The organism is Pseudomonadota bacterium (genome assembly GCA_013285465.1).
Lineage (GTDB): Bacteria > Pseudomonadota > Alphaproteobacteria > Micavibrionales > CSBR16-224 > CSBR16-224.
Map to the genome: position 1 here is coordinate 2,266,394 of CP053449.1, position 57,671 is coordinate 2,324,064.

Below are 57,671 nucleotides of genomic sequence, written 5' to 3' on the forward strand. Positions count from 1 at the left end.
CAGAGAGCCGGATTGATAAGCATCCCAGACCCGTTTTGCCTCATCCGGGCTGATATAGGGGTCAATATGTACATGAATACGCGGGATCGTATGGGTTTCACCGTCTTTGTCAACTTTACCGGAACCTGCCCGCCAAGAATATTTCGCATGTTCAAGACTGTCCGGCAGTTTGTCTTCCAAAAGCAACCCGGCAAAATCATTTTGAAAATCCCCTTCCGGGTCGCGGGCGCGCGCTGCTGCAATCCAGATATCATAATGCAGCGCATCTTTTGGCTGCGGTCCGTCTTCCGCCCCCAGCGCCCAGCGCAGAACACGTGCCTGATGCCCGGGTAAATCCTGCAGCTTTTCCAGTGCCGCAACGCGGCCATCCGGTGCAAGCCGCAATAATGCCTGCATAAAATCCGCCCGTAAAATAATCTGTCCGTTTTTGCGCGCCTCTTCCAGACGCTCCACCATTCTTTCCGGTGCAATCCAGCCGTATTCATGCGTCGGCAGCGACAGCAACGGCGCGGGCTGCTTCTTTTCAACCATTTTGCGGATTTCATGTATGCGGCTGATAAAGAACGTAAAAGGAACGCTTTCCCGGCTTTGGCGCTGTTCATCGCTGTGATGGTGCTTGCCGTCCAGCCATGTCAAAAGCAAATCCGACAATGCCGCCGATAATCCGGCATTTTGCGCCAGCAGGCCTTTACCGTCAGCCTTTGCGGTTTTCTCCTGTGCGATTTTGCGGCGCAAATCACCGGTGCGTCCGGTCAGATTCTTGACATCCGCTGTGCTGCAAAACCGCGCGATACCGTCAAGAAGACGTTCCACATCCAGCGGATTTTCGACATTTTCCAGCGCATCTTCCAGCGCCGCCAGCACATCATCAATATCTTTAAACGGCTCTACGGGGCGGATATCCGACAAAACAGCGACATCCGTCAGCCGGTATTGCAGCGGCAGAATATCGGAAGACTCCTCCGGCGGATTACCGATCAGGCCAAGCCCGATCATTTCACGCACCTGAATTTGCAGCCCCGATAATTCCTTGAAAATTTTTTTCTGAATATCTTCTGTCGCCATTTTCTTCGCTCCCGGCCTTTAAACGATTAAGCGTGTTCGCCATTCTCCGTCGTTTTTCCTCTCCTTCCCCTGTGAAGTTACATAGTAAAGCCGCTTGGTTAACATTCCATTAAAAATTCAGTAAATAACTAATAATAAACATATTTTTAAATTATTTCTCTTTTTGCTCATGGAGAACGTAACCTATTGTTAACCTGTTGTTGCTAAAATAAGGATAGTGTAAACTATCTGCAGAAGTGCATTTACGACAGCACATGTGTTCAGAGTTATTCAAGGAGTGTAATAAGTCGATGATGACAGAAAAGGGGGAGGACTGTAGTCGCAAAGGCTTCACCCGTATAGAAGGCTTCACCCTCATAGAGCTGGCAATCGTTATCGTGATTTCCGGTTTCATTATGGCATCACTCTCGGCGGGCATATCCATGTACCGCAAGCAAGCCGTATTAGATAAAACAGACAATAATATCGACTCGGTTTCCCTGGCCGTCAAACAGATGTTTAATGAAGGTCTGGGCGGCCGTTACCCGCGCCCGGCCGGACGCAATCTTGATCCGACAGACCCTAATTACGGTGTTGAAATCAGCGCAGCGGCTGCTGCGGCGCTTGCCGTCGGTGACTGCACCGCCTCCATGGTTTGCAAAGTGGACGGCGCGCGTGATGCGGATGGGGACGGTAACCCCGACCCCGTTCTGATAGGATCCGTTCCCGTCAGAACGATGCGGGACATGCTGTTAACCTTTATTGGTCAACAATATCAGCTATATGAAGGTGCAGGATTGCTGCACAGTTTTACGGCAGGTATTAAAGTGACGGAAAGTGCCTCCTATGATTTCAATATTGACGGATGGGGACGCATGTTCACCTATGCCGTCACGGAAAATCTGACCGACACAACAACCTATGATGACCTTTACGGCTCGATTGCCGTTGAAACGGAAAACGGCGACAGTCTGCTGGGTGAACCGGGTTCAGCGCATGTGCTTTTCATTTCGCACGGGCCCGACGGCAAAGGTGCCTACACGCCGGATGGTAAGCTTTACAAAGCATGTAACGCAACCGCAGGCAGGGATCAGGAAAATTGCAATGATGATTCAACTTTTATCAACGGTCTGATTTCTCTTGGGCGCAATGCCGACTACTTCGATGATTTTCTACGCTTTTTCACCCGCGGTAGTTCCACAATATGGCGTCCGTCATCAAGCGTTGGTGCCGGTATCTACAATACCAATCCGGGAAGGGTCGGCATCGGTACCGATGCCCCGACGCAGAAGCTGCATGTTATCGGTGATGCGCAAACGGGGAATGCCCATGCCAACTCCTATTGTGACCAGACAGGATCGGACTGCCTGATACCTGCGACCATTGGCGGTGCCGGTATCAACTGCAGCAGCGGAAATACCATGACCGGCATTTCCTATAACAGCGCCGAATGCGCCGCATCTCCAACTGCGCCTGTTGTTCTTTCAACCACCTGCCCCGCAGGGGAGATTCTACAGGGCATCAATGCCGACGGCAGTTTGAACTGCGGAGGATAAGCCATGAAAAATTATAAACAGCGCCTTCATATCAACGATACCTTCCGCAACGGCCGCGCGGGGTTTTCGCTGATTGAACTGGCTGTATTGATGGCGATTGTCGGCGTGATTATGGCCGGTCTGCTGCAGACATACCGCGTCCATGCGCGGGCATCGGAAATTAATAATACCAAAGGCCGTCTGAACGAAATATCTTCGGCCATGCAGATTTATTATTATAAAAACAGAAGACTTCCCTGCCCCGCCTATCGCACAAAAGCGCAAGATGACCCGCTTTACGGCCACAGAGCCTGCCCGGAATTCAGACCGGGTGAAATGGATTTTTGGCCCATTCCTACTTGTGTTGAAGGACTTTGCCGCGTTGCGGGTCAGCGCTCTATCGACCATAACGGCGCGGATAATGCCAGTGGAACGCACCAGAATTTCAGCGCCGTCCTGATCGGCAGTGTCCCGTTCAAAGAGCTGAATACGGTTCTTAACTTGTCACGCCAGAATGTTTTTGACGGCTGGGGGCGGCAATATACTTATGCCGTGACGGAACGCCTGACACGCGAAGAAGGAGATGCTAACGGAGGTTACGGTCTGACTCTTGGAACAGTCGGCTTGAATATCTGGTCTCCGAAAGCAGGTGATGAAGATGACCCGACGCAAGATATTCCCGGCACAGTTCCCAATCCGCCCGGCAGTCATACGGCGCTTGTTATTTCCCATGGTCAGGACGGCATGGGTGCCTATACATCCAATGGCGTATTGGTGAAACCATGTGCATCGGGAGCAGATACAATGCGGGATTCGGAAAATTGTGACGATGACAGCCAGTTCAGTATGGTCACAACCGGCGGGAGATATACTTTGATGTCGCGTCAAGCTGGCCCCTATCACTTTGATGATATTGTACTTTACCAGTTTAGCGCCAACACCTCTTCCTGGCAAACTTCGGATGTTAATCCGGACAATATCCTTACCAATCCGGCCTATAACGCGATCGGTATCGGCGAGGAAAGTCCGCAGGCCAATATTGACGTAGCCGGCAATATTTTACTGGATGATGATGCAGGTACCCAGACAGGGCGTCTGCGCACCGACCAGCTTTGCAACACAACAACCGGTTTCGGCGCCGGAGACTGTTTTGACCCGCATCTGATTGGCGGTACGGGAATGGGCTGCACTCTTCCCGGGCAAGTCATGGTCGGCATCGCCAATGGCGCACCGATTTGTCAATATGCCGCCATGCAGGGCGTCAACCCCGGCACATGTCCGTCAGGGGAATTTATTACAGGTTTCAATGCTTCAGGAGATATCATATGCGCACCACCCGGTTTATAACAAATTGTTCAAATGGGCGGCAAAATCTTAGCTGCGGCATGCGCGCGGGTTACACGCTTGTAGAACTTGCCGTTGTTTTGCTGATTGCGGGTATGTTTGTTGCTTCCGGGCTGCAGGTCCTGAAGCTATATAACAAGCAGAAGGCTTTCAGGACGACGGACACGAATATGTCTGAAACCGTCAACCAGATACACGCCTATCTTGAAGCAAACGGCCACTATCCTTGTCCGGCGCGCCTTGATGCCCCGCGTGACAGTGCGGAATACGGTATGGAAGGCGACTGCGATGACACATCCGTCGCGGTCGGCACCTGCGCAAACGGTATTTGCGTGGAGGAAAGTGTTGACCCTGTCGATATCGCCGGCACCCCGACATACGTACGTGTTCGGCGCGGTGCCGTACCGTTCCGCGTCTTAAGCTTGAAAGGTAACCCCGAAGCGGTCGCCTATGACGGCTTTGGCCGACGTATTGAATATGTTGTTACGGAACGTCTGGCATCACAAACACTCCTTGCAGATTTTGACCCTGCCGATGGCGGTATTAGCGTCGTGGATTCGGAGAACCGTCCGATTATTCCGGAAATGACGCATATGCTGCTACTGAGCCGCGGCGAAAACGGTGTCGCAGCATGGTCACGTGACGGCGTGCAGCTTTCCGCCTGCCCTGCAACAGGTAAAGAAAAGGAGAACTGCAATACGGACAATACGGCACCTGAAAATCAGGCCATCTACATGTCGGATGTCCGGAACCTTTCAGCGGCAGATTTCTTTGATGATGTCGTGTCCTACCGTGCAACGGTTGACCGCCCGCTTTGGAAGGCAACGGATGCCAGTAAAATCGATATTACCGACCTTGTCGTCGCAGGCGGCGGTGTCGGCGCGGGCGGTGACCCTGATCCCTTTGCCGGCGGCGGTATTCCCAAACTGAAAACATCCAATGCCAGTAACGATATCCGCGCACAAGGTGATATGATGATTTCGGAACTGTGCGATGAAAATCAGGATGCTTGTTTCCCGACACGGTTGATCGGCGGCTCCGGCATGCAATGTCCGGCCGGGCAATATATGATCGGTATTCAAAGCGGGCTTCCGCAATGTATCAATATTCCGGCGCCGACCTGCCCCGCAGGGCAGTATATGTCCGGTATTGACAGTAATCTGCGTCCGATTTGCAGTGACCCGCCAAACTCGTGTGATGCGACCAATGTCACATTCTGTAGTGTCACACAGGCATTGCCTTCGGCATTTCAAGGCACACAGATTTACCTTTATGCCGGTGATACGCGCTATCAACGTTACCGTTGCGGCAGTTCCGGCTGGTATCAAAACGGCTCCGGCGGTTCTTGTACCTGTCCTGCCTGTACACCTGACACATGGACAAATATCGCAAATTGTCCATCTTACATGACAGGACAGGATACAACAGATTGGGAGCGGGCTTGTTTCCCGAACCTACCGCCCGCAGCCTCATCCACGGATTGCTCATATACATGGCAGACCGGTGGTACAAACACCTGTGAATGTGATTGTGCGGATGGTGGCATGGACGGCAACGGTTATCTGTGCCGCATTAACGGCACAGGCATGACTAGCAGCACAAAAAATTGCCCGAGCGGTTTTAATATCGGACAGCAAACCCGTCAATGTCCGCGAATCTGTAACAGTTCCGGAAGCGGCACACGCAACCCCGCCTGTTCCTATTGGCAATCCTCTTATGGCGGCTATGGCTGTGAAGCGCTTGGCTGCACACCTTGGGACGACAGTGCCTGCCAATGTGGTACACAAGACGAACAAGTTCAGCAGGACAGTTGCCCCTGGGGTTACGCCGGTACCGGCGAACGCCGTGAGAAATACTGGAACTGCCCCGGCGGACCGTCTGCACCCGGATCATGGGATGCAAGCTGGACAGTCGTGTCCCCCGCCAACTGTACCTGTAATCCGCTGTCGGAAGAACGGGATATCAGTTGCGGTTCCTCCGAGGCAAGCAGTTACGGCTTCGGTTCAGGCTATGGCGGTACCATCCGTCTGCGCCGCGAAACCTCGGCCTGTCCGAATCCGACATGGGATCCGTGGTTCGTGAAAAACCATACCTGTTACACGCTGCAATGTAACCGCCAGCCCGGTGCCAGTGGCTCCGAGCAAGGTACGGACTTCGTCGGTGTTCCCATTAATACACCCTGTACCTGCGGTACCGGTACGTCAGCTTGTTACCGTATTAACGGCCAGAACGACTACACGAACTACTATGCGTGTCCTTGTTCGCCGGTCAACTAAGACGGTAAGTATCACTTAAACAACAACGAAACGCCCCGTTCTTTTACAAGACGGGGCGTTTCTCTTTATTGTTTTAAACTATCCAAAATATGCGAAATGGGTTAGAATGAAATTCCTCGCCTATGGGCGGTAAACCCCTAACGAACCGTTCCTTTTCTATGCCTGAAAATCTGCACCTTTGGAGCATTCTTGAAGACGTCATGCTGATTCTAGCCTTGGCGGGGCTGGTTATTCCCGCCCTGCAGCGTTTCAAAGTCTCTCCGGCGCTCGGCTATCTTGTTTTTGGCCTGATTATCGGCCCGCACGGTCTCGGTCTGATGACCGAACGCTATCCGGCGCTTTCCTCCTTTGTGATCGAAGATAAAGCCCTCATCCATCTTTTGGCCGAACTGGGGGTTGTTTTCCTGTTGTTTATGATCGGGCTGGAGCTGACTTTTGCGAAATTATGGCAGCTAAAACGCTTCGTGCTGGGGCTTGGCGGGCTGCAGATTATTGTCACGGCGGCGGTGATTGTCCTGATTGTGCTGAATCTCGGTTATGCCCTGCCTGTCTCCGTCGTTCTGGGGGCGGCGCTGGCGCTCTCTTCCACCGCCATTGTCATGCAGATTATGATGGAACGGCACATGATTTCGCGCCCGACAGGCCAGATATGTTTCTCCGTACTGCTGATGCAGGATCTGGCCGTTGTTCCCATTCTGGTCATGGTCGGCGTGCTGGCCGGACAAGCCGATGGCGGTGTAGCACTGGTGCTTGTTAAGGCCGTTGCGACCGCAGTTGTCGTGATTGCCGTGATGTTCTTTCTGGGGCGCACGCTGTTACGGCCCGCCTTGCAGCTTCTCAGTTTCGCCAAAAACGCCGAATGGCTGCTGGCGATTACATTATTCTGCGTCATCGGCGCGGCAGGGCTGACGCAAGCCGCCGGATTGTCGGCGGCGCTGGGCGCTTTTCTGGCCGGGCTTCTGATCGGCGAGACGGATTTCCGCTATGAAATCGAGGTTTTGGTGGAACCCGTCAAAGGCTTGCTGATGGGGATTTTCTTCCTCTCCGTCGGTATGTCGATTGATCTTGCCGCTTTCCAGCAATATCCCGTCATGCTGCCTGCTGCCGTTGCCGGTATTTTTCTGGTCAAAGCCGCGATTTTCTTTCCGCTGGCACTATTGTTCAATATCCCGCGCAACCAGGCCATCAAAGCCGCCGTGATGCTGGCGCAATGCGGTGAATTCGCTTTTATCGTTATCGGCCTTGCCGTCACAGGCGGGCTGTTGCCGCAGGAAGATGCGCAGTTTTTCCTGATGCTGGCGGCGATTTCCATGCTGTGCACACCGCTTTTAAGCCGGCTTGGCCCTGTTTTGCAAAATCTTTTGCGTGAAAAATATCAGGAAACCGACCCGCAATACACGGTGCCGACGGAAAATACCGGCCATATTGTCATTGTCGGATTTGGTCATGTCGGACGGTCACTGGCCGATATTCTGGAGCGCCAGACAATTCCCTATATCGGCATTGATATGGACGGGGAAAACGTCAAGGAAATGAAAAAACGCGGTTATCCGGTTATTTACGGCAATGGCCGCCATGTCAAAATGTGGAAGGCGCTGAATGTTGAACATGCCGGAGCGATTGCCGTCACCGTTTCCGCATATGATGACACGAAGGCCATCATCAAAATGCTGCGCAAATACCATCCCTATATCCCGATTCTGGCACGCACGCAGGAAGATAAACAGCCGCGTTTCCAAAGCGGCGACAACACCGTCTTCATTGCCGAACAAAGCGAAGCCACGCGGCAGATTGCCCGTGTGTTGCTGGATTATGTCGGTCTGGAAAAGGATATTATCAATTCCATCATCGCAACCCATCGTGAAGGCGGCGACACCCCCGAAGAGGCTTAAAAACAGCAGATGGATTTTTATAAAAATATCCCTCCCGTTAATGATTTCCGCGCCGTTTTAAATGACAGTCATTATCACAATGTGCCGCAGGACTGGCTGATTGCCGTCGCGGATGTCGAAGGCTCAACCAAGGCGGTTGCCGCCGGGCAGTATAAACAGGTCAATGCGCTCGGCGCAGCGGCGGTCACAGCCGTTTTAAATGCGCTGGGCGATCTGGAAATCCCCTTTGTTTTCGGCGGCGACGGCGCAAGTTTTGTGTTTCCGCCCGCAGCGGCAAATGCCGTCTGTGCCGCTTTATCCGGCGCGCAGGACTTGGCGGCAAGCGTTTTCTCGCTGGAGCTCAGAGCGGGAATTCTCCCTGTGTCCGCCGTCACTGACAGCCGCCACAGCGTTAAAATCTGCAAATTTAAAATCAATGACAGCCTTTATCTGGCGATGTTTGCCGGCGGCGGGCTGGCGCGGGCGGAAGATATGATCAAAGCCGACCCCGCCCATAGCGTCCGCCACTTTGCCGATGCGGATTACTTAAAGAAAAACCCTGCCGATTTTACCGGATTTCAATGCCGCTGGCAGAATGTCAAAAGCGAAAAAGGCGAGAATGTCACATTGATGATCAAAGCGCATCCGGCAAAATCCGCCACCGCCGCGCTGATTTATGATGAAATTCTCTCCGGCATCCGGAAAATTTACGGCATGGATGAGGCGGAAACGCATCCGCTGCCGCTAAAAAACCTGAATCTGACACAGGATAAAAAACTGCTGTTTTCCGATATCGGCATCAATAATTACCGGAAATCAGCCGTAAAGAAAGCACTCTATGCCGCAGGCATCCCGCATGCCATGAAAATCGGGCAATGGCTGATGGATAAAGGCAAAAAAATGGGAGATTTTGACGGCGCCCAGTACCGCGCCGCCGTGCGCCGCCAAAGCGACTGGCGCAAATTCGATGACACATTGCGCATGGTGCTGGACAGCGCACCGGAACAAACCGCCCGGCTGAAAGCCTTTCTGGACGGGCGCAAAAACGAAAACCGCATCTTTTACGGTATTCATACCGCCAAATCCGCGCTGCTGACCTGTATGGTCTTTGACCGTGCCGAACGGCATTTGCATTTTGTCGATGGCGCAGATGGCGGCTATACGCTGGCTGCCGCACAAATGAAAGAACAAATGGCGCAGAATATGCGCGATAGCGGTTGAATCGGCACAGAATTTTCAATATAGTGCTGCATTGCAACAGAACAAACACCGGCATGTTATGACCGCAAGACAATCAGACCTAAAGCAGGCATTGAAAACCCGTATCCTTGTCCTTGACGGCGGCATGGGAACGATGATTCAGGACTATAAGCTGACGGAAGAAGACTACCGCGGCACCCGTTTTGCCGATTGGAAAAGCGATCTAAAAGGCAATAATGACCTGCTGTCGCTGACACAAGGCGAGATTATCGGCAAAATCCACGAAGCCTATCTGGAGGCCGGTGCCGATATCATCGAAACCAATACTTTCAACGCCAATCATATTTCCCTTGCCGATTACGGCATGGAGGATCTGGCCCGCGAAATCAATTATGAATCCGCCCGCATCGCACGCGCTGCCGCTGACAAGCTGTCCACAGCCGAAAAACCGCGCTATGTCGCCGGTGCATTGGGACCGACCAACCGCACGGCGTCGATTTCTCCCGATGTGAATGACCCCGGCGGCCGTAATATCACATTCGACGCGCTGACCCGCGCCTATACGGAAGCGATTGACGGGCTGGTCGATGGCGGCGCGGATATGATCCTGATCGAAACGATTTTCGATACGCTGAATGCCAAAGCCGCCATTTTCGCTTTCAAGCAATATTGCGAAGACAAAAAAATTGATCTGCCGCTGATGATTTCCGGCACGATTACCGATGCTTCGGGACGGACGCTTTCCGGCCAGACCACCGAGGCCTTCTGGAATTCCGTTCGCCACGGCAATCCGCTGAGTGTCGGTTTAAACTGCGCATTGGGTCCGAAGGAACTGCGCCCCTATATCAGCGAAATGTCGCGCATTGCCGATTGCTATGTCGCCGCCTATCCGAATGCCGGATTACCGAACGCCTTTGGCGGTTATGACGAAACGCCCGAGGAAATGGCGGAGGAAATGCGCGAATGGGCGAAAAAAGGATTTCTGAATATTATCGGCGGCTGTTGCGGTACAACACCCGACCATATCCGCGCCTTTGCCGCGGCTGTTGACGGCCTGCCTCCGCGCGATATTCCCGAAATCCCGCCCGCATGCCGGTTGTCGGGTATGGAACCTTTCAATATTGTCGACGGATCGCTGTTTGTGAATGTCGGTGAACGCACCAATGTCACAGGATCGGCACGGTTCAAAAAACTGATCAAATCCGGTGATTTTGAAACCGCGCTTTCCGTTGCCCGCGAACAGGTGGAAAACGGCGCGCAGGTGATTGATGTCAATATGGATGAAGGGCTGATCGACTCCAAACAGGCGATGATCACCTTTCTGAATTTGATTTCGGGCGAACCGGATATTGCCCGCGTGTCGATTATGATTGATTCCTCGAAATGGGATGTCATCGAAGCCGGATTGAAATGCGCACAAGGTAAATGCGTTATCAATTCCATTTCTATGAAGGAAGGCACGGAAGAATTCATCCGCCATGCCGAGCTGGCGAAAAAATACGGTGCCGCCGTTGTCGTGATGGCTTTCGACGAAGACGGTCAGGCCGATACGCTGGCACGCCGCAAAGAGATCTGCAAACGCGCCTATAAAATTCTGACGGAAAAAGTCGGTCTGCCCGCCGAAGATATTATTTTTGACCCCAATATTTTCGCCATTGCGACAGGGATTGAAGAACATAACAGCTATGGCGTTGATTTTATCGAAGCCGTGCGCTTTATCAAAAAGGAGCTGCCGCATACGCTGGTTTCAGGCGGCGTTTCCAATGTGTCTTTTTCTTTCCGCGGCAATAATAAGGTGCGGGAGGCCATTCATGCCGTCTTTCTTTATCACGCCATCAAGGCGGGGATGGATATGGGGATCGTCAATGCCGGACAATTGGAAGTTTATGACGATATTCCGGCGGAGCTAAAAACCCGCGTTGAAGATGTCGTGCTGAACCGCCGTCCCGATGCCACAGACCGGCTTTTGGAAATTGCGGAGAAATACCGCGGCGACGGCAAGGGTATGGAGAAAAAAGAAGACACGTTATGGCGCGGATTATCGGTGGAAAAACGTCTGGAATATGCGCTGGTGAAAGGCATCACCGATTATATTGATGACGACACGGCGGAAGCTTATAAAAACGCCGACCGCGCTCTGGATGTGATTGAAGGCCCGTTGATGGACGGTATGAATGTTGTCGGCGACCTGTTCGGGTCGGGAAAAATGTTCCTGCCGCAGGTTGTGAAATCCGCACGGGTGATGAAAAAATCCGTTGCCTGGCTGCTGCCGCATATGGAACGCGAAAAAGCGGAAAACAAAGCCGCAGGCATCAAAACAAAAAGCGCCGGCAAAGTGCTGATGGCCACCGTCAAAGGCGATGTCCATGATATCGGCAAAAACATTGTCGGCATTGTTCTGCAATGTAACGGCTTTGACGTTGTTGATCTGGGCGTGATGGTGCCGTGCGAAAAAATCCTGAAAACGGCGAAAGAAGAAAAGGCCGATATCATCGGCTTGTCCGGTCTGATTACGCCCTCGCTTGATGAAATGGCGCATGTCGCAAGCGAGATGCAACGGCTGGAAATGGATCTGCCGCTGCTAATCGGCGGTGCAACCACATCGGAAATGCATACGGCGGTCAAAATCGCGCCGCATTTCAGCTCTCCCGTTGTGTATGTGCCCGATGCCTCCCGCGCTGTCGGCGTTGTCAGCAATCTGCTGAGTGATGATCTGCGTCCGGCTTTTCTGGCAGGGGTGGAGGAAAAATACGCCGCCGCCCGCGCCCGTTTTGCAAAAAAAGCGCAAACCAAAACACTGATTCCGCTTGAAGAGGCGCGCGCCAACCGCATGGTGACCGATCCCGCGGATTACACCCCCGCCTTACCGCTGAAACCGGGCGTGCATGAATTCAAGGATTTCTCCTTTGAAACCCTGCGCGATTATATCGACTGGACGCCGTTTTTCTATACATGGGGTCTGCGTATGCATTATCCGAAAATTCTGGATGATGACAAACAGGGAGGCGAGGCACGTACCCTGCTGGCTGATGCCAATGAGATGATCGAACAATTTATTCGCGATGAACGCATCAGCGCAAACGGCATTGTCGGCTTGTTCCCGGCAAACAGTCTTGATGACGACATCATCATCTATACGGATGAGACGCGCAAGGAAGAGCGCGCACGGCTCTATGGTCTGCGCCAGCAATCACCGAAACTGGGCGGTAAAAAGAATATGTGCCTGTCCGATTATATCGCCCCCGCCGATAGCGGGCTTCCCGATTATATCGGTGCCTTCGCCGTCACCGCAGGAATGGGGCTGGAGGAACTGGTCGCGGAATTCGAAGCCGAACATGATGATTACCGCGTGATGATGGCCAAGGCGCTGGCCGACCGTTTTGCCGAAGCCTTCGCCGAATGCATGCATGCGATGACACGACGCGAGTTATGGGGCTATGCGGCAGCGGAAAAACTGGATAACACCGCACTGATCCGCGAGGAATATCAGGGCATCCGCCCCGCCCCCGGCTATCCCGCCAATCCCGACCACACGCAGAAAATTACGCTGTGGGAACTGCTGGATGTCGAAAACAAAACAGGCATGAAACTGACTGAAAGCCTTGCGATGTGGCCGGCCTCTTCGGTCAGCGGTTTTTACTTCTCGCATCCGCAATCGCGCTATTTCGGCGTCGGCAAAATCGACCGCGATCAGGTCGAAGACTACGCCAAAAGACGCGGCATCCCCCTAGAGGAAGCCGAGAAATGGCTCGGCCCTGTTCTGGATTATAAATAAAATCCGTTATAGAGCATTATTTTATAACGAATGCATTCGCATTTGGCTCAGATTGGAAGCTGGTAATCTTTTTCCCGGTTACGCCGTGAATGATGTACTCCATCCTATCATAGCCATATCCGCATTTAACAGTATTGGTGAAATTCGGTCTCTGCCAGGATTTATCATCGCGCCTATAGTTACGAAGCAGGCCGTAATTATACACTTTCACCCCTCGCGCTAAGCCTTCTACATCCTGATTATCCGCCCCGCTAATAATCACTGCGGCAATTTTCGTTTCATGCTCATTTTTAATACGCCAGATTGTTGGTTCATTGGTCGAAACCACCAATATGATAGGCACACCCGTTTTCTCAATAATGACCTCAACGATTGCTTGTTTGGGCACTCTATTATCTGCCCGCTGTTTATTCGTATAGCTACGATCTGTCGCAACCCCGTAGATCTCAGCACTGAAAGGAAGGCCATGAATTTTGTTGAGGAATAGAACTTCCGGGTCAATGTGCTCAGTATACTTTCTTCTGCTATAAGGGTTTACTTTCAGCATACCATGCTCATCAGGGTCAAATCCCTCTGGAAACAAGGTGCTTTCATCATAAATCGCTTTATCAAGATTCGCGTTATCAAACCGCGTTTCTAATAATCTGGCAGAACGAAAATCCGCGCTTGTAAGGTCTGCATTGGTGAAATCTGCCCTATCCATCACGGAATTCCACAAAACAGCATTGTTTAATTTCGCATCTTTAAAGTTAGCTCCCACAAGATATGATGCACCTATAGCCGTAGAGACTAGATTAGCGCCGGAAAAATCCGCCGCCGGAAGCCATGCACCGAAAAATATATGTTCCGATAAATCTAAATCACGGGCTATCAGTTTATAAATGTCATTGCCATCAGCTAATAATTCCGCCGAAGCGGGCCCCTTACGGTTTAACCATGTACAATTACCTATTTCATCCGCAGAGAAACCTCCTCCAAATGGAATAAATTTGTGGTCATTATATTTAAAATCGGCAGGGAATTTTACATTTTGTCCCAGTAACGCCCAACCAAAATTGGCATCCTCCAGCTTGGCTTCTGTGAAGTCCGTCTTATCCAGAACTGCACCAGAAAAATTAGCGTCGGTCAGATCGGTTTGTTTAAATTTGACGCCTGATAGCTTACAAAAAGAAAAATCCTTCTGAGGAGGCGCATTTACATCGGGTGCGTTTTTACCTATTGCCCAGATTGCCTTTTGATCCAACTTACATTTCGAAAAGTTGCGCAACCGATATATATTCGCGGATTTGACTGACGCATATTTCTCTTGCTGTTTTTGATACTCTCTAAACTTATTGTGTGAAGAGCATTCTTCAGTACGCCAGTTCTCTCCCGCAACCAAACCCTCCCCTTCATAACCATTGGGGAGTGATAAATTTGCGAGAGAGAAATCCGTATTCACAAAAAATGAGTTTTGAACCCTATCCAGCTGCGTATGCGAACATTTAAATGAGGCCGCAGAGAAGTCACTCTCATAAAATTCTGCTGTCAGCTTCGCATCACGGAAATTCGTATTATCCAACTCTGAATTTTTAATAGAGGCGTGACCAATTTGTGCGCCTCTAAAAATACCTCCTGTCAAATCGGCCTTCTCTATAACCAAGTGATCGATAACAGCATTCGAAAAATTCGCGTTTCGTAATTTCACATCTTTTAAATTCAGTTCTTTGATTTTGTAGCCAATAAAACGATAGGGGATATCCGGCATTTCTTTATACCCCAATTGAAGAAGCGCCAATATCCGCCACGGCACTCCACTTTCCTCTGTCGCAATCTTTAAGACTTCCTGATAGTCCCCAAGATTATACAATACGGCAGACAGCATATTACGGATTTCGTCATAGTTTTGGCCGCTCTTAAACAAAGCGTCATAAACCTCTCTGGCTTCCTGAAGTTTGTTTTCTTCTTCAAACAGTTTTGCCTTTTCAAGCATAAATGCCGTATATTCCCGCGTTCCGGCTTTCAGTTCCTGCATATAATATTCGTACCCTTGCAGAGTATGCTCCAACCGTTTATCTTCATCCGGAATCAGCTTTGCAGATAAATATTTTTCTAATTCAAGAATATCGGTTTGCCCTTTATTCTGCACCACATAGCCCGCCCATTTCGATGAAAAAGGTATAACCCGCGAACATGCTCCGCTGTTCTTATCCTTCCCAACAAAGACGATATATTCTTGGCCGGCCTTAAATCTTTTTCTTGAAGAAGATACGGTAAAATATTCTCCGATATCTCCCTTATAAACTTTAGACACACGGAATGTTACCTTTGCGGAGGCATGACCATCCCCCAGCCATGAATCCCATAAAGCCGCGATTGAGAACATACTCCAGACAGCCTCACCTCTGAAAATATATGATGAATCTGAATTTAAATACCTTTCGACCGGAACAATCATGCAAGAATTAGCATATGCCGTTGCCGGGTACATGCTGAAAACATGAAAAGTAATAATAAAAACAATGATAGCTTTTAGCTTACAAACATCCTGAATATTATTCATTGAGCGAGTATCCTTTGCATCACCTTTTCAGAGGTTCAGTTTCAGAATTATAATGTACCGCTTATAAAGTACTTAAGGAAGACGGGAAGGAAGTTGGGAAGCCCAACTGGAATAATCCAGACAAAAAAATGACAGCAGCACTTAAAGTCCGTGTTTCTTGCCTTTCGGACGTACAGGCACGCGTACGGGCGGGGAATTCTGCGCTGCAAAACGCGCGTTTTCATCCAGCTCCGTTTTCATTTTTTTCAGCATTTCATAGCTCGGTGTCCAGGGCAGTTCGCCGACCATCTCCTCCACTGCCGCTTTGGCTTTGGCGTGGTCTTCCGCGCTGGCGTTTTCAAGACATTCACCGCCATAGCGGCGGGCGATTTCATCTGCGGCATGGCTTTCCGTCACCGCCAGCAGCACGCTTTTGATTTTTTTGACATCGGAATCGTCAATCCGCACCGCTTCCAGCTGCGGGTTTTTCTCGCGGTAAGCATCCCACAGCTCATAAAAACTCAACAGGTGGAAAGTATCGAATTTGCGTTCATCCAGCGCGCTCGCCGTCTGGAAAATCGCGGTCAGTTTCTGTGCCTGCTGCGATTCTTCGGGAAAGACGTCATGCACAGGAGATTCAGGATTACCAAAGACCGACAACGCATGTACGCCACGGACAAAATTAGAAATTTCAACCGCCGTCAAACCGTCAGGCTGCTTGTAGCTGTCATAAGCGCAATCAAGAAAATTTTTCACGGCAAATTTCCGCATGGACTCATCCACCGGTTCAAAGAAGTCCGCGCCGCCGCCGCGTTCAACGGTTTTCAGAAAGTTTTTTACCCGCGTTGCCAGATCATCCATGATTTTATCCGTTTCGCCTTATTTTTTCGTTCCTCCTTTATATCATGTTATTTGTCATTATGTCAAATATTATGACGCCTTGCACCTGACTCTGGAAAAATGATAGCATGGAAAGGCACAAGTTGCTTTTCACGGTTAAAAAGGCTATTCTCCAGCCGTTTCCAAGAAAAACATAAAATAAAAACAGAAATAAGAGAGATTGAGCAGCATATGACGCGTCAGTATTTTGGAACCGACGGCATCCGCGGCACCGCGAATGTCGAACCGATGACCCCCGAAACCGCCATGCGCGCGGCAATGGCCACCGCACATATGCTGCGCGGGGGCGACCACCGCCATAAAGTCGTCATCGGCAAGGATACGCGTCTGTCCGGTTACCTTATCGAACCGGCAATGATGGCGGGCTTTATCTCTATGGGGATGGATGTGGTTCTGCTGGGCCCCGTGCCGACACCCGCTGTTGCTATGTTGACACGCTCCCTGCGTGCCGATCTTGGCGTGATGATTTCCGCCTCGCATAACCCGTTTGAAGATAACGGTATCAAGCTTTTCGGCGCGGACGGTTATAAACTCTCCGATGATATCGAACTGCAAATCGAACAGCTGATGGATGACCCGCTGCTGACATCTTTCCGCGCCGCGCCGGAAAATCTGGGGCGCGCCGCACGTCTGGAAGATGAAAGCGGCCGTTATATCGAACATGCCAAAGCCACCTTCCCGAAAGATCTGCGTCTGGACGGGCTGCGCATCGTTGTCGATTGCGCCAATGGTGCCGCCTATAAAACCGCCCCGAAAGTGCTGTGGGAACTGGGCGCGGATGTGATCGCGCTATCAACCTCCCCAAACGGTTTCAATATCAATAAAAACTGCGGTGCGACCGACCCTGCCGCCCTGTGCAAAGCCGTTGTCCAGAACCGCGCCGATATCGGTATCGCGCTGGACGGTGATGCCGACCGCGTTATCATGTGTGACGAAAAAGGCGAGGTTATCGACGGTGATCAGCTGATGGCGCTGATTGCCGCAGACTGGCACGAAACAGGCGTTTTAAAAGGCGGCGCCGTTGTCGCCACCGTCATGTCCAATCTGGGGCTGGAACGCTATCTGAACGATCTGGGCATTGCCTTGAAACGTATGCCGGTCGGTGACCGCTATGTTGTCGATCATATGCGCGGCAACGGCTATAATCTGGGCGGCGAGCAATCCGGCCATATCATTCTGGGCGATTACGGCACAACAGGTGACGGTACGCTGGCGGCTTTGCAGGTTCTCAGCATTATGCGCCGCAAAAAACTGCCTGCCAGCAAAATCGGCGGTGTCTTTACCCCCGTTCCGCAAATTCTGAAGAATATCCGCTTTCAACACAGTATTGATCTGGATACGCCGGAGGTTGCCGGATATCTTGCCCATCAGGAATCACTGCTGAAAGGCGCAGGCCGCATTCTGGTGCGCAAATCAGGGACGGAAGCTTTGATCCGCGTCATGGCCGAAGGTGATGACAATGCGCTTGTCACCCGTATGACGGAAGAAATCGCCGCATGGCTGCTGGAACGCGATATGCCGAAAAGCAGCGAAAAAAAAGGTGAAAGCGCCAAAAGCACAGGCGCAAACAGCTGATAAAAACCTAAAATCGCCGGAATAGCGAAAAAAGCGGCAAAAAGCCGCTTTTTTTAATGATTTGACGCATTTTTTTCTGGATTCTGTGCCGTGATTATGTTAACTTATATTTAACAATAAAAAGAAAAGAAACAAGACCTTAAAAAAAACGCTATCAGGGGAGGAAAGACCATGGCATCCAAGCTTTTGGAAAAATTCAACGCGCGTGTCGAAAAGGCAACAACCGCTGTTACCGGCATAAAACGCCAATATGAACAAAATCATCCGATGAAAAAACGTATGAGCTATCGCGACAATCTGCGCCTTGCAAATGCCGCGCAGGATGCCGTACAGGAAAACCGCGTCAAAAACACATTGCCGGTTTTCTATGATCTGGCAGATGAGCTGGCAACAGCGAAAGGCTGGGCCTTTAAAACCGAACATATCCGTGACGGTGCCGAAATTTCCAGCACAACATTGACCATGCGTTCCGCACGTTTTGACTTGCCGCAAGATCATTACGGCGAGGACAATATTTTCGCCCTGCAAATCAATCTGGCCTTTGACGCAAACGGTAAGCCGGATGTCACGGCAATGATGACCGTGCAAAAAGGTATGGATCCGGTCTTTGATGATTTCAATGCCAGACCGCGTATCAAATGGCAGGACCGCGTCACCTATGGCGTGACGCTGAAATGTGAAGAGGATGCCGTTGCCCTGCTGGAAAAATGGACGGCATTGCAATCCACTCCTGATTACGCGGAAGAGAAATCCCGCCTGAAAAAACTGCAGACCGGAACACCGAAACACGCCTTTCAGGACAAGCCGCAAAATATGCGTTTCGGCAACTGGGCCTAAGCCTCTTTAGGAAATCTTAAAACAACCGTCCTATTCTGAAAGCGGGGATACGCTTATCAGACAGGACGGGATGTTTTTTATGGGATTTTTATCAGCACTTGCCGGTTTTTTCGATACATCCACTGCCGCAACCGGCCTTGTTGCCGCCGGATTAACGGTCTGCCCCGTCCACCCGATCCCGCAGGTAGAAGTGCATTTTGCCGCGCAGCAGCCTTTTTACAGCGAGGATATCTCCGCCCGCCGTTTAACGGAAAATGCCCTGCAAGACCCCGATTCCACCATGACCCGCCATCAGGGCTGGACAGTACACGGTACAACCGCCCGTCAGATCAGTCACAAATTTTTTCTCAATTTCACGACCAGAAGCGACAAAGCGGGGAATATGTGTCTCTATTTCTCCCATGCCACATTTGCCATCACTTATTATCCCGCCGTCTTTATCGCGAGAGAGGCTTTGGACAAAAAATGCTATGCCGATGTCGTCCGCGCGCATGAAATGCAGCATGTCGCCATTGATATAGCGGGTATTCAGGAATATCTGCCCCATATCAAATCGGATATGCTGCTTTATCTGCGCTCCCTCGGTTATCAGGGTTTCGGGCCGATGAAACTGCAAGCCGCACAAGCCAAACAGAAGGAACTGCAAAAACAGGTGATGCAGGCGACAATTCCGATGATCGAAAAACTGCGTGTCGCCGTCAGGGAACGGCAAAGCGCCATTGACACACCGGAGAACTATCTCCGTGAACAGGCAAAATGCCCGGGAGACTTTCCCGAGATCGATTTTGAGCTGCTCAAAAAACAGCTCGGGCTCTCAACCTCTCCGCAGGCGCAGTAAATGGGGGTTCTTTCCGCAACCGCCATCCTTCTGAAACAACATGCCGCCAGCGGTCTGGTTGCCGCCGGACTGGTTGTCTGCCCCGTCAAACCGCCGCCGCAGGTTTATGTGCATTTTGCCGCTGAAAAGACCCTTTATAATACCGATTTCTCCGGTGCGCAGCTGGCACAGGGGCTGACAACACCCTCCGGCTCCTCCTTTGCCAGCCATAAAGGAACTTCCCCGGGCACGGACACGCTGCATGGTGTAACGATGCGCCAGCTGGGGCATCACCTGCGCATGGGGTTTAACACATGGACGGATCAGGACGGCAAAGCCTGTCTGTATTTCGAACATGCGACTTTTACCATCACCTATCAGGCCACTGTTTTTATCGCCAAGGAAATTCTGGATGATAAATGCTACGCCGATGTCGTCCGCGCCCATGAAAACCATCACATTATCATCGATCTTGATACCATCCACGAACATATCCCCGCCATCAAGACCCAGCTTTTACAGCATATCCGCAATATCGGCTATCAGGGGGTCGGGCCGGTGACGGCTGAACAAAAAGCCGCCAAGCGCAAAGAGATGAAAAAACAGCTCGCCGCTGCGGCAAGGCCGCTTGTCCGTCAATTGCGCCTGCAGGTAGCGCAGCGGCAGAATAAAATCGATACGCCGGAAAATCTGGCGCAGGAAGAAGCACATTGCGGCGCGAAAACCGATACGCCCGAAAACACCCCGCCTAAATAAGCGGATCCGCCCGTTCCGCCGAGGAATTGTTACAGCGGAACCAGCCCGCGATACTGCGGCGCACACGGTTTGCGGGTGTCACCTCATGCGGAATATCCTCGCTGAGGAAAACGGCGATGCTTCCCTCCTCCGGCAGCACAACATTCACAACACGGTTGTGATCATCACGGTCGAACAAGGTCAGCATCCCGCCGTCTTTTTCCCGCCATTCTTCATTCAGATAGCAGACCGTCGAGACAATGCGGTTTTTGCCGCCCTTCAGCGCATCAATATGTTTCTTGTAAAAACCGCCTGCGGGGTACATTGCGTAATGCGCTTCATATTCAAACAGGCCCAGAAACAGATCACGGTTCAAACACAGGCGCAGATTTTCCATCAAACCCGTATATTCCCGATCCGTGCTATGTGCGGGGTCCAGCCAGAATGTGCGGTCCCGGCGGATATCTTCCGCAATGCGGTTTTGATCCTCCCGCCCGATTCCGGCCGGGGTGAGTGCTTCCGCCTCTTCCAGCTCCGCCATCCGTGTCTTCAAAGCCGCCGCGAGGCCGATACCAAGATAATCGGGCTGTACGGACCAGCCTTTTTCAAATAGATCCTCCGCAATCCGCGCATGGAATATGGCGGCGGCATTATGCAGAAGCGGAGGTATCGTTACATTATGTGTCATGGATGCCAGTATTGCGCCCGAATATTAAAAAGCACAAGCAGGAAAATACACAAGCCGCAACAACGCTTCTTTAATAAGATTATTATATAATATTTCCATGGGAAAAAATGTCTTAAAAACACTGAAAGAGACGTTTCGCAAACTGTCGATCTCGCCGCTACAGCGGCGGATTGAACAGGCCATGCAGAACATGCATCCCGAGGCAGGGGCGCTGATGGAAAAGCTCGACCATCCGCGCCTGCACAGCCGGATCAAACGCAACGGTCAACAATGTTATCCCGAAGAGGATCGCATCCGTCTGGTGACCAATGAAAAAGCCGCCATCGAAACGGAGGCGGATATGGTCTATGCCGCCATGGTTGATATGGCAGAGAAAAAAGGGCTGGGCAACGCGGTTCTCGCAGCTGAGCGGCGCGAGATCAACAGCCGGATTTATACCGATTGGCAGGGGGACTGTACGCGTTTTAAATGCAGCGATCTTAACCATGGCGCGACGGGACGGAATGCCGCGCTGCTGCGTGCCTGTATAAGATTTCTGGAAGAGTCGGAGCTGCCGCAATGCGGCATGGTTGCAAAACTTCTGAAAGAACATGACATGACCGTCAATCTGCGCCCCGCGCAAAACAGCGCCCTTAGCGGCAGTTTTTCGCCCGACAGCAAGGAACTGACCCTGTTCTATGACCCCGAAATGGATGATCTGGATATTACCGGCAAACTGTGCCTGAACATTGTCCATGAAACCTGCCATTTCTATCAGGATCAAAAAGGTATCATGGCTGACAGTATGAAAGATGTGAACGCGTACAGGGAGATTTTTCATTTAAACGAATTGCAGGCACATACGGCGCAGTACAAAACCGCCCTCCAACTCTTGACCCAAAGCAGCCATTATCAGGATTTTGCCGCCCGCCAAACCGATATTGACGCCTTGTCGGAAAAACTGGGAACATCGCCGCAATTGCAGGATCGCATCTGTTTCCAGCATCTGTGTCAAAGCCGGGCCGGCACAACCATTCTGCTCAACCTGCAGCAACACAGCCTTGCGGAAGTCATACCGCCCGATCCGGTTTTTTCCGAAGCGCTGGTCAAGGAGGCACTCTGTTTCGGAGAAATTACCGCCATCACCGAAAACGGCATCCAATATGAGACGGATCAGCTGTCCCGCATGCAGCGCTATGCCCATTCCCACATTGCGGTTTTGAATTACACGGAGGCGCGCGGTGACGGCATGGATTTTGAAACAGCCGTGCAGCAGCATTTTCAAACATCTTTAGGGTTGGAAACAACCGGAAACACCGTCCCCTTTGCAGATAAGGACCTGTCTTTCGTCAGTCCGGTCACACAGCGCGAGATCAGTGTCGGCGCGATTGAAATGCTGTGGGAAAAGACCGGATTTGAACAAACGGGTTTCGGTAATCTGGGGCAGGCCAGCGAGGATGTCCTTGCCAAATCAACACCCGAAAAACCGCAAAAAACACCAAAAAACAGTCACCGTTTCAGCGCCGGTGCCTGATAAAATTTCTCAGCGATGTCTGGCGTACGCGTACTGCCGTATTTTGTTCGGCGCGTAATTCCTCCCGCGTTTTCGGTACCAAATGGCGGTATTTTTCCTGCTGGTCTTCCGGCAGGGCTGCAAAATTTGCGCCGTGCAAAATCAAGACGCCCACTGTTTCTTCATGGTCATTCTTTGCCGCGCATTTCAATGCTTCGTCTTCCTGCGCATGAATATCCAGCCCCATCTCAAGCAGCAGTAAAACCGTGGAGGTATAGCCTTTTCCCGCCGCCGCCTGCAAAGCCACATCTTTATAGGCGCGCGGATTCGCGCCCATGCGCACCTGTTCCCGCAAGTCATCATCCTTGCCTTGAACCGCAGCCATAATCATATGGTTATCCAGCTTTGTCTGTGAGGGCAATGCCGTGTCTCCGCCTGTGTTAGAAAATTGGTTTTCCGTTATTTTTCGATGCGTTACCCTAACAATTATTTTCCGTAATGTCAAGGTTTTCCTGCTACGGAAAACAACCCGAATTGCCGCTCCAGATTCAGGATGCTTTGCGCGATGATATGCGCGTTGCTTTTCTGATAGCCGCCGCCCAGCAACATCACGACAGGCACGTCATGGTCAAAGGCCTGCCGGAACACCATTTCATCGCGTTTTATAATTCCCTCCGCAGATATAGCCAGCGCCCCCAGCGGATCACCTTCCAGAATATCGGTACCGGCAATATAAATAACGATATCGGGATGAAATTCCGCGAAGGCCTGCGGCAATGCCTTATCCAGCAGTCCGAAATACAGTTTATCACCGGAAAAGGCGCGCAATTCGACCGCCTGATCAATTCCCTGTTTGGCTTTTACATCATGCGGATAGATTTCGGTATTATAGGCATCCAGAATATAAACATCCTCATCCTCTATAAAATCCGTTCCATGACCGTTGCCCTGATGTGCATCCAGATCAATAATCATCGCCTTTTTTATTTTTCCCTCGCGGCGCAGATATTTGATCACCATGCCGATATCCGCCAATGCGCAAAAACCTTCCCCCCTGCCGGCGGAGGCATGATGAAAGCCGCCGCCCAGATTAACAGCCCAGCCATGTTCCAATGCCGCCAGCGCCGCCAGCAAGCTGCCGCCGGTCTGGTATTTCATCGGCTCCAACACCAGATTATTTACCAGCTTATCCGGCAGGATGCGCAGGAAACCCAGCTCGGTAATCCGTGCAATGGTTCGTGCATATTGTAATGAGTCCAGATAATCAGCTGTATGCGCCAAATTCAGCAATGCCGTATCAGGCTTGGCTGCTGTGATGAAATACTGCACGACATCAGGCTTTTTCTGCTTCAGCTCTGCGTAAATCCGCCCGTATTTTTTGCTGTCAAACGGATGCAGATTTTCCAAACCGCGAAAGGAGATATTATAGTGCGGGCTGTAAACAACCGGGATATTATCCTTAAAAGACTGCGCAGGGTTCAGGAAGTTGTCCTCCGGTGTCACGAACATCCCCACCGCCACATTGATTAGCAAAGCCAGCAGAACGGGCAGGTAAATATACAGCGCCCTTTTACGGGTGTTTTGATTATACAGCCTGTCCTTCCAGAATTTCTTACCCATGTGATCTTCCTGTTCTTTTACACCGCCTTTATCGTGAAAGATAATCACCTTGCCGTAAACACTCTTTTTACCTTTTTCATATAATATGTATTAAACCACGAAAAATAAGATATAACGGGACGAAGGACGGTATCATGGCAGGCACGGCACCAAAACACAGGCGGGGATATTTGATCGCAACATTCGCAGCCGTTCTGCTGGCAGGCGGTTACGGATTAACGCATAAAAGCGATAACGCCGCCCCTTCCGCAGAGCGCGATGAAAGAACCGTCCTTGATATGCAGGAACAAGTGCGCAGCTGGAGCGAAGGTTTTGCCCTGCAAAAACAAGTTGAAACCGCGCTGCAAAACCGTGACCCCGATCAGGCCGCCGCGTTACTGGCTGATGCCCCTTCTTTTGCCGAGGATGCCGACGCTTTTGCCTTTAATATCCTGAATACAGCTGCCGAAGACGGGCTCAGCGATATCGCCCTACTGACCATGGAAAAACTGCCTTATAATGCCGAAGCGGTGCAAAACGCCGTTGAAACCGCGCTGCAAAACGGGCATCCGGATTTTGCCGAAAATGTTCTGGCCGCCTCCAAAGCTTTTCCCGATGACGAATATGCTTTCGCCTTCAATATTCTCAGCACCGCCGCCGAAAACGGGCTGGAGCGCATTGCCGTTCTAACGACGGAAAAACTGCCCTATGATGCGGATTCCGTACAGAATGCCGTTGAGGTCGCCCTGCAAAATGAACAGCCGGATTTTGCCGAAGCTTTGCTGGCCGCCTCCAGATCCTTTGCGGATGATGACGGCGCTTTTGCCTTTAACATTCTGGCCATGGCGGGGGTGAACGGGCTGAACCGTGTCGCCGTTCTGACCACCGAAAAACTGCCCTATGACGGTGATGCCGTACAATATGCCGTTGAAGCCGGTTTGCAGAATGACCATCCCGATTTCGCCGCCGCATTACTGACGGCCTCCCGCTCTTTCGCAGATGATAAACGTGCTTTCGCTTTTAATATTCTGGTCACAGCGGGGGAAAACGGGCTGAATGATATCGCCCTGCTGACCATGCAGAAACTGCCCTATGACGCCGATACGGTCGAAGCCGCAACCAAAGCCGCCAAAGAAAACGGCCATCCCGACACGGCGGATACCATCAATCAGGCGGCAAAAGCTACCGCGGGCGCAGAGCAGAAAATCGTGCAAAATGCCGCTCCCGGCAAGCCGCAGAACCTGCGCGGATAACCTTGCCTATTCCGCAGGCCGGAACGCCGCAAAGGCCCGCACCATATCACGGTTACAGTCAATCCGCGCCCGTGCCGGTTTCAGGCAGGGCGTTTCCGTTGTCACAACGCGCGGAATACCCTTGCGGGTTAACAGCCCCTCGAAGGTCGCATCAAAATCATTATGCCAGATGCCGTTTTTCAGCTTGGGATCAATCAGCGTATCGGCACCGCCGTCTTTGATAATGCCGACATGCTCTCTTAAACAGGTCAGGAAAATCTCGGCAAAGGGGCTGGGTTGTTCCGCATCTTCACTAAGAAAAATAAAGCCTTCATTCAAACCGTCATCTTCATGCTGGGTGACGAAACCGTCCCGCGCCAATGCCGTAAGGCGGTCGATATGTGCCACCAATATCTTTCCCTCGACGGACGGTTCCGTCCTGTTTTTATAAATGTCCTCGCTGTTATCACTTATCAATTCGGGCACAAAACTGCGGTTCGGATTCTCGCCATACAGATTCAGCCGCGTCCCTGCGGCAAATCCCGTCGGATTGACCAGCGGCAAAAAGGAATGATTCACCGCAGTCAGCTCCGCCGCTGTTGCCGTTTCAAGATATTCAAGAATGCCCCACACGCCGGCAGGTTCTTCGCCGTGAAAACCGCCCGCCGATAACAGCGATAATTTTTCCGGATCCGGTGTTTCAGGAAACAGCAGGAAAATATCATAACCCTCAACCTGCCCCAGCGCTTCCAGCACATAAGGGCGGATCGCATTCATACGGGCCGCCGCCGCATGCAGTCTTTCATAAAACAATCCGATATCATGCAGATGCGGGAAATCCGGCGGTGATTTTTTATCAATCTCTGTCATATGCCCTCCCTTGTCAAAACCAACAGATAAATGATGGCGTAAAACAGCCTGCCGGACAATGGTGATGTGCCGGTATTGTCATCAAAGTTCGAATGTCACTGTTTTACCGCAGCAAATCCCGTCGATATCTTCTGGCGTCCGGCGGGAAAGCCGTGTAACTTTTACACATGATGAATGATCGTTACAGCCGTCAAACAGTCTTGCCGGAGATTACGCCGGAAGGGCAGAACAAGCTGTCGCACGCAGATGTGTTATGCATCGGTGCCGGCGGGCTGGGCTGTCCTGCCTTGCTGTATCTGGCCGCGGCAGGGATCGGGCATCTGGGGATTGTGGATTTTGATATTGTAGAGGAAAGCAATCTGCAACGGCAAATCCTGTTCAGTACCGATCAAACCGGACAAAATAAGGCCACCGCAGCACGCGATAAACTGCGCGCGTTGAATCCCGCCATTCACATCACCGCCCATGCGGAAGAACTGAATGAAGCCAATGCGGAAGATATTTTTTCCGGCTATGATATCATTATTGACGGTACGGATAATTTCGCCGCCAAATTCCTGATTAATGACACCGCCGTCAAATGCGGAAAACCTCTTATTTACGGCTCCGTTTCCGGATTTGAAGGACAGGTCTCCGTCTTCAACCTGCAGGACGGGCCCTGCTATCGCTGTCTTTACCCTGCGCCGCCGCAATCCTATATTCCCAACTGTGCCGAGGCCGGTGTGATCGGCGCGGTTGCCGGACTGGTCGGCACGCAACAAGCCCTGCAGGCCATTCAGATCATTGTTGCCGATGAAAGCTTTGCGCCGCTGACGGGGAAATTATGGATGATTGACGCGCATGACATGCAAACGCAGTGCCTGACGCTACCGAAAAATCCCTCCTGCCCCGTCTGCGGCCTGAAAAAAGAGCAGATTGTGCTGGAATACAGCTCCCCTGTCTGCGGCTTCATTTCGGAGGTTACACCGGAGCAGGCTCAGGAAAACAAAGAGGCTGTTTTCATTGATGTGCGCGAAGCGCATGAATGGCAGGCAGGACATATTGCGGCGGCACAACATATCCCGCTTTCCGCACTGTCGCAAAATAACATTCCCGATTTGCCGCGCGATTGTGACCTTATTCTCTATTGCCGCAGCGGAAAGCGCAGCATAACAGCGGCGAGAATTCTTCTGGCGGAAGGCTATCTGAATGTTTACAGCATGTCGGGCGGCTATGTGGAATGGTCACGCCTAGAAAACCATAGCTGACCAACGCCACAGCAAACGCAAAGCAACATATAAAATCAATATGGCTGTCAGCAAAGCAACCAGCCGCTTTTCCATTTTTACCGCGCCCAGCCATGAGCCGATCTGTCCGCCGGCCAGTACGGCCAGTCCCAGCGGCCAGTAACCGGCAAGCTGTGATATAAGCGCCGTACCGTAAAGCTTCACGGCATGCCCGCCCAGACCTGCAAGCGAGTTACACAAAATAAATACGGCGCAAGTACCGGCAATGGCTTTGGCGTGATCCCAGCGCAGAATATAAAGAAGCGGCGCAAGAAAAATACCGCCGCCAATCCCGACAATTCCCGCCAACAGCCCCAGACATAAACCGGCAAAACAGGGCAGCAATACGGGAAAGCGCTGTAATATGTTTTGCATGTGCTGCGCCGGAATATCCTTCTTCCGGACTTCAAAATGCATCATATGACCGCCCGCAACCAGCAGTGACATGCCGAGAAGGCCGGTAAAGAAACTCTCGGAAACCTCCCACACACCTCCCAGAAAAGCTGCCGGAACGGATGTCACAATCCACGGCAGCACGCGCCGCAGACGGATATGTCCGGCTTTTGAAAACCGCCACACACCGCCGGAGACGACGATCAGGTTGCACAGCAGCGCAATAGAGGGAAAAATGCGGTAATCCGTTTCGGCCAGCGACAAAAGAGCATTATAAGTCGAGCCGCCGCCGAACCCTGCCGCCGCATAAAATAATGCGACAATAAAAAAACACAGCGTCAGGAAAAACACCTTTACGACCCCGTATGTGTTTTACGTGCATCCACAAGCAGCCGTACGGTCGTGCCGCCATCGGTGACGGCAATACCGTCACGGCTTTTTCCCATCGCCTTCAACTGTGCCAGCTTTTCAGCGCCGACCGTCAACCGCAGCGTTGCGGAGTCTTTGTCCATCTGATATTGCGCAGACATCTCCTCAGAAAAATCCGGTTTAAGATCAATCATCACTGTCATAGAGGCAGCACCGATTGCCAGTTGATTAACCACCGGATTTCCTGCCAAAAGCTCTTCCAGCTCGCGATCCGTAATCTTAAAGCGCAAAGATGCCCCATCCATTCTTACATTCATTTTCCGACAACCTCTTTCCATTCCTCCGGTGTATTGGCATTCAGCATGTCATGCGCATATTTCGCCGGAAGTTCCTGTGCGGCGATTTTTTCTGCGTCTAATAATCCGCGCATTGATACGGCACCGGCATCCCCGCATAAAGGAAGCGGCACATAAAGCGGGAAAGGATGACCGGAAAAATACGCCCCCTTCTCTATACCGCATAAATACCGCAAGGCTTCGGCAGAGAGCAGCGGCATATCCACCGGTACGCAAAGCACACCCTGATAGACCTCTCTCTCTGCCAATGTCTGCAGCACATGGCGTAAAGCCACCGCCGGACCCGCATATTCTTCCTGATCGGGAATACAGTCATAGCCCGCGTAACGGCCGCTGACAAAGATATCCGCCGCGCCCGCCTCCTGCAACAGAGCCGTCATATGATCCAGCAGGCTGCGGCCTTCATATTGCAGCAGCGCCTTATTCTGCCCCATGCGGGAGGATTGCCCGCCGGCCAGAACCACACCGGCAATTTTCCGTTCCGTATCCGTCATGCCCGCCTCTCGATTATGAGCATTTTCCGCAACAGATGCTATCTGCGGCCGCGTCTTCTTTCAGAGAATGGCCGGGAAGCCAGTCGCTTTTACCATCCGTATAATGTTCCTGTTTCCAGACCGGCGCCCGCAGCTTCAATTCTTCAATCACATAACGGCAGGCTTCGAATGTTTCCGCACGGTGCGGTGCGCTGACAGCGATAATAACGCTGATACCGCCGACAGGCAGCTCGCCTTTATAATGAGCAACATAATAGCGCGTTTCAGGCCACAAACCCTCGGCCTCCGTACAAATATCGCTCAAAGCCTTTTTGGCCAGATTATCGTGAATATCATAGGTTATGCCCGTGACATCATTGCCTTCGTGGTTATTGCGGACACGTCCGACAAACAGGTTCGTTGCACCGGCCCCCCCATTATCGACAAAATCACAGGCGGTTTCGATATTCAGGGGTTTATCCGTTATCTGAACGCAAATATTTTCCATCATCAACCTCCGCAAACAGGCGGCAAAATAGACAGTTTCATACTGTTTTCCAGCACGTAACCGTCCGGCAATATTGCCTCATCATCCGCAAGAACGGACTCAAAAACCAATGCCGCATCCGTATCTTTCAATTGCAGACTGATCTGCTGTTTTACAGTCCCGATGGTACTGCCGGCCGGAAGGCGCAGCTGCATGTTTTGGCCGTTTTTACGGAACATACCGAAAAGCTTGATCTGAATATCGATATCCGTCATTGTTTTCTCCTTTTTAAAATCCCTGTTTCGCGATTTTATCCAGCGCATTTCCCAAAAACGGAATAAGAATGTCCCAGCATTCTTTTACAGCCTTCGGACTGCCGGGAAAGGCAATCACCAGCGTTGGCCCGATCATTCCCGCCGTCATCCGCGACAGCCAGGCCGTATCGGTATAATGAAGACTTTCAGAGCGCAGCAAATCACCCAGCCCGTCCATCATACGGTCGCTGATCTCCGACAAGACATCAGGGGTAACATCCCGCGGACCCGGCCCTGTCCCGCCGGAGGCAATCAGCAGAGCGGGTTTTTTATCCGCACATATCCGCAGCAATGCCGCAGAGATTGCTTCTTTCTCATCCGGAATAACCTCATAAGCGGACAGCACCGCCCCCTGATCTTCCAATAAGCTGTTTATGACGGCGCCGGATTCATCGCTGTATTCCCCTTTGGCCGCGCGGTCACTCATCACCAGAACACCCGCCTTTTTTCCTTCGAGACTGCGCGTGGAAGGGAGTTGCGATTCAAGCCATTCCGGTATCCCGTCCGGATGCGTCCAGATACCGCTTTTTCCACCTGTTTTCGCAAGCAGGGTGATCTCCCCCATTTTAAGTGCGGGGTCAACGCCTTTGGTCAGATCCCATATCGTCAGCAGCGCCGCATTCACCCCCGCCAGCGCTTCCATTTCAACACCTGTTTTGGCAAAAGCCGCCGCCTGACAATAGACCGTCACGCAATGCAAATCATCATCCAAAACACAATGGATCGTCACCTGATCCAAAGGCAGCGGGTGGCACATCACCAATAGATCCGGCGTTTTTTTCGCACCGGCAATACCCGCCGCTTCCGCCAGCGCAAGCACATTCCCCTTCGGTAATGTGCCTGTTTTTATTTTTTCGAACGCCTCCGCGCTCATATAGATGCTGCCCGCCGCAACGGCGCGGCGGCGTGTCGGACGTTTGCGCCCCACATCAATCATCTTGAATTGCGTTTCCGTTGCCGGAAATGAAATCACCTGTTCTGTTTTTGCCATGATCGTCAGCCTCCTATTGATGCCAGATGCGGCGTTGCACCGCTATCATTCTGCTGCAGGAAATGTGAACTGCGCTTAAACCGCATCAGCTCCATCATTTTATCCTGCAGCGCTTCCATTTGGTCGTCACTTTGCAAAAGCTCACGGAGCGAATACCCTCCCGTGCCGAATAAACAAAGATGCAGCGCCCCCTTTGCCGAGACACGCAACCGGTTACATGTCTTGCAGAAATCTTTTGAATAAGGAGCAATAATACCGATTTTACCGCGGCTGCCGGAATGCGTAAATTCAACAGCCGGTCCCGCGCCCTCCGCCCGTTCTATTTCCTGCCAGCCGCGCGCCGACAGCCTGTCCCTGACCGTCTGTCCCGATAAATGATGCGTACCGTAATATTCCTGATTATCCAATGTCCGCATCAATTCGATAAAGCGCAGCGAAAGCGGCTTATCATGCACAAAATCCAGAAAATCATCCAGTTCATCGTCATTCAGACCTTTCAGCAAAACCGTATTGATTTTCACCGCCTCGAATCCCGCATCAAAGGCCGCGTCGATCCCTTCGAGTATCTCCTCCAGACGGTCATGGCCTGTGATTTTGTGAAATTTATCCGCTTTTAAAGAATCTATGCTGATATTGATCGCCCTGAGACCGGCATTATAAAATTCCTCCGCCCGCTCCGGCAGGCGGTAGCCGTTTGTTGTAAAGGCCAGTCTTTCGATCCCCGGCGTTGCGGCAACGGTTTCGACGATTTCGGTAAAGTCACTGCGTACCGTCGGCTCCCCCCCTGTCAGGCGGATTTTCCATGTCCCCATTCCGGCAAAGGCGCGTGCAATCCGTCCGATTTCTTCGACGGATAAAAACGGCTCACAACCGCTTTTCTTATATCCGTCGGGCAGGCAATAGGAACAGCGGAAATTACACACATCCGTCACGGACAGGCGCAGATAGGGAAAGCGCCTGCCGAAACCATCCGTCAGTACTGTTTGGTCGTCCTTCATCTTTACTCCTTTCCAAACACGGGAGGCCGCAGCGTTTCCACATACGACCCCGGCCAGACAACCATATTTTCCGGTATTGAAAAACTTAGGCGGCAAGGCTCGGAGTTGCCAGATTTCCTATTTGGTGGAAACATGGCAATATCGTTATGATTCGACTATGGAGGAAATATCACCTTTGTCAATTGATCCAAATCAACCCGCAGGGGAAATTATTCCAATTGTTGTGACTTTATAAATAAAAAGACCACAGCAACAAAGCCGTTACAATGCTTTTTTATAGCATTTACAGCTGTTTTCTTGATATAACTCCCTTATAGTTTTCAAAGGAAGAAATATGCAGAATATTGTCTCCACACTGCAAAAAAACCCGCTTTTCGGCGGTATGCCGTCTCCGGTTCTGGAGGGGCTTGCCCGTCATTGCCGCATACGGGAATTCGAAAGATTACAGGATATTTTTGCCATGGGGGATCCCGCGGATTCCTTCTTTATTATCGCCGATGGCTGGGTCAAACTTTACCGCACATCACGGGAGGGCGAGGAAACAATCATTCACGTCTTCGGCCCCGGAGAATCTTTTGCCGAAGCCGCCGTTTTCAGTGAGCGCAATATGTATCCCGTCAATGCGCAGGCGATTGAACATGCCCTTCTTGTTGCCGTGCCGCGCGCAGCCATTCTGCACAATATTGAAGAAGACAGTCACTTTGCCTTGAATATGCTGGGCACTATTTCCGCACGGCAACGCTATCTTGTCCAGCAGCTGGAACAGGTAACAACGCGCAGTGCGCCCCAGCGTATCGGTGCTTTTTTATTGCGCTTCTGCCGCATGCATCCGGAAGGCGAGAACGGCGCCATGGTCGCCAGTCTTCCCTATAATAAATCCATCATCGCGGCCAGATTGAATATTCAACCGGAAACTTTTTCACGCGCCCTGTCAAAGCTTGCCCAGCACGGCGTCAAAACCGAGCGGCAGCATATTGTGATTGAAGATGCGGAAGCTTTGGAGGAGTTCTGCGACTTCTCCTATGATGATATTCCCTGCCGCTAACCGTAACGTCAGGCCGGCGCACCGTCCGGACGCGCTTTCCAGAGCATCGGCGCATAGACCGGCAGATAACATGCGAAACAAACCGCCCATAAACAGGCGGTTGCCGCAATCCACAACACCGCCTGTTCCGGCATAATAATCACACCGCCAACGCGGATAATTGCCGCCAACTGCATCAACACAAAAGACAGCGTTGTCAGTTTTGATGCCGTCAAATCCCGCCCCGTATGCCCCAATGTGACACGGCACATCATCCCCAGCGTCATGGATCCGATTGATCCGACTGTGACCGTATGCAGTGCCACGGAAAACGGGATGAAATCCAGACCCGCGGCCGCGGCACAAAACAAACCGAAAACAAGCCATGCATAACCCAGATGCAAAATCCAGAGCATCGGATCATGCCAGACACGGTTCGTTAAATAATAACGCATACGCCATGCATGGATCATTGCCGCAACAAAAGCTGCCCCCGCAAAAACAACATGTGTTGTACCGAAAACCATCAAACATCCTGCCGTCGCCAGCAGAGAGAACAAAGCGGCAATATCCGTCTTCGGCTGCGGTGTCGGATAAGCAGTTTCACCTTTGCGCCGCAATGCCGCCACGGTAAAGGCCGGTATGATCCGTCCGCCGATCAGCGAAATCATCACCACGATCATCAGCACCGCCAGATAAAGCGGCATAATTTTTCCGGTAAGGAAAAAAGCCCCTTCACAGGCAAACAACACAGAGAGCAGGCCAAGAAAAATAAAATTCCGGATATTCCGGCTTTTTAAAAGCGGCAGCGCCAGACTGACCGCCAAAGCAGGAATAAAGGCGGCTGCAATTCCGTAGACCAGCCAGCCGGGCAACCCCGTATTCAGATTTAAGACAATCCGCCCCGCAACCCATAAACAGACCAGCCCGGCCAGATGCATTTGTCTTGCAGGCGCGCCGCCTGTCCAGTTAGCCACAGCCGTCAGCAGAAAACCGGCCACAATTGCCATTGTATAGCCATAGATCATTTCATGCGCATGCCATCCGACAGGGTCTTGCAGCACAGCAGGGATTTCCGCATAGCCACCATAAAATCCGCCCCAAAGCAGGACGGAAAAAATCGTATAAACAGCACCGCATAAAAAGAAAGGACGGAATCCCCGCCCCAGAAACGGATGCTCAAACAGTTTTTGCATGGCACACCCCGCTTGGAAATTTACTGCACAAGCGGCGTATCCGCCGCTTTCAAACGGAAACCGCTTATTTTTGCGTCTCCCGCCAAAATTTGAATATATTGTGATACGGCACGCTGCCAGCTTTGATTTTTTAGATAATCGGCAATCCAGTCTTGCACGGCTTCATAGGGCAGCTGCCGCCCCTCAGCATATTCATGCACCTGAATAATGTGGTATCCCACTTCCGTCGCCACAGGTTCGTCAGACATATCGCCGGCACGCATTTTCAGAAGCACGGCTTCAAATGCCGGAAGCGTCTGTCCTTTACTAATCTGCCCAAGCCTGCCGCCCTCACCGGATGAAGAACAGCCGGAGTCCTCTTTGGCAATCTGCGTAAAAAGAGACGGATCTTTTTTAATCCGCGTCAGCGCGTCCTGAGCCTTACGGCGTGCCTTTTCCCGCTCTTTTTCATTATCCGGCGGCGCAAGATATAAAATATGCGACACTTGAAACAAGGGAGAGGTATAAAACCGTTTTTTATTTGCCGCGTAATAACGCCGGCATGTTTCATCATCCGGTTCAGGCACAACGACTTCCTGCTTTAATAACCGCGTAATTACATCATCAGCATCTTTAACAGCATGCCCTTTTGAAGAAATACCCAGTGATACCGCCTTTTGCAGTAAAAGCTCGCGCACGACAAGTGCCCGCATCGCCTGATATTTCGCTTCCGGCAATGTTTCCGCGGGGTGATATTGCACTTCATTATTGATTTCTTCGGCACTGATATGAACATCATTCACCTGAATGCCCGGCGTAATGGTTTTTGCGGCCATCATCAGCTTTCCCTCCGGCGTACGATTTGATAGGGACGGAAAAGAAATCCTACCGGGGCGCTTAAGGCGTGCACCAGTCGCGTAAAGGGGAAGATAAGAAGAATAAACATCCCCAGCGTCAGGTGGCATTTAAAGACCAATGCAACATCGCTGACGAATTCATGTGCACCGCTGCGGAATGTCACGATATGCTGCGCCCATTCCATGAATTTCACCATTTCATGCCCGTCCAGATGCTTCATGGAGACCGGAATCGTCAGCATACCAAGACATAGCTGCGCCAATAACAGAAACAGAATGGCAATATCCGCAAAGGAGCTATTCGCACGAATGCGCGGATCCGTCAAACGGCGGTGCAGCAGCAAGACCAGACCGATAAAGCAGAAAAAACCTGCCGTACCGCCGGCAACGATTGCCAAAATCTGTTTTGCGCCATGCGATATGCCGATCGCGTCAAAGACGGCAATCGGGGTCAACAGACCGACCGCATGTCCCAGCAAAATTACAATAATGCCCAAATGGAACAGGACACTTCCCCAGATCAGCTGTTTACGCCTTAAAAGCTGGCTGGATTTGCTGCGCCATGTATAAGGATCACGATCAAAGCGTAAAACACAGCCAAGGATAAAAAACGCAATGGCGATATAAGGAAAAATCTGAAACAAAAAATAATCCATATTCTTGCATACCTCCTATGACGACCGTGTTCCGGCCTGATTGACCGACTCTTTCATGCGTTCCACCAGATCTTCTGCGGCAGGGCAGCCGCCTTCGGGATTGGTTTGCGCAGAATTCTCAAACGCAAACTGCTCGGTCCATTCCCGGTCAAGCTGCTGGTTATCAAGGGGTGCCCCCGCATCTTCAGCAAGTGCCGCGGCGATCGCCTTATCATCAGGCTTGCGCTCTGCCGCTTCTTCCAAAGCGCCAAATATCGCGGCATAAGGCGTTTTTCTGTTTTTCAGTCTTGCACCGATGGCGGCAATCACATCAATTGCACCGCTTAGATCATGCGCCGCCTGTTCGGGCGGAAGGACTGACAGATATTCCAGAAACAGCGGCAGATAATCCGGCATTTCATGAACGGCAATCATCAGCCCCGCTTCCTGATATAAATTATGCAGATCAACAAGTGCCGGACCGCGGTCGCGTGAATCGCCATGCACATGTTCAAATAAGTGCAATGACAGGGAGGGCGTGCGGTCAAACAGATCGACATATTCTTCCTGCAGATCCATAAGATCCTGCCCCTGCATCCAGTCGGCAAGCGCCTCAATTTCCGTTAAAGAGGCTTCCGGCAGCCATGTCTCTTTTCGCAACAGCGCCAGACATTCAGGCAATGCCTTGATCTGTTCACCGGACGGGTACCCCAGCAGCATACCAAGAATTTTCAATGTTCTCATAATTTCATCCTTTCCGCCTTAACTGCAGCTGCCGCAGCCGCCGCTGCCGCAACCGCCGCTTTTGGCAGGAGGTTTTTCATCCTCATTGCGCGTAAATAACGTATTGACGCGATTATCCTTACCCGATGCGCTTCTGCCGCGCCATTTTTTCGGGCTTTCAAAAAGATCGGTTTCGCTGTTGCTATGCGTTGAACAGCCGTTCCCGAAACTAAAGCCGCAACCGCCGCTTTCGCCGTAAGCGTCCAGCGTCTCCTCACGATGTCCGGTCGGAATAACGTAACGGTCCTCATAATTGGCGATGGCCATGATCTGATACATATCCTGCACCATTTCCGGCGACAGCCCGACATCCTTTAGAACGGCACTGTTATCCGTATTTTCGAACATCTTTCCGCGCATGTAATGACGCATCGCCATCATCCGGCGCAAAGCTTTTTTCACCGGTTCTTCCTTTCCGGCGGTCAAAAGATTAGCCAGATATTTTACCGGAATACGCATTTCATCCAGATCCGGCATAATACCGGTTTGATCGGTCGGAATTCTGCCGTCTTCCGCCGCGGCCTGCAAAGGTGACAGCGGCGGAATATACCAGACCATCGGCAATGTTCTGTATTCCGGATGCAGCGGGAATGCGACTTTCCAGTCCATCGCCATTTTATAGACAGGCGATTTTTGCGCGCCTTCTATCCAGTTCTCCGGAATACCGTCTTTTCTGGCCTGCGCAATCACTTCGGGATCATGGGGGTCAAGGAAGATATTCAGCTGCGCTTCGTACAAATCCTCTTCATTCTCAACGCTTGCCGCCTCTTCAATCCGGTCGGCATCATACAGAATAACACCCAGATAGCGGATACGCCCGACACAGGTTTCCGAGCAAACCGTCGGCTCACCGTTTTCGATCCGCGGATAGCAGAACGTACATTTTTCGGCCTTGCCGGATTTCCAGTTATAATAAATTTTCTTATAAGGACAGCCGGACACACACATACGCCAGCCGCGGCATTTATCCTGATCGATCAGAACAATCCCGTCTTCTTCACGCTTATAGATGGAGCCGGACGGGCAGGATGCCACGCAGGTCGGATTCAGACAATGTTCGCACAGGCGCGGCAAATACATCATGAAGGTGTTTTCAAACTGGCCGTAAATTTCTTCTTCGATATCTTTGAAATTATAATCCTTACGGCGGTGTTCAAATTCCGTTCCGAGAATTTCCTCCCAGTTCGGCCCCCATTTGATTTTCTCCATCCGCTCGCCGGATACAAGAGAACGCGGACGCGCCGTCGGCGGTGTTTTGGACTCCGGCGCTTTCTGCAAATGATCGTAATCAAAAGTGAAGGGTTCGTAATAATCATCAATTTCCGGCATATTCGGGTTTCCGAATATTTTCGCCAGCATACGCCAGCGGCCGCCTTGGACAGGCTCAATCTTGCCGTTGCTTTTTCTTTTCCAGCCGCCCTGCCATTTTTTCTGGTTCTCCCAGTCTTTGGGATAGCCGACCCCCGGCTTGGTTTCGACATTATTGAACCACGCATATTCAACCCCTTCACGCGAGGTCCAGACATTCTTGCATGTCACGGAACAAGTGTGACAGCCGATGCATTTATCAAGATTAAGAACCTTGCCGATCTGTGCCCTTACCTTCATTGCGCCGCCTCCATCGCCGTTTCTGCTTTTTCTTCCAGCCAGTCAATATCCTCATCCGCGACCCTGCGGACGATGACAAATTCATCACGGTTGGAACCGACTGTTCCATAGTAATTGAAACCGTAAGACTGCTGCGCATAGCCGCCGATCATATGTGTCGGCTTGACCGTTGCCCGCGTGACGGAGTTGTGAATACCGCCGCGCGCACCGGTAATTTTACTGCCCGGCATATTGACGATTTTTTCCTGCGCGTGATACATCAGCATCATGCCTTCATTGACACGCTGCGACACAACGGCACGCGCCATAATCGCCCCATTGGCATTAAAGACTTCCAGCCAGTCATTATCCTTGACGCCGATTTTTCCGGCATCCGTTTCACTGACCCAGACAATCGGCCCGCCGCGCGACAATGTCAGCATGTGCAGATTATCCGAATAGGTCGAGTGAATACCCCATTTCTGGTGCGGCGTGATGAAATTCAGCAATATCGTCGGCGATTCCTTGCCGTGCTTTTTCATCATTTTTTCCACCGTCTGGGTATTGATCGGCGGACGGTAGGAGACAAGCCCTTCACCGAAATCAATCATCCACGGATGATCCTGATAAAGCTGCTGCCGCCCCGTTAATGTCCGCCAGGGAATAAATTCATGCACATTGGTGTAACCGGCATTATAGCAGACATGTTCCGATTCCAGCCCGCTCCATGTCGGTGAAGAGATAATCTTGCGCGGCTGTGCCTGAATATCGCGGAAGCGGATTTTCTCCTCTTCTTTCGGCAGTGCCAGATGCGTATGATCCCGTCCCGTCATTTTACTGAGCGCCGCCCAGCTTTTGACAGCGACTTCGCCATTGGTTTCCGGCGCAAGTGTCAGCACGACTTCACAGGCATCAATATCGCTTTCGATCTTGGCGCGCCCGTTCTTTTCACCATTCAGTTTTTTCAGGAAATCAACTTCGTGATCGGTGTTCCAGCCGATACCTTTACCGCCGTTACCGAGTTTTTCCATCAAAGGACCAAGCGATGTAAAGCGCTCATATGTCGCCGGATAGTCGCGTTCCACGACTTTCATCGCCGGCATCGTCATTCCCGGAACGGCATCACATTCTTTCTTGCGCCATTCTTTCACGTCATTCTGCGCCAATTCACCCGGCGTATCATGCTGGATCGGTGTCAGCACAATTTCTTTCTCGACACCAAGATGACCCGGAACGATTTCCGAAAATTTCTTCGCAATACCTTTATAAATTTCCCAATCCGAACGGCTTTGCCAGACCGGATCAATGGCTTTTGATAAAGGATGGATAAACGGATGCATATCTGATGTGTTCAGATCATTTTTCTCGTACCAGCTTGCCGTCGGCAGCACGATATCGGAATAGACACAGGTCGTCGACATCCGGAAATCAAGGGTGACGAGCAAATCGAGTTTACCCTCCGGCGCTTTATCATGCCAGACGACTTCCGCAGATGCCCCCGGCCCCTGCTTGCCCAAATCCTTACCCTGCACACCATGCTGCGTTCCCAGCAGGTGCTTCAGGAAATATTCATGCCCTTTCCCTGATGAGCCCAGCAAATTGGAGCGCCAGACAAACATGTTACGCGGCCAGTTTTCCGGTTTGTCCGGGTCTTCACAGGACATACGCAAATCGCCCTTTTTCAGACGGCTGACAACATAATCGACCGGATCCTTGCCTTTCTTTTCCGCTTCGCGCACAAGCGAAAGCGGGTTTTCTTCAAGCTGCGGCGCCGAGGGCAACCACCCCATACGTTCCGCACGGATATTGCAATCAATCAGCGAACCTTTCCATTTTTTCTTATCTGCCAGCGGCGATAAAATATCATGCACGCCCAGCGTTTCATAACGCCATTGATCGGTATGGGCGTAGAAAAACGAGGTCGAATTCTGCTGGCGCGGCGGACGCGCCCAGTCCAGACCAAAGGCCAGCGGCAGCCACCCCGTTTGCGGGCGGAGTTTTTCCTGACCGACATAATGCGCCCAGCCGCCGCCCGACTGGCCGACACAGCCGCAGAAAGTCAGCATATTAATCGCCGCGCGGTAATTCATATCCATGTGATACCAGTGGTTCATTGCCGCGCCGATGATAATCATCGATTTGCCTTTTGTTTTATCGGCATTATCGGCAAAAGCGCGCGCAACACGAATGACATTCTCTGCGGGAACACCCGTAATGCTCTCCTGCCATTTCGGCGTATAGGGAATATTCTCGTCATAATTTTCCGCAACATGATCACCGCCCAACCCCGCACGGGCAATGCCGTAATTGGCGCAGAGCAGATCAAAAACCGTCACCACAGGTGTTTTTTTACCGTTCAGCGTCAGATATTTTACCGGTAATTTGCGATCCAGAATTTCTTCCTGCGCATTCGGTTCGAAATAACCGTGTTCATGATCCAGCCCGCCGAAATAGGGGAAGCCGACCTCCAGAACATCATCATGTGTGCCCAACAGCGTTTTGACGGGGCGGATTTCCTTACCCGTTGCCGCATCCTGAGGAACGATATTCCATTTTCCCTCTTCACCCCAGCGGAAACCGATAGAGCCGGTCGGCACAACGGGATTGCCGCTGTTTTCATCAATACAAATCGTTTTCCATGCGGGATTGTTTTTCTGCCCCAAAGATTTCGCAAAATCGGCGGCACGTATGAAGCGCCCCGGAACGTATTTTTTCCCGCGTTTTTCCAGTCTGACCAGATGCGGCATATCCGTATAGGAGCGGCAGTAATCATCAAAATATTCCGATGTCTTGTCGATATGAAATTCTTTTAAGATGACATGCCCCATCGCCATACCCAGCGCCGCATCCGTTCCCTGACGCGGGTTCAGCCAGATATCGCCGAATTTCGACGCTTCGGAATAATCGGGCGTGACGGTCACGACCTGCGTTCCTTTATACCGTGCCTCGGTCATAAAATGCGCATCAGGCGTCCGCGTCTGCGGGACATTCGACCCCCACATAATAATAAAGCCGGCATTATACCAATCCGCACTTTCCGGCACATCCGTTTGCTCCCCCCATGTTTGCGGGGAGGCCGGCGGCAAATCGCAATACCAGTCATAAAAACTCATGCAGACGCCGCCGATCAGGGACAGGTAACGCGACCCCGCCGCATATGAAATCATCGACATTGCCGGAATAGGCGAAAAGCCGATCACACGGTCAGGCCCGTGTTCTTTAATCGTATAAATATTGGCGGCGGCGGAAATTTCATTCACTTCATCCCATTCCGCACGGACAAAACCGCCCATCCCGCGAAGCTTTTGATAGCTGCTGCGTTTTTTCGGGTCTTCCTGTATCGCCTGCCATGCCTTGACGGGATCATCACCGTTATTGGCTTTTTCCTCACGCCAAAGCTGTAAAAGTTTTTTGCGGATCAACGGGTATTTCAAACGGTTGGCGGAATAAATATACCAGCTGTAACTGGCGCCGCGCGAACAGCCGCGCGGCTCATGATTGGGAAGATCAGGACGCGTCCGCGGGTAATCGGTCTGCTGTGTTTCCCATGTGATCAAACCGTTTTTGACGTAAATTTTCCATGAGCAGGAGCCCGTGCAATTCACACCATGTGTCGAGCGGACAATTTTATCATGCGCCCAGCGACCGCGATAAGCTTCTTCCCATGCACGGTTTTCACCGGTCGTTATGCCGTGACCGCCGGAAAACTCTTCTTTCCGACTGGCAAAATAAGTCATGCGATCGATAAAATAGCTCATGAGATTCCACTCCTTAAGAATTACCGTTTGGGCATCCTGTCATTTTTCTTCATTGTTCAAATTGATCTCGGTCAACTGCCGTCATTTTTTACGGGTTTTTATATGTTGCCCCGGGGCGCAAATAAACCCACCAGTTCAGCACGACACAAACCAGATAAAAACCGGCAAAACCGTATAAAGCGATCTCCGGCGTTGCCGCTTTGATCTGTTCTCCCAAAATTTGGGGAACAATGAATGCACCATAGGCGGCGACGGCAGATGTCCAGCCCAATACCGGCCCGGCCTGTTCCTTATCAAACACTTTTGCGATTGTGCGGAAGGTTGATCCGTTCCCGATACCGCTGGCAAAGAATAAGGCCAAAAACATCAGGAAAAACGGCACGAAATAGTCTTCCGGCGATGCGGATGCATAAGCCGCCTTCATATAATATCCGGCACCGATTGCTGCTGCGACCATCACAATAGAGGTAATTTGCGTCACAAGCGCGCCGCCCATCTTATCCGCAATCCATCCGCCGATCGGACGGATCAATGCGCCGATAAACGGTCCGATCCAGGCAAACATCAAGGCACTCGGCGCCGCCGGATTGATTGTCGTATGTGTCATCGCCCCGTCGACAAGAATATGCTGGTAACCGAAAATGACTTTAATGGATAAAGCGAAAGCCGCCGAATAACCGATAAAGGATCCGAAAGTCATTGTATAGATAACCGTCATAATCCATGTATGGGAATGTTTAAAAATACGGTACTGCCTTTTAAGGCTTTGGCCGATTGTTCCCGGCAGCATTCTTAAGACCGCAACCGTGGTCGCAATAACCGCAGGCAGAATAATCCACTTGCTGATTTCCGTTCCGGCACCGTTTGCCGCAGCCGGCAGCATCAGCCACAATCCGGCTCCCGCCACAACCAGACCGATCAGCAGCATAACAGCCAGTTTCATCATTGACCCCAGCGGCCCGCTGATATCCGGCGACACATGCTCGGCGCGAATATTATTCATGCCAAACCATGCCGCGATCACAAGCGGCACCAAAATGGCCACCCAGATAAATCCCGCATTCTGAATCCATGTATCCGTTCCCGCCGGGATTTTGCCGATCAGCGTTCCGCTTGTATTTTGCAGCGTCATCGCATCGCCCCCGAATAAGGCAAAGGTCATAACAAGCGGCACAAGAATTTGCATTGTCGTCACGCCGAAATTACCCAATCCGGCATTCAGCCCCAGAGACAATCCCTGTACTTTTTTCGGGAAGAAAAAGCTGATATTGGACATAGAGGACGCGAAATTACCGCCGCCAAAGCCCGACAGCAATGCCAGCGCCTGAAACACCCATAACGGCGTATCCATAGACTGCAACGCCACGCCCGTTCCGAAAGCCGGCAAAATCAGCAGCGCCGTTGTAAAGAACAACGTGTTTCTGCCCCCCGCCAGCCTGATGAAGAAGGAGCTGGGAATACGCAATGTTGCACCGGATAACCCGCCGATGGCAGAGAGGGTAAAGAGCTCCGACTGCGCAAAGGGAAAACCGAGATTCAGCATCTGCACCGTCACAATGCTCCAGTAAAGCCAGACGGCAAAGCCGCATAACAGACAGGGAATGGAAATCCACAAATTCCGCCATGCTATTTTTTTGCCATGTGCGGCCCATTGTTTTTCATTTTCAGGATCCCATTCCTGAATATCCGCACCGCCCCAACCGGAGGCCTTCGGCTTGCTCACATCATTTGCAACGTCTGTTTCCGTTTTCATAGCGAAACCTTTCCTTTGATACTATTTCCCCTTTCCCGACAATTCGGGAAGATAAGCCGGTTTTTTCAATTCCGGATGTGCTTTACGTTCCATGATACGGATGGCGAAATGCATCCAGGTCAGGGCAATGGCCACAAGCGCAAACAGCAGCATGAAGCAGCTCGTCCAGACATGCGTCAGATCATTCATTATTCCGAACAGAATCGGCAGAACAAAGCCGCCCAAACCGCCGATCATACCGACAAGACCGCCGACAGAGCCGACATGGCCGGGATAGTAAACCGGAATATGCTTATATACGGCCGCTTTTCCGAGTGACATGAAGAAACCCAGAATAAAAATCAGCGCGACAAAGACGGGCAGTGCCATCGAAATGGTAAAAGAAATATCGCGGTCAATTCCTTCGACAACATAATGCGTTGTCGGATATGACAGAAAGAAGGTGCAGACGACAGACATAATAAATGTCCAATACATCACGGTACGTGCGCCGTATTTATCGGACAGCCATCCCCCCAATATACGGAACAGACTGGCCGGAATGGAGTAAAATGCCGCAAGCATACCCGCGGTTTTGATATCCAGCCCATAGGCACCGGTCAGATAGCGCGGCAGCCACAGCGCCAGCGCGACAAAAGCCCCGAAGACAAAGAAGTAATAGAGAGAAAAGCGCCAAACCTGCAATTTTTGCAGCGGCTTCATTTGCATCCACATCGCTGCCGGTTTTTCGCCTTTTTTACGCCTTTCCACCAAATCAGGGTCATCTTCCGTTGTCAGCCAGAATAAAATCGCCGTCACAAACATCACCCCGGCCCAGATATGTGCCACGGCAATCCAGCCCATCGCCACCATCACGAATGGCGCACAGAATTTCGTGACAGCCGCACCGACATTACCGGCACCGAAAATGCCCAATGCCGTTCCCTGTTTTTCTTTCGGATACCATTTTGAAACATAGGCGATACCTGCCGCAAACGAGCCACCGGAAATACCGACGCCCAAGGCGGCGATCAAAAACTCGATATAGCTATCGGCAAAACTCAAAAACCATGTTGCCACCGCTGCAAGCAGCATGATGCCCGTATAAACAAGGCGTCCGCCATATTGATCCGTCCAGATACCGATAAATATGCGGCTAAGGGAACCTGTCAGAATAGGCGTTCCGATCAAAAGACCGAATTCCGTATCATTCAGTCCCAGATCCGCCTTGATCTGGACACCGATAATCGAAAAAATCGTCCAAACGGCAAAACAAACGGTAAAGGCAAATGTGCTGATCCAAAGCGCACGGGTTTGCCCTTTTTGCTGAACTTCCGACATGATTTTTAACCTCCCTCTGGTCTTTTCTGTCCTTTTTACAGCATTCCCCGCTTTGCAACTTGATCCAGATCAACTCATCTCTATAATGTTTCCTATTAAATAAAATAATAATGCTATTTATTAACAAATTAATTGTGGAAGCTTCGACAGATGCCGCTAACCAAAAGTGATATATGGCCCACCGGCCTCGCGCGGAATAACGGCGTCCCGAAAATTTTTTATAATCTTAGTGAAGAGACGTTTCAAAAGCTGCTCAACCACTCCATTTTGCAAAACTACCCGCAAGGCCGGCTGCTGGTGCAGCAGGGTGACCGCCCGCAATATCTTTATTTTATTGCTGACGGAACCGTCAAAACGCTCCGCCAGGACGAGAACGGACGCGAGGTGACTTTGCGCCTGCTGCGCCCCGGTGAAACCTGTATGGAAGCCGTCATTTTTATGGATGGGGACTCACCGATCGCGGTGCAGGTCGCCAGCGATGCAAAACTCCTGTTAATACCGGTTGAAATTATCCGCAAAACCGTTCTGAGTGATGCGCAATTTGCGAATAATCTTCTGAGTATCGTGTCCTATCACTATAAGAACGCCATGCACCAGATTGATGCCATGCATATCAAAAACCCTGCGCAAAGACTGGGTTATTATTTTCTACTGAAACATCTGGAAAACGGACATGACAATCTGGAATTCACATTGCCGTTTCAAAAATCTGCGATTGCCAATTATCTGGGCATGACCCCCGAGACTTTTTCACGCACATTGAAAAAGCTGAAACAGCAAGGTATCAGCTTTGAAGACAACACCATCAAAATGCGCGATGCCTATGTCTTGTGCAATTATTGTGACAGCGATGCGGAAAGTCTTTGCCACAACAGCGAGAAAGATGATTGTTTTTCCTGTCCGATCGGGAAAAATCAGGGAAATAAAGGATAAATTTCGACAGGGTCTCCCGTTTTAATCTCCGCTGTCTCTTCCGGCACAACCGCCCAGCAATCCGCCGTCAGAAACGGGTGAACCATAAAAGATTGCTGCCCATCGGCAAAAGAGACCCGCAAACGGCTTCCGTCATCAATATGTTGCACCGCTTTCAAAAACATGGATAAGCCGGTTTTTTTCTGAAAACCGGTTGCGGCAATCGCCGTGACCGGTTCTTCAGCCTGCTGACCGCGCATCGCCCGCAATGCGGCGGCAACAAAGAAACGCAACCCCACAGCCGTCGCGGCCGGATTGCCGGGCAGACCGAAATACAGACAGCCGTTTGGCAGGCGGGCAAACAGATTGGGCTTACCGGGTTTCATCTTCACTTTATGAAATAGAATCTCCGCACCGGCTTTTTCCAGACCTGCCCGCACAAAATCAAATTCTCCGGCAGACACCGCACCGCTGGAAACGATCATATCCAAATCCTGCGCCATCAGCTCTTCAAGAGCTTCAACAAACGCCGCTTCTTCATCGGGAATGGTTCTGCAAAGAACACATTCAGCGCCAAGCCTTTCCAAAACCGCCGCACCGTAAGGACCGTTTGTATTGTAAATCTGTCCTGCCGCCAGCGGTTGTGAGAGATCATCAATCAATTCTTTTCCCGTTGCCAGAAAGGCGGCGCGCGGTTTGCGAAAAACGCTGACCTGCCCGATCCCCAGACTGGCCAAAGGCAGAATATGCGCGACAGAAAGAGACTGCCCTTTTGTCAGCACGTTATCTCCGACCTGAAAATCTTCACCCGCCATACGTATATGCGCATGCTGCTGCGGACAGGATTTAAAAACGGCAGCACCGTCCCGCATCTCCGTCAGCTCCACAGGGACGACCGCATCCGCACCGTGCGGAACAGGCGCCCCCGTCATAATACGCACACATGTGCCCCGTTCAACCTGCGATACCGCAACAGAATCGCCAGCGGCAATCATTGCCGCGACCGGCAGCACAGCCATATTGTTTTCATTTGCTTCCGCAAGATCGGCGCGAATAACGGCAAAACCGTCCATCGCCGCATTATCAAAAGGCTGGATCGCAAGAGGTGCCTGCACATTTTCCGCAGCGACATATCCCGCCATAGCGGAAAGCGCCACTGTCTTTTGCGTCATAACATGTGCCTGTGCCGCTTCCGCGACGATCTTCTTTGCCTCGTGATACGAAATCATTTATGTGATCCTTTCCTCTCCATCTGACGCTGAAAATATTGCACGGAAATTGACTTAAATCAAATCTCTTACAGCTGCGGCGGATTTATACTGCGCTGGCAAGATACAGCTAAGAAATGGCCGGTTTAAAAATGATGCAGAGCATAATGCTGAAAAATTTGCCCCGTTTATTGCTGCGCCCCGCACCGGCGCTGCTTTACCGTCCCGTTTTAAACCGGATTGTGAAAAGAATTATCCGTCTTCACCCCGGTATTTTTGAACGTCTGGGCGATAACTGCCGCAAGACGATCCTGATTAACCCGACCAATCTGCCCGTCGTCTTCCTTATAAAGCCCGATCCTGAAAGACCTCTGGTGCGGGCATATAAAAATACCAATCATCTGCATTTCGATGCCTCCATCACCGGCAGCCTTTTAACGCTGCTGCGTATGGTTGACGGACGGCTTGACGGCGATGCCGTGTTTTTTACCCGTGATCTGATGATAGACGGCGATACGGAAGCCGTTGTTTCGCTGCGCAACGCACTTGATGATGTCGATGGCAGTATTGCCGATGATATTGCGGCAAGTTTCGGCTTTGCCGGTCAGGCCGCTTTGAACCTGATGCGCCGCATTGATCTTAAACAAAGGGAACGCACCGCAGGATGATGAACCATAGCAGCATTCCCGAACTTATCTGTCCGGCAGGAACGCCTGCCGCCTTAAGAACGGCGGTAGACGCGGGAGCCGATGCGGTCTATTGCGGTTTCCGCAATGCCACCAATGCCCGGAACTTTCCCGGGCTAAACTTCACTGCCGAAGAGATGGCCGAAGGCGCCCTCTATGCCCACACCCATGACGCCAAAATCCTGTTGGCCATCAACACTTTCCCCCCTGCCGGACAGACCGATTTATGGAAGCAGGCGGTTAAGGACGGCGTAAATGCCGGTGTGGATGCCTTTATCGTTGCAGATATCGGTGTCGCCGCCCATATCGCACAGCATTATCCTGACAAAAGATTACATCTATCCGTTCAGGCCGGCGCATCCTCCCCCGAAGCGATTTCTTATTACTGCCGCGAATTCAACGTCAAACGCGTTGTATTGCCGCGTATTTTGACGGTGCAGGAGATCAAAGACATACATGAACAAATTCCCTGCGAAATCGAGGCCTTTGTTTTCGGAAATATCGGCATGATGGCCGAGGGGCGCTGCAGTCTGACAAATTATGCGACCGGCGTTTCCACCAATATGGACGGCGTCTGTTCCCCCGCCTCCGAAGTGCGGTATGAACATGATAAAGACCGCAATCTGTCATCAAAGCTTGGCGAATTTACTATCGACTGCTTTTCTTGCAATGAAAATGCCGGATATCCGACAATCTGCAAAGGGCGCTACACAAGCGATCTGCGCGAAGAGGGGTATTATGCGTTTGAAGAACCCGTCAGTCTGAACCTCTCCGGTCTACTGCCCGATCTTATTGCCGCCGGTGTGACTGCCTTGAAAATCGAAGGGCGGCAACGCAGCCGCGCCTATGTCCGTGAAGTCGTTTCCGCCTATCGCCGCGCCGTCGATGCGATTGCGCAGGGGCAGCCTCCGGAACTGGATACGCTGCTGGCATTAACGGAGGGACATAAAGAAACGCAAGGTGCCTTTAAAACCAAGGCATGGAGATAGTCATGGCCGCACAGACCCCGCCAAAACTAACAATAGGCCCCATCCTGTTCCACTGGCCTGCGGAAAAAAAGCGCGCATTTTACAGCCGCATTGCCGCAGAAAAATCCGTTGATACCGTCTATATCGGCGAAACAATTTGCGGTAAACGCACGCCGTTTTTTGAAAAACATTATGAAGACGTCACGACAGAGCTGCAAAAAGCCGGAAAAATCGTTGTTTTTTCAACCCTGTCAGAGGTTATGATTCCGCGCGACCGTGCCCTGGTCAAACGCGCCTGCAAAACAAAACATATCGAGGTCGAGGCAAATGACGCATCGGCATTGCTGCCGCTTTCGGGGCAGCCGCACCGTATCGGTTCACTGATGAATGTCTATAGTGAAGATACGATGCGCTTCCTCGCGGAGAAAGGCGCGCATCATTTCTGTCTGGCACCGGAAATTCCGGCAGCAGCGGTTGAAACACTGGCCAAGACGGGACAATCATTAAAAGCCGGTGTGGAAGTGCAGGTTTTCGGCCGCATGTCGCTTGCACTATCCGCACGCTGTTACCATGCGCGGGCGCATGGCTGTGTCAAAGCCAATTGCCAATTTATCTGCGAAAAAGACGCAGACGGTATGGATATCCGTACCTTAACCGGACGGCCTTTTCTATCCATCAACGGTATCCAGACGCTGTCTTTCAGCTACCTGAATTTGATAAATGAACTGGATATGCTTGCGGAAATGGGCATCACACATCTCCGTATCTCGCCGCATACATGCGACATGTCAAAAACAATTCGCGCCTTTGCCGATGTTCTGGACAAGCGCATCACCGCCCGTGAAGGACAATCACGTCTGGAACAGTTGCAGATTCAGGCTCCTTTCAGTAACGGTTTTTTCTACAAAAAACCGGGCCATCAATGGAGGGAAGATGAGAAAATCTCTGCCACCGCCGGATAAAAAACGTCTGGACGCATTACTGAAGCGTACAAAAGATGAAGCCACGCATATGCTAGGCTACCCATCAACGCACCTACTTGATTTTTCACCGCTGCTACCCTTTATGGATACTTCGTTCAACAATATCGGCGACCCTTTCGCGCCGAGTTCCTACAGGATTAACACGCATGATCTTGAACGCGAAGTCATCGCATGGTTCAAAACCATCCTGCATGCACCGGAGGATGGCGTCTGGGGTTATGTCACAAGCGGCGGCACCGAAGGCAATATGTACGGCATGTATCTGGCGCGTGAATTCCTGCCCGGCGGTATTGTCTATTATTCGGAAGATACCCATTACAGCATCGCAAAAATTTTACGTCTGGTCGGCGCGCGCAGCATCATGATCAAAAGCCAACCCAACGGTGAAATGGATTATGATGATCTGGCCGCAACACTGTCAATTCACCGCGACTCTCCCCCGATCATCTTTGCTAATATCGGCACGACCATGCGCGGCGCGATTGATAATCTTGAGAGCATCAAAACCATTCTGAAAGAACGGGCCATACACCGTTATTATATTCATGCCGATGCCGCATTATCAGGTATGATACTTCCATTTACGGACAACCCGCAGCCTTTCGATTTCGATGCCGGCATAGATTCCATCGCCATCAGCGGCCACAAAATGCCGGGATCCCCCATGCCTTGCGGTGTGGTTCTGGCGCGCCGCAGCCATACCGAACGCATCGCCCGCGCCATTGAATATATCGGTACAAATGATATGACGATTGCCGGATCGCGTAGCGGCATCGCACCGCTTTATTTATGGTATGTGATCCAAACGCTCGGTATTGAGGGTTTCCACGACATTATTGCGCAATGTCAGGAAATAGCCGCTTACACAATTACGGCTTTCGCCCGTTACGGCATTAAAGCATGGCGTCACGATAATTCCCTGACCATTGTTTTCCCGCGCCGGAATGAGGATGTTTTAAAAAAATGGCAAATCGCAACACAGGGAAAAGATGCACATCTGATCTGCATGCCCCATGTTACAAAACTGCATATCGACAACTTCCTGCAGGAATGGACAGCCGCATTCCGCAATGCCGAACAAAGAACTGTAAAACAGGCTCATTCCGAATAAGCATTCGCAGCAGCATATCTTTCATGCAAATTTGCAAAGAGAACCTGCATTATTGCCTATACCTTTATGGATAGAACAGTGATATTATGTAATATATAACATCACAATATAAGGAGAAAAGAAAATGAGTACAAAAACAGGCAGCAAATTTGCAAAAAAACTTCTGACAGCATTTCCCGCCGATATTGAAAACAGTAAAACAGTCAAAAATATGGTAAAAACACTTTCTGCAGTTTTCCTTGCCGCCACCGTAGGAGCTTACACAGCTTTGGATACATCTGTGGAGCAGCAGGTTGAACCGCAACAAACAACCCATTCAATCAACCATAAGACACTTACCGCCAGCTTGGGGATTGCAGGTATGTCAACCGTTGCGCTGGAACTGCTGTTACTCAATTTTGTCAGCCCGAACAGCACAACACGCCGGATGGTTCAAAAACAGGTGACGCCGCACATCAAGCACTGACAAAATACGCGACTTTATTTGATCTGGGTCAAGATCAATCCATATGAAGCTGTGATATAATTTGATTATAGAGTGGTTTCTTGAAAAACAGGCTCTAAATATCGTGTATAACCTACGTCTCCTTTAATGACGACATAGTTTTCAGCCCCCGTATCTGTGCTTCGGGGGCTGAAGCTTGTTTTACGGGTAAAAACATCTTTTAAAATTTTGTCCCGATTGTCAGCCAGATTTTTTGCGTATCCGCAAATAATCCTTTGGCATGATAGTCCGAAAATTTAAGGCCGAGTGAATATTTCTTCAGACCCATGCCTTCAGGAAGGTCGAAATCACGGGTGATTTGCGCATCCCATTCGCTGCCGTAAAAACCGCTGCCGCTTTCCGGACCGAAGCGGTGGAGATGGAAATCAATTTTCGTTCCCGCAAAAGCTTTGCCTTTTTCCCCGATTTTATAAGAGATTTTTCCGTAAAAATCCTCCAGCCCCATAACCGGCGTTGCCAGAAACTTATCGGCCCAACCGTTATGGGCATGCAGCGTCGCCAAAGGCGTTTGCAATGCGTTCACACCGTTTCCGCCAAGCGACTCGAAACCGGCCTTCACCGAAAGCCCGCCCTGTTTTACACCCAGCGCGGCATGGTAATAATCCTCGCGGTAATTTGCCGGATTGCGACCGTAATCACTCTGTGTTGCCGCCTCCGCCTCGTAAAATAATGTGAAATCGTGCTTTTGTAACGGAATATCCCCCGTCAACCTCAACCCGTATGTCTTTGATGCCAGACCCGGCAGCCTGTCCATATCAATCAGATAGCCGTAAGCCGTCGCTTTCAGCCATGCGGCATGGTTATAGGAGATTTGTCCCAGATGCGTTTTGCTTCCGCTCTCCCCCAAAGGATTATGACGGCTGAAAATACGGTGAACGCGGTCAATATAGCTGTAAAAAACAGTCGTTTTCGGCAAAGCACTGTTTTGCAGGACAACGGAATCGAAAACCTGATCATTCTGACGCCAGCCGACCGCCCCGACAAAGCGCTGGTTATCAAGATTAATGCGTTGACGCCCGATCTTCGCGGAACTGTCCGGCACGCCTTTATAAGACAGCCACAGCTCATTTAAGTTAAAAATCGTCGGATCGGCGATAACCGGATAGCTGCCTTTTCCGTTCACCATGTCGTTATGACGGCGCGTGCCGATATTCTCGACCCATTCAAGCTCCGCACTGCCTTGAAAATTCTGATATTCCGCCGTCGTATAACCCAGTTTTGTGCGTATTGTCGACGCACCGGAATCTTTGACAAAGGCATCATCATCCACATGTTCGTAACGGTAGCGGATATCCCCGTATAATTTTCCGTCTTTCAGAATCTCTGCGGGAGATGCCTGAGCTGATAACGGGAAAGTCAAACCGGCCAGTACCATTGCAATGGTTGTTATATTTTTTTTCACAGTGCAGTCCCTCCATGTTTTCTGCGTCATAACAGAAGTTTCAGCACATCCTGCCCTTTCAGACGATTCTGTCCTTGACCTTGATCAAGCCCGCAACACGCTATCTTGTATAGGCTGGATGCAGAAGACACCATATCTGGTAGATCATTCATAACACTCATAAAAACAACACAAAGATTCGACGTATAGGAGAAACAGCCATGACAAAAAACACGTCCCGCAAAACGGACCACATCAATCTCCCCCTCTCTGAAAAACACCCCGCCCATCCGGAGACGGATCATATCGTCAAACTGACCGGCGGCGCGGAAATAGACTGTTCCGAAGCGGTGAGCGAATATATCTCCGGCAGTGACTGGCGTATCAAAGCCAATGCCAATACCGGATATTCCAATGCCGGTATGATTAATAACGTGGCGGGAAAAGTGATTGCCAATTTCTGGCTGGATGAAATTTACGCCCCCGAAGAGGGGGAAGCTCACAGAAGCGGCGCCCTGCATATCCATGATCTTGACTGTCTGACGGGTTACTGCGCGGGCTGGAGCCTCCGCGCCTTGCTGAATGAAGGCTTTAACGGCGTACAGGGTCGTGTCTCTTCCCGCCCGCCGCGCCATTTCCGTGAAGCATTGGGACAAATGAGCAATTTCCTCGGTATTTTGCAATCCGAATGGGCCGGTGCGCAGGCTTTCAGTTCATTCGATACCTATCTTGCCCCTTATGTTTTTTATGATTCACTCGACTTTAAAGACGTCAAAAAAGCAATCCGGCAATTTGTTTACAATCTGAATGTTCCGGCACGCTGGGGGCAATCTCCCTTCACCAATATTACGCTTGATATTACCGTTCCCGAAGATTTGCAGGATCAATATCCGACTTATTGTGACGAGCATTTGTTCAAAGACATCGAAAATGAGGAATTACTGGATCGTTTGCGCAAAAGAGATATGGGCATACGCGATCTGGAAGATGCGCGCTTTTCCCATTTCAAGCCGGAAATGGACATGATTAATATCGCCTATTATGAAGTGATGACGGAAGGCGATGCGGGCGGACAGCCTTTTACCTTCCCGATCCCGACCGTGAATATCACCGAGGATTTTGACTGGGATAGTAAAGTCGCGCAGGCTATTTTTGAAAATACCGCAAAAGTCGGCTCTTCCTATTTTCAAAACTTTGTCGGCAGTCAATGGATGACAAATGAAAAAGGAGAGCGTGTCCGCAATCCCGAAGCCTATTCCCCCGGTGCCGTGCGCTCCATGTGCTGCCGCCTGCAGCTTGATCTGCGCGAATTGTTAAAACGCGGCAACGGCTTGTTCGGCTCGGCGGAAATGACGGGGTCTTTAGGTGTTGTTACCTTAAATATGGCACGGCTCGGCTATATTTATAAAGGCGACAAAGCCGCCCTTTATCGGGAAATTGACCGGCTGATGGATATCGCCAAATCAACGCTGGAGAAAAAACGCATCTTTGTCCATAAAATGTATAATCGCGGTTTTTACCCCTATACCGCACGCTATCTGCCGTTTCTGCGTAATCATTTCAGCACGATCGGTGTCAACGGCATGAATGAAATGCTGCGTAATTTCACAAATGACAGTGTTGATTTAACCGATGAAGAGGGCATCACATTCGCGCTGGAAATACTGGACCATATGCGCAAAAAGATTATCACCTATCAGGAGGATACCGGCAATCTGTATAATCTGGAGGCCACGCCTGCCGAAGGCACCACATACCGCTTTGCCAAAGAAGATAAAAAACGCTTTCCCGATATTTTACAGGCCGGATTTGATGACAATATTTATTACACCAATTCATCACAAATTCCGGTCGGCCATACCGATGATCCTTTCGAAGCGCTGGAACTGCAAAACAAACTTCAATGTAAATATACCGGCGGAACCGTGCTGCATCTTTATATGGGGGAAAAACTTTCCTCCGGAGAAGCATGCCGCCGCTTCGTGAAAAAGGTTATCGAGAATTATCAACTGCCTTACATTACGATTACACCGGTCTTTTCGACCTGTGAAACCCACGGCTATTTAAATGGCGAGCAACCGGAATGCCCGCATTGCGGGACGGAAACCAGCGTCTGGACACGTGTGATGGGTTATTTCCGCCCTGTTGAAAGTTTCAATACGGGTAAAAAAGGCGAACACCGTGAACGACTCCATTTCGAAGAAAACCGGATTGAATCAAAAAATCTGCTTTAAAAAAACCGCCATAAGGGAAAAACACATGTCCGGCAAAGTGACGGCCAAAGAAGACATACTGCCGATTTACGGCACCACGCCTTTCACTTTGCTGGACTTTCCCGACCGTACAGCCTGTATCATCTGGTTTTCAGGCTGCAATATGCGTTGCGGCTACTGCCATAACCCGGAGATTGTCAAAGGCAGAGGCCAATATGATATCGGTAAAGTCCTGTCTTTTCTTGAACGGCGCAAATATGTGCTGGACGGTGTTGTGCTGTCAGGCGGCGAAGCATCTTCTTATCCGGGGCTTCCGGCATTTATCAGAAAAATAAAATCCATGGGCTATGCCGTCAAGTTGGATACGAACGGCATACGCCCCGATCTTTTAGAGGTTTTTCTGAAAGACGGTTTACTGGACTATGTCGCACTGGATTACAAAGCCCCGGTCGACAAATTCAAAGCGGTGACGGGCGTAAAGAAATTCGGTTTCTTTTCGGACACGCTGGATATGCTCTGCCGGCAGAAAAATATTCCGTTTGAAGTCCGCACAACGGTTCACACATCGCTGCTGGACGAGGAGGATATTATAACCATCATGCGGGATTTGGAATTGCGCGGATATAAAGGCGACTACTATGTTCAGAATTTCTGCGCCGATAATAACCGCCCGACTTTAGGGAATATTCCGCCGCAAAAACGCCTGCTGAATATCAACGCCCTGCCCCGTCCCGCAGATTACCGGCTTCATTTCCGCAACTTCGCAGCCGTTTCCGCGGCTTGATTTAAGTCAAAGCTTTACCGCAGCAAACATATCAGGATGAAAACAACAATTCTTGATAACAGCGGGATACAGCACCATGTATGAAACAGTTTTGCGGTTTGCAGACCAGCTTTCCGCCCTAACGATTACCATTATTATTTTTGTGATTGCAGCGCTGCTGTTTGAAAAATTACGGCCTGCCGATAAAAACATACCGTTTTTTCACCGCGAGACAAAATTTGAAATTATGACAGCCTATATGATGGTCATGATTTTCTGGCCGCTGGGAAAATTTGCCTTTGATTTTCTGTTGCTTGAAACTCTCACGCATAACTTCATCCATGATACAGGGCTTGCTGTTATCGGCACATGGCCGGCATGGCTGCGTTTTGTCACCTGTCTTGTCGCGCTTGATTTGCTGATCTATGCCCATCACCGTTTTGCCCATGTGTTTTTATGGCCGTTTCATGCCGTACATCACGATGCAAAAAAAGTGAACTGGTCAACCTCATGGCGTTTTCATCCTGCCGAAATCCTGCTGATGATTTTTGATATGGCTATTCTGCTCTGGATCGGCTTTCCGGCAGACAGCATTCTATATGCCGCCTTCGTCGTTAATATTGCGTCGAATTTCAACCATTTCAACACAGATCTAAAATGGAAAGGCGTGATGAAATATATTCTCGTCAGCCCGCATTTCCATCGCTGGCATCATGCATTGGATCAAAAAGCCACTGACAGCAATATGTGCTTTGTTTTCCCTTTTATTGATCTGATTTTCGGCACCTATTACTGCCCCGATGAAAAACCGGAAGAATTCGGCATTTTCCACAAAGAGATGCCCGATTTCTTTTTTTCAAAATGGCTGTATGCGTTCAAATGGGAAGGGGAGCAAATCCGGCAGCTGTTTTCCCGTCATAAAAAATAGCATCACCGTTTTTGACCTGGGTCAATCCCCTGCCCCGCCGCATATGCTCTGATGGCTTTTATATTTTTTAAAAGTCATTTCATATCGGGGGATAAGGCCATGAATACGCCGCAAGGAACCGCTGTAAAAACATATATCGTACAACAAAAACCGCGCCGCCCAAAAACGCCCCTCATACCGTTTCGGCGAAAATTGTGCCTGAACTACGGACACAAAATACGTAACGAAATACCGGAGCTTTCGGAAAAAGAGCTTTACTGCTGTCAGGTCGCGACAGACTGAGCCTGTCCGGCCATCAAGACTGCACGCAGGGTAAGGCAGGAATAAGGAGCCATAACATGACGGATTCCGGCCATAAAGAACCCGGACGCCTTACGCTTACCGGTATTCTTCTCAACCGGAATTACTGGATGTTACACTTCCTGTTTGTGACGGTTGTCAGCATTGCCGGCCTGATTTATATCGGCCGCACCACATATACGGCTGCGCCGCCTCTGGAAAGTTTTGCTTCAGTTCGCGGCGACACGGTCATTACAAAAGACGCCATCAACAACGGACAAAATATCTTCTTGCGCCGCGGCCTGATGACCTATGGTTCATTCTGGGGTGACGGTGCTGAAAGAGGGCCGGATTTTACGGCCGATGCCCTGCATTTGAAAACACGAGCCATGCGTGAATTCTATGCGCGGGAAACGGCAAATGATCCGGCCTATCCTTACAGAATTGACGCCGTCGCGCAGCGCGTAAAAAAAGAACTGCACCGGAACGGCTGGGATAAACAGAATGACCGCATCATCATCAATGATGCGCAAATTTATGCTTTTACCGCCTTAAAAGAACATTACAACCGCGTTTTCCGGGATCCCGCTTATCCGTCTTATATCCGTCTGGGACATCATCTGCCGGATGAAGACATCGCGGATTTATCCTCCTTTCTTTTCTGGGGAGCATGGGTCACAGCCGCCAACCGTCCCGGTGAGTTATACAGCTACACACATAACTGGCCTTATGACCCTGATGCGGGAAATCTGCCGACAACAGATACCTATTTCTGGAGTGCGGCATCCATTCTGGTGCTGTTTCTTGGTATCATGCTTGTGCTTTACGCTTATGGACAAATGAAGGTCATATTCCCCGAACCTTTCGGCATAAAGGATGATACGG

Annotated in this window: 48 protein-coding genes and 1 riboswitch (2 of these 49 running past the window's edge); of the genes, 24 read left to right on the forward strand and 24 right to left on the reverse strand. The window is 50.9% G+C overall.

What is annotated here, in order from left to right:
• Positions 1 to 1,065, reverse strand: the 5' portion of a protein-coding gene (locus tag HND56_10945) for a hypothetical protein (GenBank protein ID QKK06170.1). Its footprint begins 834 nt before the window's first position; only the first 1,065 of its 1,899 coding nucleotides appear in the window; it begins with the start codon at positions 1,063 to 1,065; its stop codon lies beyond the left edge, outside the window.
• 290 nt (positions 1,066 to 1,355) lie between these two features.
• Here HND56_10945 and HND56_10950 point away from each other — a divergent pair, with 290 nt between their 5' ends.
• The 6 genes from HND56_10950 to metH all read left to right on the forward strand — a co-directional run bounded on the left by HND56_10950 (position 1,356) and on the right by metH (position 13,045).
• Entirely contained in the window at positions 1,356 to 2,600 is a 1,245-nt protein-coding gene (locus HND56_10950; GenBank protein ID QKK06171.1) for a type II secretion system protein, read from the forward strand.
• 3 nt (positions 2,601 to 2,603) lie between these two features.
• Complete coding sequence (locus tag HND56_10955; protein QKK06172.1) at positions 2,604 to 3,926, forward strand: type II secretion system protein; 1,323 nt, start codon at positions 2,604 to 2,606, stop codon at positions 3,924 to 3,926.
• Between the two features lie 167 nt (positions 3,927 to 4,093).
• Positions 4,094 to 6,199, forward strand: a complete 2,106-nt coding sequence (locus HND56_10960; GenBank protein QKK06173.1) for a hypothetical protein — start codon at positions 4,094 to 4,096, stop codon at positions 6,197 to 6,199.
• A gap of 158 nt (positions 6,200 to 6,357) precedes the next feature.
• Complete coding sequence (locus HND56_10965; GenBank protein QKK06174.1) at positions 6,358 to 8,091, forward strand: sodium:proton exchanger; 1,734 nt, start codon at positions 6,358 to 6,360, stop codon at positions 8,089 to 8,091.
• A 9-nt stretch (positions 8,092 to 8,100) separates the two neighbouring features.
• Positions 8,101 to 9,291 carry a DUF3095 domain-containing protein gene (locus HND56_10970; protein ID QKK06175.1) on the forward strand — a complete coding sequence of 397 codons (1,191 nt, stop codon included), beginning with the start codon at positions 8,101 to 8,103 and terminating at the stop codon, positions 9,289 to 9,291.
• 58 nt (positions 9,292 to 9,349) lie between these two features.
• On the forward strand, positions 9,350 to 13,045 hold the full coding sequence (gene metH, locus HND56_10975) for a methionine synthase (GenBank protein QKK06176.1): 3,696 nt from the start codon (positions 9,350 to 9,352) through the stop codon (positions 13,043 to 13,045).
• A 16-nt stretch (positions 13,046 to 13,061) separates the two neighbouring features.
• On the opposite strand, the gene HND56_10980 is transcribed toward metH, so the two are convergent.
• Entirely contained in the window at positions 13,062 to 15,587 is a 2,526-nt protein-coding gene (locus HND56_10980; protein ID QKK06177.1) for a pentapeptide repeat-containing protein, read from the reverse strand.
• 141 nt (positions 15,588 to 15,728) lie between these two features.
• The gene (locus HND56_10985; protein QKK06178.1) at positions 15,729 to 16,427 is read right to left on the reverse strand and encodes a hypothetical protein; all 699 of its coding nucleotides are present in this window, start codon (positions 16,425 to 16,427) and stop codon (positions 15,729 to 15,731) included.
• Positions 16,428 to 16,637: 210 nt separating this feature from the next.
• Between HND56_10985 and HND56_10990 the strand changes: the two genes are divergently transcribed.
• From HND56_10990 to HND56_11005, 4 genes are all read left to right on the forward strand, one after another.
• Entirely contained in the window at positions 16,638 to 18,041 is a 1,404-nt protein-coding gene (locus HND56_10990) for a phosphoglucosamine mutase (GenBank protein QKK06179.1), read from the forward strand.
• Between the two features lie 171 nt (positions 18,042 to 18,212).
• Positions 18,213 to 18,878: a hypothetical protein gene (locus HND56_10995; protein ID QKK06180.1), complete on the forward strand. Its 666-nt coding sequence runs from the start codon at positions 18,213 to 18,215 to the stop codon at positions 18,876 to 18,878.
• A gap of 79 nt (positions 18,879 to 18,957) precedes the next feature.
• Complete coding sequence (locus HND56_11000) at positions 18,958 to 19,716, forward strand: hypothetical protein (protein ID QKK06181.1); 759 nt, start codon at positions 18,958 to 18,960, stop codon at positions 19,714 to 19,716.
• Positions 19,717 to 20,451: a hypothetical protein gene (locus HND56_11005; protein ID QKK06182.1), complete on the forward strand. Its 735-nt coding sequence runs from the start codon at positions 19,717 to 19,719 to the stop codon at positions 20,449 to 20,451. It begins immediately after the preceding gene.
• On the opposite strand, the gene HND56_11010 is transcribed toward HND56_11005, so the two are convergent.
• Complete coding sequence (locus tag HND56_11010; GenBank protein ID QKK06183.1) at positions 20,444 to 21,118, reverse strand: 2OG-Fe(II) oxygenase; 675 nt, start codon at positions 21,116 to 21,118, stop codon at positions 20,444 to 20,446. The genes HND56_11005 and HND56_11010 overlap by 8 nt on opposite strands.
• A gap of 97 nt (positions 21,119 to 21,215) precedes the next feature.
• Here HND56_11010 and HND56_11015 point away from each other — a divergent pair, with 97 nt between their 5' ends.
• Entirely contained in the window at positions 21,216 to 22,631 is a 1,416-nt protein-coding gene (locus HND56_11015; protein QKK06184.1) for a hypothetical protein, read from the forward strand.
• Here the strand turns inward: HND56_11015 and HND56_11020 are convergent.
• Positions 22,615 to 23,031, reverse strand: a complete 417-nt coding sequence (locus tag HND56_11020; GenBank protein QKK06185.1) for a hypothetical protein — start codon at positions 23,029 to 23,031, stop codon at positions 22,615 to 22,617. The genes HND56_11015 and HND56_11020 overlap by 17 nt on opposite strands.
• 80 nt (positions 23,032 to 23,111) lie before the next feature.
• On the reverse strand, positions 23,112 to 24,278 hold the full coding sequence (locus tag HND56_11025; protein QKK06186.1) for a histone deacetylase: 1,167 nt from the start codon (positions 24,276 to 24,278) through the stop codon (positions 23,112 to 23,114).
• Between the two features lie 86 nt (positions 24,279 to 24,364).
• On the opposite strand from HND56_11025, the gene HND56_11030 reads away from it, so the two are divergent.
• Positions 24,365 to 25,462 (forward strand): hypothetical protein, encoded by a 1,098-nt coding sequence (locus HND56_11030; protein QKK06187.1) that lies wholly within the window; start codon positions 24,365 to 24,367, stop codon positions 25,460 to 25,462.
• A gap of 6 nt (positions 25,463 to 25,468) precedes the next feature.
• Here HND56_11030 and HND56_11035 read toward each other — a convergent pair whose 3' ends face one another.
• Complete coding sequence (locus tag HND56_11035; protein QKK06188.1) at positions 25,469 to 26,311, reverse strand: hypothetical protein; 843 nt, start codon at positions 26,309 to 26,311, stop codon at positions 25,469 to 25,471.
• Positions 26,312 to 26,478: 167 nt separating this feature from the next.
• Between HND56_11035 and HND56_11040 the strand changes: the two genes are divergently transcribed.
• On the forward strand, positions 26,479 to 27,558 hold the full coding sequence (locus tag HND56_11040) for a molybdenum cofactor biosynthesis protein MoeB (GenBank protein QKK06189.1): 1,080 nt from the start codon (positions 26,479 to 26,481) through the stop codon (positions 27,556 to 27,558).
• Here the strand turns inward: HND56_11040 and HND56_11045 are convergent.
• The 7 genes from HND56_11045 to moaA form a co-directional block, all read right to left on the reverse strand.
• Positions 27,541 to 28,320: a sulfite exporter TauE/SafE family protein gene (locus HND56_11045; GenBank protein ID QKK06190.1), complete on the reverse strand. Its 780-nt coding sequence runs from the start codon at positions 28,318 to 28,320 to the stop codon at positions 27,541 to 27,543. The genes HND56_11040 and HND56_11045 overlap by 18 nt on opposite strands.
• A gap of 2 nt (positions 28,321 to 28,322) precedes the next feature.
• Entirely contained in the window at positions 28,323 to 28,643 is a 321-nt protein-coding gene (locus HND56_11050; protein ID QKK06191.1) for a hypothetical protein, read from the reverse strand.
• Positions 28,644 to 28,651: 8 nt separating this feature from the next.
• Positions 28,652 to 29,188 (reverse strand): molybdenum cofactor guanylyltransferase, encoded by a 537-nt coding sequence (locus HND56_11055; GenBank protein ID QKK06192.1) that lies wholly within the window; start codon positions 29,186 to 29,188, stop codon positions 28,652 to 28,654.
• 13 nt (positions 29,189 to 29,201) lie between these two features.
• The gene (locus HND56_11060) at positions 29,202 to 29,678 is read right to left on the reverse strand and encodes a molybdenum cofactor biosynthesis protein MoaE (GenBank protein QKK06193.1); all 477 of its coding nucleotides are present in this window, start codon (positions 29,676 to 29,678) and stop codon (positions 29,202 to 29,204) included.
• The gene (locus tag HND56_11065) at positions 29,678 to 29,929 is read right to left on the reverse strand and encodes a hypothetical protein (protein QKK06194.1); all 252 of its coding nucleotides are present in this window, start codon (positions 29,927 to 29,929) and stop codon (positions 29,678 to 29,680) included. The genes HND56_11060 and HND56_11065 overlap by 1 nt, the downstream gene beginning before the upstream one ends.
• A gap of 13 nt (positions 29,930 to 29,942) precedes the next feature.
• Positions 29,943 to 30,959, reverse strand: a complete 1,017-nt coding sequence (locus tag HND56_11070; GenBank protein ID QKK06195.1) for a bifunctional molybdenum cofactor biosynthesis protein MoaC/MoaB — start codon at positions 30,957 to 30,959, stop codon at positions 29,943 to 29,945.
• Between the two features lie 5 nt (positions 30,960 to 30,964).
• The gene (gene moaA, locus HND56_11075; GenBank protein QKK06196.1) at positions 30,965 to 31,957 is read right to left on the reverse strand and encodes a GTP 3',8-cyclase MoaA; all 993 of its coding nucleotides are present in this window, start codon (positions 31,955 to 31,957) and stop codon (positions 30,965 to 30,967) included.
• Positions 31,949 to 32,074, reverse strand: a riboswitch (molybdenum cofactor riboswitch). Its footprint overlaps the gene before it by 9 nt.
• A gap of 217 nt (positions 32,075 to 32,291) precedes the next feature.
• On the opposite strand from moaA, the gene HND56_11080 reads away from it, so the two are divergent.
• Positions 32,292 to 33,002, forward strand: a complete 711-nt coding sequence (locus tag HND56_11080) for a Crp/Fnr family transcriptional regulator (protein QKK06197.1) — start codon at positions 32,292 to 32,294, stop codon at positions 33,000 to 33,002.
• Positions 33,003 to 33,010: 8 nt separating this feature from the next.
• On the opposite strand, the gene HND56_11085 is transcribed toward HND56_11080, so the two are convergent.
• The 8 genes from HND56_11085 to HND56_11120 all read right to left on the reverse strand — a co-directional run bounded on the left by HND56_11085 (position 33,011) and on the right by HND56_11120 (position 44,849).
• Positions 33,011 to 34,177, reverse strand: coding sequence for an NnrS family protein (locus HND56_11085; GenBank protein QKK06198.1), 1,167 nt, complete (start codon positions 34,175 to 34,177; stop codon positions 33,011 to 33,013).
• Positions 34,178 to 34,197: 20 nt separating this feature from the next.
• On the reverse strand, positions 34,198 to 34,995 hold the full coding sequence (locus HND56_11090; GenBank protein ID QKK06199.1) for a peptidylprolyl isomerase: 798 nt from the start codon (positions 34,993 to 34,995) through the stop codon (positions 34,198 to 34,200).
• A complete protein-coding gene (gene narI / locus HND56_11095) occupies positions 34,995 to 35,669 on the reverse strand; it encodes a respiratory nitrate reductase subunit gamma (protein ID QKK06200.1) in 675 nt (224 codons plus the stop codon). The genes HND56_11090 and narI overlap by 1 nt, the downstream gene beginning before the upstream one ends.
• Positions 35,670 to 35,684: 15 nt before the next feature.
• Positions 35,685 to 36,392 (reverse strand): nitrate reductase molybdenum cofactor assembly chaperone, encoded by a 708-nt coding sequence (narJ, locus tag HND56_11100; protein QKK06201.1) that lies wholly within the window; start codon positions 36,390 to 36,392, stop codon positions 35,685 to 35,687.
• Between the two features lie 18 nt (positions 36,393 to 36,410).
• Positions 36,411 to 38,039: a nitrate reductase subunit beta gene (gene narH, locus HND56_11105; GenBank protein ID QKK06202.1), complete on the reverse strand. Its 1,629-nt coding sequence runs from the start codon at positions 38,037 to 38,039 to the stop codon at positions 36,411 to 36,413.
• Complete coding sequence (locus HND56_11110) at positions 38,036 to 41,776, reverse strand: nitrate reductase subunit alpha (protein QKK06203.1); 3,741 nt, start codon at positions 41,774 to 41,776, stop codon at positions 38,036 to 38,038. Before HND56_11110 ends, narH begins: the two co-directional genes overlap by 4 nt.
• A gap of 88 nt (positions 41,777 to 41,864) precedes the next feature.
• Complete coding sequence (locus HND56_11115) at positions 41,865 to 43,529, reverse strand: MFS transporter (GenBank protein ID QKK06204.1); 1,665 nt, start codon at positions 43,527 to 43,529, stop codon at positions 41,865 to 41,867.
• 21 nt (positions 43,530 to 43,550) lie between these two features.
• Positions 43,551 to 44,849 (reverse strand): NarK/NasA family nitrate transporter, encoded by a 1,299-nt coding sequence (locus HND56_11120; GenBank protein ID QKK06205.1) that lies wholly within the window; start codon positions 44,847 to 44,849, stop codon positions 43,551 to 43,553.
• Between the two features lie 150 nt (positions 44,850 to 44,999).
• Between HND56_11120 and HND56_11125 the strand changes: the two genes are divergently transcribed.
• Complete coding sequence (locus HND56_11125) at positions 45,000 to 45,782, forward strand: cyclic nucleotide-binding domain-containing protein (GenBank protein QKK06206.1); 783 nt, start codon at positions 45,000 to 45,002, stop codon at positions 45,780 to 45,782.
• On the opposite strand, the gene HND56_11130 is transcribed toward HND56_11125, so the two are convergent.
• Positions 45,764 to 46,990 (reverse strand): molybdopterin molybdotransferase MoeA, encoded by a 1,227-nt coding sequence (locus HND56_11130; protein ID QKK06207.1) that lies wholly within the window; start codon positions 46,988 to 46,990, stop codon positions 45,764 to 45,766. The two genes, HND56_11125 and HND56_11130, sit on opposite strands and share 19 nt — an antisense overlap.
• Before the next feature lie 131 nt (positions 46,991 to 47,121).
• Between HND56_11130 and HND56_11135 the strand changes: the two genes are divergently transcribed.
• The 5 genes from HND56_11135 (at position 47,122) to HND56_11155 (ending at position 51,183) form a co-directional block, all read left to right on the forward strand.
• Entirely contained in the window at positions 47,122 to 47,637 is a 516-nt protein-coding gene (locus HND56_11135) for a sterol-binding protein (protein ID QKK06208.1), read from the forward strand.
• On the forward strand, positions 47,637 to 48,644 hold the full coding sequence (locus HND56_11140; protein QKK06636.1) for a U32 family peptidase: 1,008 nt from the start codon (positions 47,637 to 47,639) through the stop codon (positions 48,642 to 48,644). Before HND56_11135 ends, HND56_11140 begins: the two co-directional genes overlap by 1 nt.
• A complete protein-coding gene (locus tag HND56_11145) occupies positions 48,635 to 49,585 on the forward strand; it encodes a U32 family peptidase (protein QKK06209.1) in 951 nt (316 codons plus the stop codon). Before HND56_11140 ends, HND56_11145 begins: the two co-directional genes overlap by 10 nt.
• Positions 49,557 to 50,717 (forward strand): histidine decarboxylase, encoded by a 1,161-nt coding sequence (locus tag HND56_11150; GenBank protein QKK06210.1) that lies wholly within the window; start codon positions 49,557 to 49,559, stop codon positions 50,715 to 50,717. Before HND56_11145 ends, HND56_11150 begins: the two co-directional genes overlap by 29 nt.
• Positions 50,718 to 50,841: 124 nt before the next feature.
• Complete coding sequence (locus HND56_11155; protein ID QKK06211.1) at positions 50,842 to 51,183, forward strand: hypothetical protein; 342 nt, start codon at positions 50,842 to 50,844, stop codon at positions 51,181 to 51,183.
• 199 nt (positions 51,184 to 51,382) lie between these two features.
• Here HND56_11155 and HND56_11160 read toward each other — a convergent pair whose 3' ends face one another.
• Entirely contained in the window at positions 51,383 to 52,624 is a 1,242-nt protein-coding gene (locus tag HND56_11160) for an alginate export family protein (GenBank protein ID QKK06212.1), read from the reverse strand.
• A 200-nt stretch (positions 52,625 to 52,824) separates the two neighbouring features.
• Here HND56_11160 and HND56_11165 point away from each other — a divergent pair, with 200 nt between their 5' ends.
• The 4 genes from HND56_11165 to HND56_11180 form a co-directional block, all read left to right on the forward strand.
• Positions 52,825 to 54,837: a ribonucleoside triphosphate reductase gene (locus HND56_11165; protein QKK06213.1), complete on the forward strand. Its 2,013-nt coding sequence runs from the start codon at positions 52,825 to 52,827 to the stop codon at positions 54,835 to 54,837.
• Positions 54,838 to 54,862: 25 nt separating this feature from the next.
• Complete coding sequence (locus HND56_11170; GenBank protein ID QKK06214.1) at positions 54,863 to 55,600, forward strand: anaerobic ribonucleoside-triphosphate reductase activating protein; 738 nt, start codon at positions 54,863 to 54,865, stop codon at positions 55,598 to 55,600.
• A 76-nt stretch (positions 55,601 to 55,676) separates the two neighbouring features.
• The gene (locus HND56_11175) at positions 55,677 to 56,507 is read left to right on the forward strand and encodes a sterol desaturase family protein (protein QKK06215.1); all 831 of its coding nucleotides are present in this window, start codon (positions 55,677 to 55,679) and stop codon (positions 56,505 to 56,507) included.
• Positions 56,508 to 56,845: 338 nt separating this feature from the next.
• Positions 56,846 to 57,671: the 5' end (the start) of a nitric-oxide reductase gene (locus tag HND56_11180; protein QKK06216.1), read on the forward strand. Its footprint extends 1,541 nt past the window's final position; only the first 826 of its 2,367 coding nucleotides appear in the window; its start codon is at positions 56,846 to 56,848; its stop codon lies off the right edge, out of view.

Bases quoted from the DNA above. Each gene is read 5' to 3' on its own strand.
- HND56_11110 (QKK06203.1), bottom strand. From the start codon at position 41,776: ATGAGCTATTTTATCGATCGCATGACTTATTTTGCCAGTCGGAAAGAA.
- HND56_11040 (QKK06189.1), top strand. From the start codon at position 26,479: ATGATGAATGATCGTTACAGCCGTCAAACAGTCTTGCCGGAGATTACG.
- HND56_10965 (QKK06174.1), top strand. From the start codon at position 6,358: ATGCCTGAAAATCTGCACCTTTGGAGCATTCTTGAAGACGTCATGCTG.
- HND56_10995 (QKK06180.1), top strand. From the start codon at position 18,213: ATGGCATCCAAGCTTTTGGAAAAATTCAACGCGCGTGTCGAAAAGGCA.
- HND56_11170 (QKK06214.1), top strand. From the start codon at position 54,863: ATGTCCGGCAAAGTGACGGCCAAAGAAGACATACTGCCGATTTACGGC.
- HND56_10980 (QKK06177.1), bottom strand. From the start codon at position 15,587: ATGAATAATATTCAGGATGTTTGTAAGCTAAAAGCTATCATTGTTTTT.
- narJ (QKK06201.1), bottom strand. From the start codon at position 36,392: ATGAGAACATTGAAAATTCTTGGTATGCTGCTGGGGTACCCGTCCGGT.
- HND56_10990 (QKK06179.1), top strand. From the start codon at position 16,638: ATGACGCGTCAGTATTTTGGAACCGACGGCATCCGCGGCACCGCGAAT.
- HND56_11135 (QKK06208.1), top strand. From the start codon at position 47,122: ATGATGCAGAGCATAATGCTGAAAAATTTGCCCCGTTTATTGCTGCGC.
- HND56_11010 (QKK06183.1), bottom strand. From the start codon at position 21,118: ATGACACATAATGTAACGATACCTCCGCTTCTGCATAATGCCGCCGCC.
- HND56_11155 (QKK06211.1), top strand. From the start codon at position 50,842: ATGAGTACAAAAACAGGCAGCAAATTTGCAAAAAAACTTCTGACAGCA.
- HND56_11050 (QKK06191.1), bottom strand. From the start codon at position 28,643: ATGGATGGGGCATCTTTGCGCTTTAAGATTACGGATCGCGAGCTGGAA.
- narI (QKK06200.1), bottom strand. From the start codon at position 35,669: ATGGATTATTTTTTGTTTCAGATTTTTCCTTATATCGCCATTGCGTTT.
- HND56_11145 (QKK06209.1), top strand. From the start codon at position 48,635: ATGGAGATAGTCATGGCCGCACAGACCCCGCCAAAACTAACAATAGGC.
- HND56_11175 (QKK06215.1), top strand. From the start codon at position 55,677: ATGTATGAAACAGTTTTGCGGTTTGCAGACCAGCTTTCCGCCCTAACG.
- HND56_11080 (QKK06197.1), top strand. From the start codon at position 32,292: ATGCAGAATATTGTCTCCACACTGCAAAAAAACCCGCTTTTCGGCGGT.
- HND56_10950 (QKK06171.1), top strand. From the start codon at position 1,356: ATGATGACAGAAAAGGGGGAGGACTGTAGTCGCAAAGGCTTCACCCGT.
- HND56_11090 (QKK06199.1), bottom strand. From the start codon at position 34,995: ATGATGGCCGCAAAAACCATTACGCCGGGCATTCAGGTGAATGATGTT.
- HND56_11065 (QKK06194.1), bottom strand. From the start codon at position 29,929: ATGACGGATATCGATATTCAGATCAAGCTTTTCGGTATGTTCCGTAAA.
- HND56_11115 (QKK06204.1), bottom strand. From the start codon at position 43,529: ATGAAAACGGAAACAGACGTTGCAAATGATGTGAGCAAGCCGAAGGCC.
- HND56_10960 (QKK06173.1), top strand. From the start codon at position 4,094: ATGTCTGAAACCGTCAACCAGATACACGCCTATCTTGAAGCAAACGGC.
- HND56_11140 (QKK06636.1), top strand. From the start codon at position 47,637: ATGAACCATAGCAGCATTCCCGAACTTATCTGTCCGGCAGGAACGCCT.
- HND56_11130 (QKK06207.1), bottom strand. From the start codon at position 46,990: ATGATTTCGTATCACGAGGCAAAGAAGATCGTCGCGGAAGCGGCACAG.
- HND56_11060 (QKK06193.1), bottom strand. From the start codon at position 29,678: ATGATGGAAAATATTTGCGTTCAGATAACGGATAAACCCCTGAATATC.
- HND56_11030 (QKK06187.1), top strand. From the start codon at position 24,365: ATGGCAGGCACGGCACCAAAACACAGGCGGGGATATTTGATCGCAACA.
- metH (QKK06176.1), top strand. From the start codon at position 9,350: ATGACCGCAAGACAATCAGACCTAAAGCAGGCATTGAAAACCCGTATC.
- HND56_11005 (QKK06182.1), top strand. From the start codon at position 19,717: ATGGGGGTTCTTTCCGCAACCGCCATCCTTCTGAAACAACATGCCGCC.
- HND56_10955 (QKK06172.1), top strand. From the start codon at position 2,604: ATGAAAAATTATAAACAGCGCCTTCATATCAACGATACCTTCCGCAAC.
- HND56_10985 (QKK06178.1), bottom strand. From the start codon at position 16,427: ATGGATGATCTGGCAACGCGGGTAAAAAACTTTCTGAAAACCGTTGAA.
- HND56_11000 (QKK06181.1), top strand. From the start codon at position 18,958: ATGGGATTTTTATCAGCACTTGCCGGTTTTTTCGATACATCCACTGCC.
- HND56_11120 (QKK06205.1), bottom strand. From the start codon at position 44,849: ATGTCGGAAGTTCAGCAAAAAGGGCAAACCCGTGCGCTTTGGATCAGC.
- narH (QKK06202.1), bottom strand. From the start codon at position 38,039: ATGAAGGTAAGGGCACAGATCGGCAAGGTTCTTAATCTTGATAAATGC.
- HND56_10970 (QKK06175.1), top strand. From the start codon at position 8,101: ATGGATTTTTATAAAAATATCCCTCCCGTTAATGATTTCCGCGCCGTT.
- HND56_11165 (QKK06213.1), top strand. From the start codon at position 52,825: ATGACAAAAAACACGTCCCGCAAAACGGACCACATCAATCTCCCCCTC.
- HND56_11015 (QKK06184.1), top strand. From the start codon at position 21,216: ATGGGAAAAAATGTCTTAAAAACACTGAAAGAGACGTTTCGCAAACTG.
- HND56_11125 (QKK06206.1), top strand. From the start codon at position 45,000: ATGCCGCTAACCAAAAGTGATATATGGCCCACCGGCCTCGCGCGGAAT.
- HND56_11070 (QKK06195.1), bottom strand. From the start codon at position 30,959: ATGGCAAAAACAGAACAGGTGATTTCATTTCCGGCAACGGAAACGCAA.
- HND56_11085 (QKK06198.1), bottom strand. From the start codon at position 34,177: ATGCAAAAACTGTTTGAGCATCCGTTTCTGGGGCGGGGATTCCGTCCT.
- HND56_11055 (QKK06192.1), bottom strand. From the start codon at position 29,188: ATGACGGATACGGAACGGAAAATTGCCGGTGTGGTTCTGGCCGGCGGG.
- HND56_11150 (QKK06210.1), top strand. From the start codon at position 49,557: ATGAGAAAATCTCTGCCACCGCCGGATAAAAAACGTCTGGACGCATTA.
- moaA (QKK06196.1), bottom strand. From the start codon at position 31,957: ATGAAGGACGACCAAACAGTACTGACGGATGGTTTCGGCAGGCGCTTT.
- HND56_11035 (QKK06188.1), bottom strand. From the start codon at position 26,311: ATGACAGAGATTGATAAAAAATCACCGCCGGATTTCCCGCATCTGCAT.